Genomic DNA, 57,671 nt, shown 5'->3' on the forward strand with positions numbered 1-57,671 from the left:
GTGCAACAGGGATGTTCGCCAGCCGGATGTCCTATCGGCTTCGCGGGTGCCGCCGCGCCCGCAAACAAAAGCCGCAGCGGATGTGCTGGGAACGCCCCAGCCGAGCATGGCTCGGCTCTACCTGCGTAGCGCTATCCACACAGGCTGTGTCTTGCTGTATCCACAAGTTGTGGATAAGCCTTTGCAGCCCTTGCGCTGCATGGCTTTGCGGGCGCTGGTGATTTTTTGACCAGAGCCCGCCTGGCCCGGTCAGGCAGGCGCCAAGGTGGCGACGTTACAATGGCCCACCTTTTCAAGACTGGAGTTGTCCATGTCCCGCCAGATCATCAACACCGCCAACGCCCCGGCCGCCATCGGCCCGTACTCGCAGGCCGTGCGTGCCGGCAACACCGTGTATTTCTCCGGCCAGATCCCGCTGGACCCTGCTACCGGCGAGATCGTCGCCGGTGACGTGACCGCACAGGCTCGCCGCGCCTTCGACAACCTCAAGGCCGTGGCCGAGGAAGCCGGTGGTTCGCTCGACAAGATGGTCCGCCTGGGCCTGTACCTGACCGACCTGGGTGAGTTCGCCAAGGTCAACGCCGTGATGCAGGAATACTTCCAGGCCCCGTTCCCGGCCCGTTCCACCATCGAAGTGTCGGGCCTGCCGAAGGGCGCCGCGTTCGAAGTCGATGCGATCATGATCATCGACTGATCCTTACATCGGATCCGGTTGTTGCCGCAGATGCCCGGGAAACCGGGCATCTGCATTTCAGGACGGCGGCAGCCGGGTGCCGCTTGGGGTTTGCCCGGTCCAGCGCTTGAAGGCGCGGCGGAACTCGCGGGCATCATTGAAGCCGAGCTGGTTGCCGATTGCTGCAACCGCAAGCTCCGGGTCCTGCAGCAGTTCCAGCGCACGTTCGGTGCGCACCCGGTCATGTACCTCGGTGAAACTGGTCTCCTCGTCGGCCAACTGCCTGCGCAGGGTGCGCTCGCTCAGGTGCAGGGCCAGCGCGATTTCACTCATCTGCGGGTTGTCACGCAGTCGTGGCCGCAGCTGGCGCTCGACGGCGGCAGTGGTTTCGCCGCGGCCAGCCAAGGTGGCCAACTGCGCATGGCATAGGGACAACGCCTGTTGCGAGGTGACCGGGTTGTAGCTGGCAAATGGCAGCTGCATCCAGCGCTGGTCCAGGACGAGCGCATGGCGTGGCTGGTTGAAGCGCAGTTCGCAGCGGAACAAGGCCTGGTAGTGATCGATGCAGCTCGGTGGCGGGTAGCCCAGTTCCAGCCGCAGCGGGCTGAACTCATTGCCGGCAAGCTCGCGGCCGAGCATCACGATGCTGGAAAACATTTCCTCGCATAGGAAGGGCAGCAGGTCATTGGCCTCGTCCGGCGCCGTGGCGACGATGGCCAAGCTGGTGCTGTTGTTGTCCTCCAGGCTCAGGCTCATCAAAGGGCCAAGATTGCGCTGGTAATCCAGCCCGATCCGCACTGCATCGCCGAACGTGCGCGCGGTCTTCATCGCCAGGCCAAGCAGGCCGAAGTTGCCGCCGTTCTGGTTGCCGCCCATGGCCAGCCCGACCCCGGTGATGGGAAACGTGGGCAGGGCGCGGCGTATCACTTCTATCGCCTGCCGATAGGAAATGCGGGTGCTGGGGTCATTGAGTTGCGTGGCACTCAATTGCAGCCCGTTGAGCCAGTTGTCGCTGTTGAGGCCGAGCTGTTCGGCCAGCAGCAACAGCCCACAGAGCATGTTGGTTGGAACGTTGGCGATGCTCAGGCGGTCGCCGCCGCCACTCCTGCGATGCATGCAAGCCCCTCCAGCTTGTCCGCTTTGCCCCCCCAAGTATGCCGTTCTTGCCCTTCGCGTGAACACTTCCTGAAGGCCAGACTGCGCCCAACATCTGCCGGCGTATGGGAGAAAAAGATAATGCAGCGCAGCATCAGCTGGGTAATCGCCACCGGAGTGGCACTTTTGGCCGGCTGTCAGCAGCAGGCATCCGCGCCGGCCGTGGCCGCCGCCGATGCGGCATTTGCGGCCACCCTGCAGGAGCGCCTGCTCGATGCCAAGCCGGGCGACGTGATCGATATCCCGGCCGGCCGGCATCAGTTCGAGCGCAGCCTGAGCCTGCGCGCTGACGGGGTGACCATCCGTGGCGCCGGCATGGACCAGACCGTGCTCAGCTTCAAAGGGCAGAAGGCCGGTGCCGAGGGGCTGCTGGTGAATGGCGACAACTTCACCATCGAGAACCTCACCATCGAGGACTCCAAGGGCGACGGGCTGAAGATCAGCGAGTCGGAGAACATCACCATCCGTGGCGTCAAGGTGCAGTGGACCGGCGGCCCCAGCACCAAGAATGGCGCCTATGGCATCTACCCGGTGCTGACCAAGAACGTGCTGATCGAGAACACCATTTCCATCGGCGCCTCCGATGCCGGCATCTACGTCGGCCAGTCCGATGGCGTGATCGTGCGCAATAGTCGCGCCGAGCAGAACGTGGCCGGCATCGAGGTCGAGAACACCCGCAACGCAGACGTCTACGACAATGTGGCTACCGGCAATACCGGCGGCATCCTGGTGTTCAACATGCCGGGCCTGTCGCAGCAGGGTGGCAACATCCGCGTGTTCAACAACAAGGTCATCGCCAACAACCACGAAAACTTCGGCGCCAAGGGCACGCCGGTGGCCAGCGTGCCGGCCGGTTCGGGCATCGTCATCAACTCCAACGATGACATCGAGGTGTTCGACAATGAAGTGCGCGACAACGCCACCACCAACATCATCGTTTCCAGCGTCTATTCCACCGGCTACAAGGACAGCAGCGCCTCGGCCAATTTCGATCCCTACCCGGAGCGCATCTACATCCACAACAACACCTTGTCCGGCGGCGGTGACTCGCCCGATGGGCTGGATCTGAAGGCGCTGAAAGTGGCGTTGTATGGCTTGACCGGGAACTTCCCCGATGTGCTGTGGGATGGCTATTACAACAAGGAGCGGATGGTGGACGGGGTCAAGGTTGGCCCGCAGATCTGCCTGCGCAATGTCAGTGGCGTGGTCAACGCCGATGGCCCGGGCGGTTACAAGAACCCGAGCAAGGACGGCAAGCCATTCGAATGCGATCTGCCGCGCTTGCCGGCCATCGACCTGAAGCGTGGTTGAGGCCTGGGCATGCGCAAGCTGATTGTGCGGGGAATGGTGTTGGTCGGTGCCTTGCTGGTGCTGGCCGGGTGCGGCAAGCCGGAAGCGGTGCACTTCTTCGAGCAGGGCCAGCCCGCTACGCTGGATGAGTGGCATGTGCTGCGTGTTCGCGATGGCAGGCTGTCACTCAATGATGGCGTGGTGCCGTATGACCTGAACACGCCGTTGTTCAGTGATTACGCGCACAAGCTGCGCACGGTGTGGATGCCAAAGGGCCAGGCGGCGGGTTACCAGCCCGAGCACGCGCTTGATTTCCCGGTCGGCACCATTCTCAGCAAAACCTTCTACTACCCATTGCCCGCTACTGGCGCGGCCGACGGCAAATCGGTGGCGCGCACGCCACCGGCGCAGTCGTCGCTGCAGGGCGAAACCCTGGACCTGTCGAAGGTACGCCTGATCGAGACGCGGCTGCTGGTCCACCGCAAGGAAGGCTGGGTGGCCTTGCCCTATGTCTGGAACAAGGCGCAGACAGAAGCCCGCTTGCAACGCACCGGCGCCAGCGTCGATCTGGAGCTGGTCGCCGCCGATGGTGCGCGCGAGGCGTTTTCCTATCAGGTGCCTGACCAGAACCAATGCGGCGGCTGCCATATCACCGACAACCGCTCGCGCAAACTGCAGCCGATCGGCCCCAAGGCGCGCCATCTCAATCGCGATTTCGACTATGCCGGCGGCCGCGACAACCAGCTCGCGCATTTGTCGAAACTTGGCTATCTGAAAGACCTGCCGGCGGCGGACCAGTTGCCGCGCATGGCCGATGCCAGCGACCCGGCGGCGCCGCTGGAGGCACGCGCACGCGCCTATCTGGACGTGAACTGTGGGCACTGCCACAGCCGTACCGGGCCGGCCATCACCTCCGGGCTGTGGTTGGACGCGCCCACCCAGGATCACTTGAAACTGGGCATGTGCAAGCAGCCGATCGCTGCCGGCAAGGGCACCGGCAACCGCCGTTACGACATCCAGCCCGGCGATGCCGACGCGTCGATCATCGCCTACCGCATGGACAGCGATGACCCGGCGGTGATGATGCCGGAGGTGGGGCGCGCGGTGGTGCACAAGGAGGGCGTGGCGCTTATCCGGCAATGGATCAATGCGCTGAAGACAAACTGCGATTCGGCGGGCGAAGGCCAGCCGGGCAATACGGGCCCGCCGGCGGTCTGACGCCGGCATACCTCACTGCGTGGGAGAGAACGCGATGCGAGTGAAGCAACGGAATCTGGTAGTTGGTTTGCAGCGGGCCATGGCCGGGCTGATGGTGTTGGGGGCGGCTGCCCCGGCAATGGCACAGTCGGCGACGGAGGATGCTGCCACCACGCTTGATCGCATCACCGTCACCGCGCAGAGCCGGCAACAGGAAATACAGGATGTGCCGATCGCCCTGCAGGTGGTCGACCAGAGCCTGCTCAATGACGTGGCGGCGGAGAACCTGGGCGACATCGACAGCCTGGTGCCCGGCCTGGTGATCAGCGCAGTACAGCCGACCCAGCCCTCGTTCAAGCTGCGCGGTGTTGAAACCGATGACTTCGGCATTGGTACCGATCCGGCGGTGGGCATCTTCGTCGATGGCGTTTACGGCGGGCGCGGTGGTGGCGTGCTGCTGCCGTTCGTCGATGTGGAGCGCATCGAAGTATTGAAGGGCCCGCAGGGCACCTTGTTCGGCCGCAATACCGCCGCCGGTGCGATCTCGCTGATCACCCGCCGGCCGCAAGCCGAAACCGAGGCGCGTGCCACGGTGCGCGTGGGCAACTACGGCAAGAAGTACGCCGACGCGATGTGGAACATCCCGACCGGCGACAACTCCGCGCTGCGCTTCAATGCCTTGATCAACACCAGCGATGGTTGGTTCCAGGACGGTGCCACCGGCAAGGACCTGGGCGGCGAGAACGTCTGGGCCACGCGCGCGGCCTGGCAGACGCGAATCGGCGACAACACCACCGCCTACGTCACCTGGGACCATGAAAGCCTGGACCAGAACGGCCGCGTCACCACCGGCATCGTGCCGTTGCCGGCGTACCCGCAGCGGCCGCCGGTACCGGTGGACCCGGACGACTATCTCGACCCGCGCAAGATCAAGACCTACAGCGATGCCGACAACGCCGAATGGCGCACCTTCGACGGCGTCAGCCTGATCGTCGATCACGCCTTGTCGTGGGGCAACTTCACCTCCACCAGCTCCTGGCGCCAGTACGACTCCACCAACCACACCGAGGAAGACGGTACCAACCGCTTCGACCTGTACGTGGACTCGAAGAACACCGAGAGCAACGAAACCTTCTACCAGGAGTTCAAGTTCTCCGGCAGCAACGAGCGCTTCGACTGGGTGGCCGGCGCCAGCTACTTCAACGAGGACGCGCGCCAGACCAGCGAGGTCAATACCAACACCGAGGCGGTGGACAACATCATCCGCAACATGGGTGTGGCGTATCAGTTGGGCATCCCCGATGGCAGCCTGTTCAACTTCACCTCGATGCTGGCGCAGATGAACGGCATTCCGATCTCGCTGGTCGGCGAAAAGTGGAACGAGCGCTTCAACAACACGCTGGAGACCACTTCATACGCTGCCTTCGGCGATGTCATCTGGAAAGCCACCGACCGCCTGAACCTGACCTTCGGCCTGCGCTACACCCGCGACGAGAAGGACTTCAGCTGGCTCAATACGCCGCGCAATGCGCCGGGGCTGGAGGCCAAGCTGGGCACGCTGGAGGCGGTGGGCTTCTTCCAGGCGCTGGCGCAGATGGGTATCCCGATCACCCGCGAACTGCTGACCTTCGACATGGCCTTCATTGATCCACCGGCCATGGCCAACAAGGGCAAGCTGGTGCGTGACAAGAAGAGCTGGAGTGACTGGAGCCCACGCTTCGTCGTCGACTACCACCTCAACGACGACACCATGGTGTTCGGCTCGCTGGCCAAGGGCTACAAGGCCGGTGGCTTCAACGCGCTGCAGATCGGCCCAGCGTTCGAGAACGAGGACGTGTGGAATCTGGAAATCGGCCTGAAGCAGAGCTTCGATCGCCTCTCCTACAACGTGTCCGTCTTCCATTACCAGTACGACAACCGCCAGGCGATCCGCTTGATCGACCCGGATCCGAACAATCCGGTCGATATCCCCGTCTATGTGTTCGACACCAGCGATCTGGAGGCCACTGGCGTGGACTTCGACATGCGCTGGAAGGTCACCGACGCCCTCACCCTGGATGCGGCGGCGGAATGGATAGATTCCAAGTACAAGAACTACGTGACGCCGGAAGGTGTTGATCTGGACGGGGCACCGACCGGAGAACCGCGTTTCAGCGCATCGGCCGGCGCGGTATATCTGGCTGACCTGGGGGGCAACGGCCAGCTGCGCTTCTCACTGCGTCACGCCTACCGCGGCGCTCAGCGCTGCAACGAAGGCTCCGACCTGCAGGGTGATTGCGGCATCAGCAAGCTGCTCAACATCGGTGAATCCCAGCAGCGTACCGACGTACGCGTGGGCTGGACCTCACCGCTGAAGCATTGGAACTGGGCGGTGTACGCCAACAACGTATTCGACAAGCAATACGTGCGCGGCCTGAACACCTATGGCCACGACCCGCTGGGCGTAGTCGGCGCAACCATCACCGACCCGCGCACCTACGGCCTGGAGATGACAGTGAAGTTCTAACGGCTAAAGCCCCTCTCCCTGTGGGAGAGGGGTTGGGGTGAGGGCCGGCAACACCGCACCAAGGCGCCAATCGACAAAGCAGTAAATCAGCACTTGGGGAGTAGGGAACCCCGGCGTCCAACCACGCCGGGGTTTCTGTTTGCGGCGCATGACGGCATCCTTATGCAATGTCTGCACGCCGTGACCTCGCCACCCTCGATCTATCCACCGAACCACTGAGCCATCTGGCCGGGGTTGGGCCACGGGTGGCAGCCAAGCTGGAAGCCCGTGGCCTGAGCACCTTGCAGGACCTGTGGCTGCATCTGCCGCTGCGTTACGAAGACCGCACCACGCTGCTGCCGATCCGCGCGCTGAAGGCGGGCATGGCTGCGCAGGTGGAGGGTAGGGTGGAAGCGGTGGAGCGTGGCTTCCGCTACCGGCCGGTGCTGCGGGTGGCAATCAGCGACGATTCCGGCGCCAGCCTGGTGCTGCGCTTCTTCCATTTCCGCGCCGCGCAGGTGGCGCAGTTCGCCGTCGGCCGGCGTCTGCGCGCCTATGGCACGCCGCGCGCGGGCCAGCATGGGCTGGAGATCGTGCATCCCAGCTACCACATGCTCGGTGATGGCGAAGATGCGCTGCTGGGCGAACTGCTGGACCCGGTGTACCCGGCGGTGGAGGGAATTGGCCCGGCCAGCCTGCGCAAGCTGATCGGGCAGGCATTGGACCGCTTGCCCGCTGCCGCCGCGCTGGAGTTGTTGCCGCCGGCTTTTCTCGCCGGCATGGGCCTGCCATCGCTGCGTGATGCCTTGCTGACCATGCACCGGCCACCGGCCGATGCGGATATCGCTGCCTTGGGTGCGGGCACACACCCGGCGCAACGGCGGCTGGCGATGGAAGAGCTGCTGGCCCATCACCTGAGCCTGCGCCGGCAACGCATCGCGTTGCAGCAGCACCGCGCGCCTGCGCTGCGCGGCCGCGATGGGCTGGTCAAGGCCTTGCGTGAGTCGCTGCCGTTCAAGCTGACCGGTGCGCAGCAGCGCGTATTCGATGAGATCCGCAAGGACCTGGCGCGCGCGCATCCCATGCTGCGCCTGGTGCAGGGCGACGTGGGCTCGGGCAAGACCGTGGTGGCTGCGTTGGCAGCGATGCTGGCGGTGGAGCGCGGCAAGCAGGTGGCCCTGGCTGCGCCAACCGAACTGCTGGCCGAGCAGCATCTGAACAATCTGCGCAGCTGGCTGGAGCCATTGGACGTACGCGTGGCATGGCTGGCCGGCAAAGTCACCGGCAAGGCCCGCGCCAAGGTGCTTGAAGACGTAGCCAGCGGCCATGCGCAGGTGGTGGTCGGCACGCATGCGCTGATGCAGGACAGCGTGGTGTTCAGCGATCTGGCCCTGGCCATCGTCGATGAACAGCACCGCTTCGGCGTGCACCAGCGCTTGGCATTGCGTGACAAGGGCGCAACGGCCGGGGTGGTGCCGCATCAGCTGGTGATGACCGCCACGCCTATCCCACGCACCTTGGCGATGGCGGCGTATTCGGATCTGGATGTGTCGGCCATCGACGAACTGCCGCCCGGGCGCACGCCGGTACAGACCATCGCCATCAGTGCCGAACGGCGCCCGGAACTGGTTGAACGCATCCGCGTGGCCTGTCAGCAGGGCCGGCAGGTGTACTGGGTATGCACCTTGATCGAGGAGAGTGAGGAAGATGCCGGGCCGGGCAATGCGCGCATGGACGCGCAGGCCGCGCAGACCACGTTTGAAACATTGTCGGCGCAGTTGCCGGAGCTGCGCATCGGGTTGGTGCATGGGCGCATGAAAGCTGCGGAAAAGCAGGCGGCAATGCGCGCATTCAAGCAGGCCGAAACCGATCTGCTGGTCGCTACCACGGTGATTGAAGTCGGCGTCGACGTGCCCAACGCTTCGTTGATGATCATCGAGAACGCCGAGCGCCTGGGGCTGGCCCAGCTGCATCAGCTGCGTGGCCGTGTTGGCCGTGGTGCCACTGCCTCCAGCTGCGTGTTGATGTACCAGGCGCCGCTGTCGGCGATGGCGCGTGAACGCCTGGAGACCATGCGGCTCACCAACGACGGCTTCCTGATCGCGGAAAAAGACCTGGAACTGCGCGGTCCCGGTGAGTTGCTGGGCACCCGCCAGACCGGTCTGGCGGCATTCCGCGTGGCCGATCTGGCACGTGATGCGGGCTTGCTGCCAACCGTGCACGATCTGGCCGAACGTCTGCTCAGCGATGCGCCGGATCTGGCTGACCGGATCGTGCGCCGCTGGATCGGCGGCGCGGTGCGCTACGCATCGGCCTGATTGCATGCTTCCACTGTCATGGAGGAGGTGACAGACTCCATGACCAACCAGAAGTGAAGCAGAAGATGAGCAAGAAGATACCGTTGCTGATTGATACTGACCCGGGCGTGGACGACGCACTCGCACTGCTGATGGCCTTTGCCGATGAGCAACACGAAGTGGTCGCGTTGACCGTGGCAGCGGGTAACGTCGGCCTGGAATACACCGTGCGCAATGCGCTGAAGCTGTGCGAAGTGGCTGGCCGCGAAGACGTGCCTGTGTTCGCCGGTACTGCCGATCCGCTGGTGTACCCGGCTGAAGATGCTGCGCACGTGCATGGCCGCGACGGCTTCGGCGACGTGGACCTGCCGCTGACCGCACGCAAGGTGGAAGCCGAGCACGCAGCGTTGGCGATCCTGCGGCTGTCACATCAATACGCAGGCGAGTTGTTGCTGGTTGCACTTGGCCCGCTGACCAATATCGCGCTGGCGCTGAAGCTCGATCCCAGCCTGCCGCAACGCGTGAAGCGCTTTGTGGTGATGGGCGGCGCGATCACCGGCCACGGCAACATCACGCCTGCTGCCGAATTCAATATCGCCTTCGATCCGGAAGCGGCGCATATCGTGTTCAGCACCTTCCCGTTTATCGAAGTGGCGGATTGGGAGGCGACCATCGCCCATGGTTTGATGCACCGCGATGTCGAGCAGTGGTTGGCTGCCGATACCGCCAAGGCGCGCTTCTATGAGTTGATCTCGCGCAAGACCCGGCTGTGGTCGGAGGACAGTCGTGGTGAGCGTTGGTACGCCGCCGATGCATTGGCGATGGCCTGGGCGTTGCAGCCGGAAGGTGGCAAGGTGGTCGAGCAGCGGCCGCTGTCGATCGAACTGACCGGTAGCCGCAGCCGTGGTGCCACCATCGTCGACTGGAACCGCCAGACCGGCGCGCCGGACAATACCGCGCTGCTGATCGGCTACGATCAGGCCCGCTTCGAAGCCCAGGTGCACCGGGCGCTGGGCGAGTAACGGCCCGCTGAAGAAGGGGATTGGAGGCTGGCTTGCCAATTGCGGCAAGCCGGGCCTATAATGGCGGTCTTGACCACCAGCCTATACGGTGTGAGCCCCATGAAGGCCGATATCCATCCCGATTACCACAACGTCGTTTTCCACGACGTGACCTCCGATTTCAAGTTCTTGACCCGTTCGACCATGTCCTCCAAGGATACGGTCAAGTGGGAAGACGGCGAAGAGTATCCGCTCGTCAAGGTTGAAATTTCCTCGGCTTCGCACCCGTTCTACACGGGCAAGCACAAGGTTATCGATACCAGCGGCCGCATCGACAAGTTCCAGAAGCGCTACGCGCGCTAATAGAACTGTTGTTGCTGCACAGACAACGGCCGCGCCCTGCGCGGCCGTTGTTTTGTCTTGCCTGTCGCACGGCTGAACCATTGCAGAATCTGGCGGTAGTGCCAGTGTGACGCTGTGTCGCGCTGAATCCCCGGCTATAAGACTTTTGTCTTCGCAATCTGCAAATGCTGCTGTGCGATAATCGTCGGAACCGCAGTGCAAAACTGCGGAATTCCTTCACGCGCCTGCCCGCACCCCATTCGTCAGGACAGGCGCCTTCCACTTGAGGAGCGCACACTGTGTCCGATCTTGATCAGGTCACGCTCAACGCCGGCGAAAAGTCGGTCGTTCTGCCTGTCGTCAAACCCGTCCTGGGCAATAACTGTGTCGATATCTCGAAGCTGACCAAGGAAACCGGTCTCTTCACCTACGACTCTGGCTACACCGCTACCGCCAGCTGCAAGTCCGCCATCACCTATATCGATGGTGACCAGGGCGTGCTGCTGTATCGCGGCTATCCGATCGAGCAGCTGGCTGCCAAGTCCAGCTTCGTCGAAGTGGCTTACCTGCTGATCAATGGCGATCGCCCGAGCGCCGACCAGCTGAAGGCTTTCGAAGCCGAACTGACCGCCGAAGCCGGCGTCGATGATTCCATCAACACGCTGATCGGCAGCTTTGCCAAGGACGCGCATCCGATGGCGATCCTGGCTGCCTCGATCGCGCAGCTGTCGGCCAAGTACCACGCTGCACTGGATCTGGACGACGCCGAACAGCGCCGCCAGGCTGCCGTGCGCCTGATTGCCAAGGTGCCGACCCTGTCGGCCCTGATCTACCGTCACGGTGCAGGCCTGCCGGCCAACAAGCCGGACACCTCGCTGGACTACGTCAGCCGCTTCCTGAAGCAGACCTTCGAGTCGGCTGATGGCAAGTACGATCTGAACAAGGACGTGGTCAAGGCACTGGATCTGCTGTTCATCCTGCATGCCGACCACGAGCAGAACGCCTCGACCTCGACCGTGCGTCTGGTCGGTTCCACCGGCGCCAACCCGTACGCTTCGGTCGCCGCTGGCGTGACCGCGCTGTGGGGCCCGGCACACGGCGGCGCCAACGAAGCCGTGCTGAAGATGCTGGAAGAGATCGGTTCGGCCGACAACGTCGAGTCCGCCGTGGTCAAGGCCAAGGACAAGACCTCGGGCTTCCGCCTGATGGGCTTCGGCCACCGCGTCTACAAGAACTTCGACCCGCGCGCCAAGGTGATCGGTGAGATGACAAAGCAGGTGCTCGGCCAGCTCGGCGTGCAGGATCCGCTGCTCGACGTGGCGATCAAGCTGGAACAGGCTGCGTTGCAGGACGAGTATTTCGTCGCCCGCAAGCTGTACCCGAACGTCGATTTCTACAGCGGCATCATCTACAAGGCACTGAACATCCCGACCGAGATGTTCACCGTCATGTTCGCGCTGGGCCGCACCGCGGGTTGGGTGTCGCATTGGCTGGAGCAGCAGGTTGATCCGGAGATGAAGATCGGCCGTCCGCGCCAGGTCTACACCGGCCACGACGTGCGCGACTACAAGTAATGGCCGTGGCGCAGTGATGCGCCGCTACCATTACCGCAAAAGGCCCCGCTTCGGCGGGGCTTTTTGTTTGTGTTTCTCTCCCGCAAGCGCAGATTGGTAGCTCTGTGGTGCCGAGCCATGCTCGGCAGGAGCTTTGCCGGTAAGGCCTCTGCCGAGCATGGCTCGGCACTACCGTGCTCTTACGCTTCCTGCGCCAGCAGCTGCTTGAGCTGCGCCACTGTCGCGCGTGGCAGGGGCTTGCCGTCATCCGGCGATACCGGAGGCTGCCGCAGGCCATCTTCGGGCAACACCACCAGTTCGAAGGCGATGCCATCGGCGGCGAACTCACAGCCCGGGTAAAGCTGTCTTGAGGAATGCCCGGCCAGGCGCAAAGACCAGGTGCGTGGTTCGGCAGGAATGCGCTGATCGTGCAGGAAACGCTGTACCGCGTCGGGGTCATCGCAGTGCAGATGCAGGATGACCGGGCTGCTGCCGGCAGCAAGCCCACTCAATACTGCGCCTGCCAGACGTGGCTGGAAGGCCTGCAGGAACTGCATGGCCTGCAGTGCAGACTCGCGATGCAGGCGCAGCGCGCCGGGTTGGCTGGCAGAAGCAAACAGCAGCTGGTGTTCGCGCAGCGCCTGCTCGATCTCACTCAGCCGTGGCCACAGGGCTTCGCTGTTGATGCCCAGCTTGCTGGCGGCCTTGCGGCGTGCGTGTTCAAGATCATGGATGCCACTTTCGGCGATCAGGCGAGCGGCTTCCTGCGCAATCAGCTGCCGTTCGCGGGCGTTGCGTGGGAGGGAGTGCGGTGACGATGACGGCATCGGGCTCTACCTGGTGGCTGCTGGCCCGATTGTAGGCAGGTGGCGGGGCTTGCGCCCGCCACCTGCCGGCTCGATCAGAAAATGTCGAAGGCTGCGTCGTCGGTGGCGTGGTCCTGCTGGCCGAAGTCGAAGTCCTGTACGCGGTCCAGGTCTTCGGTCTTGACCCATTCGGTAGCGCCGTTGAGCGTCGCCTGGACCATGCCCGAGGGCGGATCGTTCTTGGCGATGGGGGCGTCCTTCAATGCCACGCGCATGTAGTCGATCCAGATCGGCAGTGCTGCCTTGCCGCCATATTCGCGGTAGCCCAGCGAGCGGAAATCGTCGCGGCCAACCCAGACCGTGGTTGCCAGCGGGCCGCCGAAGCCGGAGAACCAGGCATCGCGGTGGTCGTTGGTGGAGCCGGTCTTGCCGCCCACGTCTTCGCGGCCCAGAACCTTGGCGGCGGTGCCGGTGCCGCGCTGGACCACATCACGCATCATCGACACCAGCTGGTAGGCGGTGCGTTCATCGATGGCGCGCGGCGCGGTACGGGCGTTCGGGTTCACCGGCTTGGTTGCTTCGATCGCCTCGGGCTTGGCTTCGGCCGGCTTGGCGGCAACCGGCGCCGGTGCTGCCTCGGCGCCGAAATTGAAGCCGTCCACGACCTGGCTGACCGGTGCCGCACCGGCGGTCGAGGTGCCGCCGCAGCCGCGGCAGGCCATGGCCGGGTTTTCCTTGAAGATCACGTTGCCGTCGCGGTCCTTGATCTCGTCGATGATCCAGGTGTCCACGCGCGAGCCGCCATTGGCGAACACGGCGTAGCCGCGCGCCACCGACAACGGGGTCAGCGAAGCGGTGCCCAGCGACATCGACAGGTTCGGCGGCAGTTCGGCTTCCTGGAAGCCGAATTCGCTGATGTATTTGCGCGCATAGTCCACGCCCATGCTGTCGAGCAGGCGCACCGAGACCAGGTTGCGTGACTGCACCAGGGCCTCACGCAGGCGCATCGGGCCGCGGAAGCCGCCGCCATCGTTCTGCGGCTGCCAGGTCTTGCCGCGGCGGTCGCGGAACACCACCGGTGCATCCAGCACGATCGAGGCCGGGTTGAAGCCCTTGTCGAATGCGGCAGCGTAGATGAAGGGCTTGAAGCTGGAGCCGGGCTGGCGCCGGGCCTGGGTAGCGCGGTTGAACTTGTTGCCGGCAAAGCTGAAGCCGCCGACCAGGGCACGCAGTGCGCCGCTTTCAGCGTCTACCGATACCAGTGCGCTCTGGCCGCGCGGAATCTGGTCGATCAGCCATTCGCCTTCCTTGCTGCCGGCGCGCACGCGGATCATGTCACCGCGGGTGACCAGCTTGGCGGGGCTGCGGTTGGTCCAGCGGCTTGCGGCCACCGGCAGTACCAGCTCGCTGCGGTCGGCCAGTACCACGGTGATGCCGCCATCGGCATGAGTGGCCGAAACCACCGCCGGCTGCAGGCCCGACTGCGCCGGGATGCCGGCGATATGCCGGGCCAGCGCGGTGTTGTCGGCATCGGCAGCCACGTCGAAATGCTGCTCCACGCCGTGCCAGCCGTGGCGGTGGTCGTAGGTGATGAGGCCGTCGCGCACTGCGGTGTTGGCGGCATCCTGCAACTGGCCATTGATGGTGGTGGTGACGTGATAGCCCTTGTTGAGCACGTCGCCGCCGTACTTGGCGATCATTTCCTGGCGCACCAGTTCGGCCACATACGGCGCGTAGACCTGCACCGGTGGCTCGTGCGGGCTGGCATGCATGGCCACGGCCTTGGCGGCGTCCGCCTCGGCCTGGCTCACGTAGCCCAGATCGGCCATGCGCTGCAGCACGTAGTTGTCACGGCGCTGGCGGGCACGCTCCGGGTTGCTCAGCGGGTTGCCGCTGGACGGGAACTTGGGGATGCCGGCCAGCGAGGCCATTTCATCCAGGTCCAGCTCGGCCAGCTTCTTGCCGTAGTAGTACTCGGCGGCGGCGCCAATGCCGTAGGCACGGTTGCCGAAAAAGCTTTTATTGAGATACAGCTCAAAGATCTCGTCTTTGCTCAGCTCGCTCTCGATTTTGCGCGCAAGCAGGATTTCGGCGAACTTGCGGGTGTAGCTGACCTCGCTGCTGAGGAAGAATTGCCGCGCAACCTGCTGGGTGATGGTCGATCCGCCGGGTACGCCGTCCTTGGAGCCGGTGCGGGCGATCAGCCACACAGCGCGTGCAATACCTTTGTAATCGATGCCGTCGTGCTGGTAGAAACGGGCGTCTTCAGTGGCCAGGAAAGCCTGCTTCAGGCGCTCCGGGACGTCCTTCATCTGCACCGGGTAACGGCGGGTCTCGCCGAATACCGCCATCAATTTCCCTTCGTTATCATAGACATACATTGGCTCCTGCAATTCAACATTGCGCAGCGCCTGCACGTCCGGCAGCTTGGAAGAGACAACGTAATAGAGCGAGCCAAGGGCGATGGCGCCGACCAGGGAGAAGGCGACAAAGAGGGCCAGCAGCCAGCGCAGCCAGCGACGAAAACGTGGCATCCAGAAGTCCCGATTGCGGTTTTTGTAGCCGCAGAGTATAGATTACGCAGGGGAGCGGCTGGGGCCGCGTCCTGGGGAGAGCAAATGAGATACAGCTGGGCGGCGTGATGCAGATCGCGTCTCGCATTCCGGGTGGTTGCCATTTGCTGAAAAAACGTTATTAATGCGCCGGCGCAACACTTGCGTCCAAGTGCCCGTCGGCAGGGGAGAATCCGTGGGGCTTATCCCAAAGAGTCAGACGCCCATCATTGGCGTCGACATCAGTTCGACTGCGGTAAAGCTGTTGCAGCTTTCCCGCAGCGGTAACCGTTTCCGCGTGGAACATTACGCCGTGGAACCTCTTCCGCCGAATGCGGTGGTGGAGAAAAACATTGTCGAAGTTGAAGCAGTCGGCGAAGCGATTCGTCGGGCTGTTGCGCGTTCAGGCAGCAAGGCCAAGGGGGCGGCCGCCGCTGTTGCTGGTTCTGCGGTGATCACCAAGGTGATCCCGATGCCGGCGGATCTGGACGAAAACGACCTGGAAGCACAGGTCGAGCTGGAGGCGGTGAATTACATCCCGTACCCCATCGACGAAGTAAACCTCGATTTCGAAGTGCTGGGTCCAGTGCCGAACAATCCAGAAATGGTGCAGGTACTGCTGGCCGCTTCGCGCTCGGAGAACGTGGAGCTGCGCCAGTCCGCGCTGGAGCTGGGTGGGCTGACCGCCAAGGTGATGGATGTGGAGGCGTTCGCGATTGAGAACGCATTTGCATTGGTTGCCAGCGAACTGGCTGTACCCAGTGATGGCGTGGTGGCGCTGGTCGATATCGGCGCAACCATGACCACGCTCAACGTCCTGCGCGGCGGTCGCAGCCTGTACAGCCGCGAACAGGTGTTCGGCGGCAAGCAGCTCACCGACGAAGTAATGCGCCGTTACGGGCTGAGCTACGAGGAAGCCGGACTGGCCAAGCGCCAGGGGGGCTTGCCGGAGAGCTATGAGGTTGAAGTGCTGGAGCCGTTCAAGGAGGCGACAGTGCAGCAGATCAGCCGCCTGTTGCAGTTCTTCTATGCCGGCAGCGAGTTCAACCGTGTCGACCACATCGTGCTGGCGGGCGGTTGCGCTGCCTTGTCCGGTTTGCCGACCATGGTTGAAGAGCAGCTGGGCGTGGCCACATCGGTAGCCAATCCCTTGGCACAGATGACGCTGGGACCGAAGGTCCAGGCGCATGCACTGAACCAGGATGCACCGGCGCTGATGATCGCGACGGGTCTGGCCATGAGGGGGTTTGACTGATGGCACGGATAAACCTATTGCCGTGGCGCGAGGAGCGCCGCAAACAGCGTCAACGTGAGTTCTACGGGATGCTGGGCTTTGCCGCGCTCAGTGGCGTGGTGCTGTCGGGCTTGCTGTGGGTTTTCTTCAGCCAGCAGATCAGCGGGCAGAACGAGCGCAATGCCTACCTTGATGCGGAAATCGCCAAGGTGAAGGAGCAGAACAAGGAAATCGACCGCCTGGACGTGCAGAAAAAGCGTCTGCTCGACCGCAAGAAGGTGATCGAGGAACTGCAGGGCAAGCGTTCGCAGATGGTGCACCTGTTCGATTCGCTGGTGCGCACCATTCCCGATGGCGTGGTGCTGACCGCGTTGCAGCAGGAAGGCGATACGCTGACCCTGGAAGGCCGCACGCAGTCCAACGCCCGCGTCAGCGCCTATATGCGCAACCTCGAGACCTCCGGCTGGATGACCAGCCCGGAGCTGACCATCATCGAGGCGCGCGCCCAGGAAAAGACCGGCAGCGTTGTCGATATCAAGTCCTTGCCGTATGTGTTCACCCTCAAGGTGAAGTTGCCTACGCCGGGTGAAGGTCAGTCCGAGGACGGCGGTGTTGTCGTTGTCGACGCAGCTTCTACTCCGGCCCCGGCTGCCGCAGCGGTTGCTCCGGGTACAACGGCACCTGTCGTTCCTGCAGGCACGGCACCGGCCGCTCCTGTGGCCCCTGCTGCAGGGGCTGAGCAGCCCAAGGGCGAGACAGCACCGGCAGCGCCGGCGCAGAAGGAGGCGCGTTCGTGAGCAAGAAATTCAACGCCAAAGAGCTGGATTTCAACAATATCGGCGCCTGGCCACGCAACGCGAAGATCGTGTTCTGCGTGCTGCTGTCGCTGCTGATCATCGGCTTGTCGTACCTGCTGGTCGTCAGTGGCCAGCGCGAAGAGTTGGAGGGCCTGGTAAGCAAAGAGGCCACACTGCGCGATGAGTTCGAAAAAGAGCAGAAACGCGCAGCCAACCTGGAGCCGCTGAAGCTGCAGCTGGCGCAGATGGAGCAGGTGCTGCAGCAGATGCTGCGGCAGCTGCCCAGCAAGACCGAGATGCCGGACCTGATCATCGACGTTTCTCAGACCGCGTTGTCCAGCGGCTTGAACAACGAACTGTTCAAGCCCGGCGATGAGACCCTGAAGGAGTTCTACGCCGAGAAGCCGATCGCCCTGCGTCTGGTAGGCAGCTACCACCAGTTCGGTGCCTTCGTCAGCGGTGTGGCCTCGTTGCCGCGTGTGGTCATCCTGACCATGCACGACATCAACCTCAAGCCCAAGGGCGGGCAGGGCGTGATCACCCCCGGTGGTGCGCTGGAGTTGTCCGGCACGGTCAAGACCTATCGTTATCTGGATGACACCGAATTGGCTGAGCAGGAAAAGACGGCTGCCGCCGACGCCAAGAAAAAGGGAGGTAAGTGATCATGCGTAGAACTTCCTCCTTGGCGCTGGGCATGGTGTGTGTGTTGCTGATGGGCGGTTGCGCCCGTGGCATCACCAGCACACCGGGCGACGCGCCGAATCTTGAGAAATGGACTGCCGATGTACGCGCTCGTCCGGCCGAACCACTGCCGCCCTTGCCGGTGATGCAGCAGTTCGAAACATTTGAGTATTCGGCCCAAGGCTTGCGCGACCCATTCAGCGATGCCTGGGTATCCGATGACGGCAACAGCCAGTTGCGGCCAGATCCGAACCGTCGCAAGGAACCGCTCGAAGCGTTCCCGCTGGACAGCTTGGACATGGTTGGCACGATCGGTAACGGCGCTGCTGCCGTTGCACTGGTGATGGGGCCGGACAAGGTCACTTACCGTGTACGTCCAGGGGTGTACATGGGCCAGAGCGATGGTCGTGTCACCGGCGTACGCGAAGATGGGATCGAGTTGATTGAACTAGTGCCGGACGGTGCAGGTGGCTGGCTGGAACGCCCAGCCTCGCTTGCACTGGACGATCGTTGATTGATTAGGGGATAGCACGATGACTTTTACCAAAGCCCTGAGCCTGCGTCCCATCCGGCGCCATGCACTGGTCCGCGTCTGCGCCCTGGGAGTGGCGTTGGCAGCGGTGTGCGGCTCTTCCTTCGCAGCACAACCTGTTGCGGGTGTCGGCGGCGCTGCCGCAGCCACCCAGCAGGCAGTGAAGGCGGTTTCCGTTACCAAGATCGACTTCAAACGCGGCGATGACGGTACGGGACGGCTGATCATGCAGTTCGATGGCCAGGGTGCAAGCCCGGACCTGCGCAACCAGGGCAACAACGTCGTGATCGACGTTGGCAATGCCGTGTTGCCGGCTGAACTGCAGCGGCCGCTCAATGTGGTTGATTTTGCTACGCCGGTACAGCGCATTGACGCCAAGCCGTCCGGGCAGGGTTCGCAGCTGGTGCTCAGCACCAACGGCGCATTCGACTCGCTGGCCTACCAGACCGGCAATGAGTATGTGGTCGAGATCACTCCGCGCAAGGCCGACGTGGCTACCGGTGCGGTGACCTCCAAGACTGTCGCCCAGGCTGCTGCTACCGTGGCGGCGCGTGGTTACAGCGGGCGTCCGGTGACCTTCAACTTCCAGGACGTGCCGGTGCGCACCGTGCTGCAGTTGATTGCCGAGGAGTCCAATCTCAACGTGGTCGCCTCTGACACGGTGCAGGGCAATGTGACCCTGCGTCTGGTCAATGTGCCGTGGGACCAGGCACTGGACATCGTGCTGCGTGCCAAAGGCCTGGACAAGCGTCGTGATGGTGGCGTGGTCTGGGTTGCACCGCAGCCGGAGCTGGCCAAGTTCGAGCAGGACAAGGAAGATGCGCGCATCGCGATCGAGAACCGCTCGGATCTGATCACCGATTACGTGCAGATCAACTACCACAGCGCTACCACTATTTTCAAAGCACTGACCGAAGCCAAGGGCATCGGCGGCGGCGGTGGTGAGGGTGGTGGTGGCCAGAATGAGAATGGCTTCCTGTCGCCGCGTGGTCGCCTGGTTGCCGATGAGCGCACCAATACCTTGATGATCAGTGATATCCCGAAGAAGGTCGCGCAGATGCGTGAACTGATCGGTGTGATTGATCGTCCGGTGGATCAGGTGTTGATCGAAGGCCGCATCGTGATTGCCAACGACACCTTCGCCCGCGATCTGGGTGCGAAGTTCGGTATCGGCGGCAAGCGCACCTACAACGAAGGTGACAACGAGGCGACGATAGGCAGCACCACCAATGGGGTGGGTAACGCCAATCGTGGGCTCAACGTCAATCTGCCTGCGGGTAGCTTTACCACGGCCAATGGTTTGGGGCCGAGCCTTGCCTACACCTTGCTGGGTGCGAACTTCAATCTGGATCTGGAGTTGTCGGCATTGCAGGAGGAGGGGCGTGGTGAAGTCATTTCCAACCCGCGTATCGTCACCGCCAACCAGCGCGAGGGCGTGATCAAGCAGGGTAAGGAAATCGGTTATGTCACCATCACTGGCGGTTCCGGTGGTGTTGCAGCTACGCCGAACGTCCAGTTCAAGGAAGTGCTGCTGGAACTGAAGGTCACTCCGACCATCACCCAGGACAACCGTGTCTTCCTTAACATGAACGTGAAGAAGGACGAGGTCGATCGCTACCTGCCTGTCGCCAACTTCGGCGTGGTTCCGATCATCAATCGCCGTGAAATCAATACCGCGGTTCTGGTGGATGACGGTCAGACTGTGGTGATCGGTGGTGTATATGAGTTCACCGATCAGGAAAGCGTCAGCAAGGTCCCGTTCCTCGGCGATATCCCGTTCCTTGGCAATCTGTTCAAGAAGCGTGGTCGCAGCAAGGACAAGGCCGAACTGCTGGTCTTCGTGACCCCGAAGATCCTGCGCGTGGCCAAGGCCGCCCAGTAAGCACCTGTTACAGTTAAGGAAAAGGGCCGCGTATCGCGGCCCTTTTTTTTTTACTGGCCGGCGTTTGGAACCATTTCATCGTAGATCAGTCAAACTGCGCCTATGAACCTGCCTCCCCAACTGCCCAACCACGCTGATGCCCCGGTCCGCGACAGCGGCCTGCACCAGGAATTCACTGCATTGCGCGGCGCCTTGGCCGGCGAAATCGTTGGCCAGTCGTTGCTGGTCGACCGGTTGCTGACCGCCTTGCTGGCCGATGGCCACCTGTTGGTGGAAGGCGCGCCCGGGCTGGCCAAGACCACCGCCATCCGGGCGTTGGCCTCGCGGATCGATGCCAGCTTCGCGCGCATCCAGTTCACTCCGGACCTGCTGCCCGCCGACCTCACAGGTACCGATATCTGGCGCTCGCAGGAGGGCCGTTTCGAGTTCCAGGCCGGGCCCATCTTCCATCCGATCCTGCTGGCCGACGAAATCAATCGCGCCCCGGCCAAGGTACAGTCGGCCCTTCTCGAAGCGATGGGCGAGCGCCAGGTGACGGTTGGGCGCAACACCTATCCGTTGCCGGATGTGTTCCTGGTGATGGCAACGCAGAACCCGATCGAACAGGAGGGCACGTTCCCTCTGCCCGAGGCGCAGTTGGATCGCTTCCTGATGCATGTGCGCATCGGTTACCCGGACGCCAGCGCCGAAACCGAAATTCTGCGGCTGGCGCGTGAGCGCGCCCTGCGCGCAATGCGCCCGCAGCCCTCGACGACCGAGAAGATATCGCTGCAGAAGATCGAACAGGCGCGCCGTGAAGTGCTGGAGCTGCATATGGCGCCGCAGCTGGAGCGCTATCTGGTTGCGCTGGTTCTGGCATCGCGTGACGCCAGCGCCTATGACGCCAAGCTCGCCAAGCGCATCGCCTGGGGTGCAAGCCCGCGTGGCTCGATTGCGCTGGAGCGCTGTGCCCGTGCCCGTGCCTGGTTGGCCAACCGCGATTATGTAACCCCGGACGATATCCGCGGCGTCGCCGCGGATGTGCTGCGCCATCGCGTGCTGCCCAGTTACGAAGCCGCGGCCGAAGGTTGGGATGGTGAGCGCCTGGTGGCAGCCCTGCTTGAATGCGTGCCCCTGCCTTGAGGCCGGGTGTGCCAATGTTCGCCACAATTGAAATGACACGTGGTTTGCGCCCGCAGGCGGGCCTGCGATGACAGCGCCCGTGGCTAAACCTGCAGCGACGGCGACTGCAGCAGCCGAAGATGGCATCCGCCCGCAACTGGCCGAGCTGATCGCATTGCGCGGCGCGGCCAATGGCGGCAGAAAAGCTCGTCGCGGGCATTACGCGGTAAGCGGCCGCGCGGCATCCATGCTGCGTGGTCGCGGGATGGAATATGCCGAGTCGCGCGAATACGTGGCCGGCGATGATGCGCGGCATATCGACTGGAAACTCACCGCGCGTACCGATGCCACACACACCAAGACCTTCCAGACCGAGCGCGAGCGGGTCACCTTGTTGATCGCTGATACCGCGCCGGCTCTGTACTTCGGCACACGGGTCCGCTTCAAGTCGGTGCAGGCAGCGCGTGCAGGGGCGGTGGCTGCGTGGTCGGCATTGCGCGATGGTGATCGTATCGCGGCCCTGCGCGGTTCTCCGCAGCAGGCCTTGGTGCCGCCAGCAGGTGGCACCCGTGGGGTATTGCGGGCCCTGGATGCGCTGGTGCGTTGGTATGGCGAACGCCCAGCCGATGATGGCGGCTTGCAGCTGGCATTGGAGCAGGCTGCGCGAGTGCTGCATCCGGGCGCGCGTGCGGTGGTATTGGCCGATCCGATCAGCGCGCAGGCGGTGCCGGCCGTAACATGGTCGGCGCTGGCAATGCATGTGGAAGTGGAGTTGGTGTTGTTGCTCGATCCGCTGGAAGTTTCGCCACCGCACTGCGTGCTGCCACTGGCAACGCCGTCTGGCCGTGTGCAGCTGGACCTGACCGCGTCCAGTGTGCGCCAGGCCTGGCACGAAGCCTTGATTGGGCCGGTGGAGGACTTGTGCCGGCAGTTGCCCGGTCGTCGCATCCGCGTCAGCACGCTGCTTACCGATGATGCCAGTGATGCCTGGTTGGGCATGGCGCCGAACAGGAGCGTGGGCTGATGGCCGCACAATTGCCGTTGCGTGACGTGCACCTGCCGGCTGCGCCGGGGTGGTGGCCGCTGGCGCCAGGCTGGTGGCTGGTGATTGGCGCCGTGCTGCTGGTGGTACTGGTCGTGCTGGCGATCTATTTTTTCCGCCGGCGCAGAATGCAGCGTTGGATGGCCTTGTTTGATCGGCAGCTGCAGGCTGCAGCACAAGGCCCGGCGCAGCTGGCGGCGGCCTCGGAGTTGCTGCGGCGCGCGGCGCGACAGCTTGATCCGCAGGCGGTACAGCTGCAGGGCGAGGCATGGCTGCGTTTTCTCGACGGAGGCAATCGCAAGGATTTCAGCAGCGGCGCAGGCCGGCTGTTGCTGGACGGCGGTTTCCGCCCGCAGCTTGAAGGCGAGCAGATTGAACACGCCTGTCAGTTGGCGCGTGCCCGCTTTCTGGAATTGATGGCTGGGCGGCGCTGATGCAGGACATTCTCGCAAGCGGATTGAGCCTGTTGCCGAACTTCGCCTGGCCGTGGGCGTGGCTGGCTCTGCCATTGCCGTTGTTGATGCTGTTGTGGCCGCTGCGCGAAGAGAACGGCGCCGCCCTGCGCGTGCCCTACGAGCCGGCGCGTCTGCAACTGCAGGCCTCCTCGCGCACTGCGGCGATGCTGCAGATGCTGCTGCTGTGGTTGGCTTGGCTTTGCCTGTGCGCAGCGCTGGCGCGGCCGCAGCATCTGGGCGAACCGATCGAACCGCCCCGGCAGGCGCGGCAGATGATGCTGGCGGTGGACTTGTCCGGCAGCATGAGCGAGCCGGACATGCAGCTCGGCGGCCAGGTCGTGGACCGGCTTACCGCCGCCAAGGCGGTGCTGGCGGATTTCCTCGAACGCCGCGAAGGCGATCGTATTGGGCTGCTGGTGTTCGGCCAGCGCGCCTATGCCTTGACGCCCCTCACGGCCGACCGCGCCACCGTGCGTGATCAGCTGCGCGACAGTGTGGTGGGGTTGGCTGGGCGCGAGACCGCATTGGGCGATGCGATTGCGTTGTCGGTAAAGCGCCTGCGCGAGCAGCCGCAGGGCCAGCGCGTGGTGATCGTGCTCACCGATGGCGTCAATACCGCAGGTGTACTGGAGCCGTTGAAGGCTGCCGAACTGGCCAAGGCCGAAGGCGTGCGGGTCTACACCATCGCCTTTGGTGGCAGCGGCGGTATGTCCCTGTTCGGCGTGCAGCTGCCCGGTGCCGACGACCAGGTCGACGAAGCCACCTTGACCAAGGTTGCCAGCGAAACCGGCGGGCGTTTCTTCCGTGCCCGCGATACCGAAGAGCTGGTCAAGATCTATGCCGAGCTGGATCGGCTGGAACCGGTGAAGGATGCCGGGCCAGCGGTTCGTCCGCGCATTGAACGCTATCCCTGGCCCTTGGCATTGGCCTTGATACTGGGTGTGCTGGGACTGGCGTGGCGGGGGTTGCGGTCATGATCAACTGGCAGGATCTGCATTTTCTGCGGCCGGAATGGTTGTGGGCCTTGTTGCTGGTGCCGGCCGCCGTGCTGGGCGGTTGGTGGCGGCGTCATCGCAGCGCACGTTGGCATGAGGCGGTGGATCCGCATTTGCTCGCGCACTTGGTCAGCGATGGCCGCAAGCGCGGACGCTGGGGCAGCGTTGCGATTGCGCTTGGCTTGACCCTGGCGGCACTGGCGCTGGCGGGGCCGAGTTGGTGGCAACTGGAACAACCGCTGTGGGAGTCGAAGACACCGCTGGTGATCGTGCTGGATCTGTCCAGCAGCATCCGCGCCACCGATCTGCCGCCATCACGGCTGCTGCAGGCACGGGCCAAGCTGGCCAGCCTGCTGCGCGAGCGGAAAGGCGGCGAAGTGGCGCTGGTCGCATTTGCCTGGGAGCCGTTTACCGTGGCGCCGTTGACCGACGATGCGGCCAATGTCGCCTTGTTCCTCGATGCACTGGCGCCTGAAGTGATGCCGGTCGATGGACAGCGCCCGGACAAGGCACTGCAGTGGGCCGGTGATCTGCTGAAACAATCCGGCGCGCGCAATGGCGAGATCCTGCTGTTGACTGATCATGCCGACGCAGCGGCCCTGGCCGAGGCTGCCAGGCTGCGGGTGGCGGGCTACAGGGTTTCGGCGATTGGTCTGGGCAGCCTGCAAGGTGCGTCTTACCGCGATCCGCGCGGTGCGATCGAGCAGGCGCATCTGGATGAAACTTCGCTGCGGGCGCTGGCTACGGCCGGTGGCGGCGGCTATCAGCGTATTTCCAATACCTCGGCGGATCTGCAGGCCTTGGGTGTGCTGGAACCGCAGGCCGGCGCGCAGGATCGCGAGCTGCAGGCCAGCAGTGGCAAGCAATGGCAGGACGAAGGCTATTGGCTGTTGCCACCGTTGCTGTTGTTGGCACTGTTCGCATTCCGCCGCCCGCGCCGGGTAATGCCGGTGCTGGCCTTGTGCCTGTTGTTGCCGATACTGCAGCCGGCACACGCGGCCGAGCCTGGCGGTTGGTGGCAACGCGCCGATCAGCGCCAGCACCAGCGCCTGGGCGAAGGCGTTGATGCCTATCGAGTCGGCGATTTCGCCACCGCGCAGAAGAAGTTCGAAGGTATCGACAGCGACCAGGGCTGGTACAACCTGGGCAATGCGCTTGCTCGCCAAGGCAAGTACGACGAAGCCATTCAGGCCTACGACCGCGCCTTGAAGGCGCATCCTGGCATGCAGGATGCGCTGGCCAACCGTGCGGCGGTGGATGCCGCGCGCAAGCGCAAGTCGCAGCAGGGCCACCAGGGCCAGCAGGGCAACCAGTCCAATCCTTCCAAGCCGCAGCAGGGCAAGGATCAGCCCGGGCAACAGGGCCAGCAGCAGAACCCCTCGCAGCAGAACCAGCAGGGTCAGCAGGGTCAGCAACCCGGGCAGCAGGGTCAGCCGCAGAATGGGCAAACGGGCCAGCCGTCGACCCCGGCGCAACAAGGCCAGCGGCCCGCCGAGCAGAATCCGTCGCGGGACGGCAGCCGGTCGCCGGACAAGAGCGATCAGGCGCCGCAGAGCGAAGATGCCGGCAGGCAGCAGCAGGCCGACCAGGCCCAGCGCCAGCGCATGGCCGAGGCGATGCGCCAGCAGCAGGCGGGCGAGGGTGAGCAGCAGGACGGCGCCGTGGCTGCGGCGATGACGCCGGCCCAGCGCGAGCAGCAACAGGCCGTCGAGGCCTGGATGCAGCGGGTGCCGGACGAACCCGGTGATTTGTTGAAAGCAAAGTTCCAGCTCGAGTACGAGCGACGGATGCGGGAAAAACGATGACAAGCAAGCACCCATCCCTCTCTCTGCAGCGATGGCTGTTGCTGAGCCTGCTGGTCTTCAGCGGCCTGCTGCAGGCACAGACCCGTGCCTGGCTGGATCGCGACAGCATCACCCAGGCCGAGAGCATCACCCTCACCATCGAGACCGACCAGTCCGGCACGCCGGATTACACGCCATTGCAGGCGGATTTCACCCTGAGCGCGCAGAGCAGCAGCCGCCAACTGCAGATGGGCGGCGGTGCTACCCGCAACAGCGCGCAGTACGCGGTGACGCTGACGCCACGGCGCACCGGCATGCTGGATATACCCGCCCTGCGGGTTGGCAACGCCAGCACGACACCCTTGCTGGTGAAGGTGGAAGCGGCGCTGATGGCCAGCCGCGACAGCAATGCTCTGGCCTTCATCGAAACCGAGGTCGATGACAAACAGCCTTACGTGCAGCAGAGCGTGGGGGTGGTGGTGCGGCTGTACTTCGCCACCCAGCTGGCGTCCGGCGAATTGGTACTGGATACACCGGCAGCGGCCTCGCTGCAGCGCGTTGGTGATGACCGCACCTCCGTACGCGAAGTCAACGGACGCCGCTACAACGTGGTGGAGCGACGCTTTTTGTTGATTCCCGAACGCAGCGGGCCATTGCAGCTGGCGGGCGCACGCTTCAGCGGGCAAGGCGCGGGTGGGTTCTTCGATGACTTCTTTGGCCGCGACAACGGCCAGCTCAGCGCCCGCGGCGCGGACCAGACCCTGCAGATACGGGCCACGCCTGCCGATGCGCCGCAACCCTGGCTGCCATTGAAGAACCTGCAGCTGCGCTATACCGCTGCGCCCAACAGTGGGCGAACAGGCGAGGCCATCGCCATCGAAGTGGAGGCCATCGCCAGCGGGGCGACCAAGGCGCAGTTCCCGGAACTGCCGGTCCCTTCGCTGGGTGACAGCGCACAGGTGTTCGCCGAACCGCCGCAATACGATGAAACCTTCGAAGGCGCCAGCCCGCAGTTGAAGCTGACCCGGCGCTATTCGATCGTGCCGCAACAGACCGGCGCATTGAGCGTGCCGGGTATCCAGATGGCGTGGTGGGATGTGGCTGCCGGGCAGGCGCGCACCACGTCGCTACCGGCGCTGAATCTGCAGATTGCCCAAGGCAGCAACAGCGGCATGGTGCCACCGCCATTGGCACAGCCGGCGGCGGCCGGTTCGCCGGCCCTGTCGGGCACGGCGCTGCCTGCCGCAGGCGACCCTGGCAACACCTGGCTGTGGCCGGCACTGGCAGCCGGTTTTGCCCTGTTGTGGCTGGCAACCCTGATCTGGGGACTGTCGCGCCGGCGCACGCCGGTGGTCGCCCATGGCACGCGCGCCGCCAATGCCACTGCGCCGGTTTCGGCTTACGGCATCGCCGATCTGCGGCGTGCGCTGGATGCGGGCAGCCTCGACGAGGTGGCGCATATCCTTGCAGCGATGGCCGGAGTGGATGGCCTGGATGCGGTGTTGGACAGATTGGATGACCCGGCCCAGCGCGAGGCCCTGCACCGCATGCAGCGCGCACGTTGGGGCGGCGAGGGTGATGTGACTGCCGCCCGCGCCCGTCTGCGCGAGGTGTTCAAGGCGGGCCCACGTTGGCGGCAAACCGCCGTGGTTGAGAAACCGCTGTTGGACCCTCTTTATCCGGGACAAAGCTGAAAAGGGTGGCTGTACACCGTCTGTTAAGCTGATTCATTCTCCGAGGAAGCCCACCTATGGCCAATGCAGCAAAGACCACAGCCAAGATGCCGTTCCACTGGAAGATAGGGATCGGCTTCGGCGTCGGCCTGCTGCTGGGTCTGGTGGTGCACCTGGTCAGTCCGGATGCGGCCTGGGTACATACGGTAACCACCTATCTGACCACGCCGGTTTCCGGGCTGTTCCTGAGCCTGATTTTCATGCTCATCGTGCCCCTGATCTTCTCGGCGCTGGTGATGGGCGTGTCGGAGATGGGCGACATCCGCGCGCTGGGGCGCATCGGCTGGAAATCGCTGGCTTACACCATCGTGCTGTCGGGTGTGGCGGTATTGATTGGCCTGGTGCTGGTCAATCTGTTTCAGCCAGGGGCGGGCGTTGATCCGGCGGTGGCGGCCAAGCTGCTGGCCGAGAACGCCGAACGCAGCAAGGCGATTGTGGCCGGTGCCGGCACCGCGCCCAAGGGCCTGGACATGCTGCTGTCGATCGTGCCGAACAACGTCATCGATGCGGCTTCGGACAACGGCAAGATCCTTTCGCTGATGTTCTTTGCATTGATGCTCGGTATCGGCATGGTGCTGTCGCCGGCCGAGAAAGTGGCCACGCTGCGCAAAACGATCGAAGGCCTGTTCGAGATCTCGATGACCCTGATCAATCTGGTCATCCGCCTGGCGCCGTATGCGGTGGCCTGCTTCATGTTCAATCTGGCCGCTATCTTCGGCTTTGACCTGCTGATCAAGCTCGGCGCCTATGTAGGCGTGGTGGTGCTGGCGCTGGCCACCCATATGTTTGTCAGCTACGGCATCGCGGTGAAGCTGGCCGGGCGCTCGCCGATCCAGTTCTTCCGGCAGACGCAGGAAGCCACGGTGATGGCGTTCTCCACCGCCTCGTCCAATGCCACCTTGCCGACCGCGTTGCGGGTGGCAGACCAGATGGGTTTCCCGCACAAGGTTTCGCGCTTCGTGCTGACGGTGGGTGCCACCGCCAACCAGAACGGCACGGCCTTGTTTGAAGGTGTGACGGTGATCTTCCTGGCACAGTTCTTCGGCGTGGACCTGAGCATCGGCCAGCAGTTCATGGTGATGGTGGTCTGCATCCTCGGCGGCATCGGTACCGCTGGTGTGCCCTCCGGCTCGCTGCCGGTGGTGGCGCTGATCTGCGCCATGGTCGGGGTCAACCCGGCCGGTATCGGCCTGATCCTGGGCGTGAACCACTTCCTGGACATGTGCCGTACCGCGCTGAACGTGACCGGCGACCTGGCCCTGACCACCCTGGTGGCGCGCGGCGAGAGCGACGAAAGCGTCGGCCGGCATCATCCGCAGGATTGAGCTTGTTTGCCGCGTTCCAGTGAGAGACGGCCACCCTGAACAGGGTGGCCGTTTTGCTTGGGGCGTATTTCTCTCAGGCGAAACGAATACAAACTACCGTCAGCTTTTACGGACTGATCCCGGCGGTAGCTTGTGGGACAATAGGCCGCCCGCAGTTCCGCGGGAGCCTCCTGATTCTGACGACCCATGACGCAGCCCACCCGCCGCCAGTTGGCGAACGCCATCCGTTTCCTTGCCGCTGATGCGGTAGAAGCCGCCAAGTCCGGTCATCCCGGCATGCCGATGGGCATGGCCGATATCGCCGAAGTGCTCTGGAACGACTATCTCCGTCACAACCCGAACAACCCGAAGTGGTTCAACCGCGACCGTTTCGTGCTGTCCAACGGTCACGGCTCGATGCTGCACTACGCGCTGCTGCACCTGAGTGGCTACGACCTGCCGATCGAAGAACTGAAGGCCTTCCGCCAGCTGGGCAGCAAGACTGCCGGCCACCCGGAGCGTCATGAAACCCCGGGTATTGAAACCACCACCGGCCCGTTGGGTCAGGGCCTGGCCAATGCTGTCGGTTTCGCGCTGGCGGAAAAGCTGCTGTCGCAGCGCTACAACCGCCCCGAGTTCGAAGTCGTCGATCACCGCACCTGGGTGTTCATGGGCGATGGTTGCCTGATGGAAGGCATCTCCCACGAAGCCGCCTCGCTGGCCGGCACCTGGGGCCTGAGCAAGCTGGTCTGCTTCTGGGACGACAACAACATCTCCATCGACGGTGAAGTGGAAGGCTGGTTCACCGACAACACCCCGGCACGTTTTGAAGCCTATGGCTGGAACGTGGTGCGCGACGTTGACGGCCACGACCCGGAAAGCATCAAGGCCGGCATCGAGCAGGCGCTGTCGCAGTTCGACAAGCCGACCCTGATCTGCTGCAAGACCACCATTGGTTTTGGCTCGCCGAACAAGGCCGGCCAGGAATCCAGCCACGGCGCACCGCTGGGCAAGGACGAACTGGAAGCCACCCGCAAGGCGCTGAACTGGCAGTACGGCCCGTTCGAGATCCCGGAAGAGATCTATGGCGGCTGGCGCGCTGGCGGTACCGGCACCCTGCGTCAGGCCGAATGGGAGCAGCTGTTCGACAAATACGCTGCACAGTTCCCGGCCGATGCCGACGAACTGACCCGTCGTTCGCACGGCGAACTGCCGGCCGACTTCATTGCCCAGGCCGATGCCTACATCGCCCAGGTGCAGGCCGAAGCGCCGAACATCGCCTCGCGCAAGGCCTCGCAGAACGCCATCCAGGCCTTCGCACCGCTGCTGCCGGAAATCATCGGCGGCTCGGCTGACCTGGCCGGTTCCAACCTGACCCTGTGGAAGGGTGCGCAGACCGTGGTCGGTGAAGACCCGCATGCCAACTACGTGCACTACGGCGTGCGTGAGTTCGGCATGAGCGCCATTGCCAATGGCCTGGCCCTGCACGGCGGCTTCCTGCCGTTCGACGCCACCTTCCTGGTGTTCAGCGACTACGCCCGCAACGCGCTGCGCATGAGCGCGCTGATCCCGGCGCACGTCATCCACGTGTTCACCCACGACTCGATCGGTCTGGGCGAAGACGGCCCGACCCACCAGCCGGTGGAGCACGTGTCCTCGCTGCGTTATATCCCCAACAACGATGTGTGGCGTCCCTGCGATGCGGCCGAATCGGCGGTCAGCTGGAAGGCTGCCATCGTCCGCAAGGATGGCCCGAGCTGCCTGATCTTCAGCCGCCAGAACCTGGCCCCGCAGCCGCGTACGGCCGAGCAGGTGCAGCAGATCGAACGCGGTGGTTACGTGCTGGCTGATGCCGCCGGTACCCCGGACGTGATCCTGATCGGCACCGGTTCGGAAATTGGTCTGGCCGTGGCCGCCAAGGCCGAGCTGGACGCTGCCGGCATCAAGACCCGCGTGGTGTCGATGCCGTGCACCGACGTGTTCGATCGCCAGGACGCGGCTTACCGCGAATCCGTGCTGCCGAACGCCGTGCGCAAGCGCGTTGCGGTCGAAGCCGGCGTCACCGGTTTCTGGCGCCAGTATGTGGGCCTGGACGGTGCGGTTATCGGTCTGGACACCTTCGGCGCATCGGCCCCGGCCGACAAGCTGTACAAGCACTTCGGCATCACCACCGAAGCGGTTGTGGCAGCGGCCAAGGCGCTGACCGCGAACTGATCGCATTGCATCGCAAGTATTGAAAAAAGGCCGGGGAAACCCGGCCTTTTTTTTCACCCCTGTAGTGCCGAGCCATGCTCGGCAGAGGTTTTACCAGCCAAAGCTGCCCTCACCCCAACCCCTCTCCCGCAAGCGGGAGAGGGGCCAAAGCGGTAGTGCCGAGCCATGCTCGGCAGGGCCTTCCCGGTATTCCAACCCATTGCAGGAGCGGCGTAAGCCGCGAAGCTCAGAGCCCCTGGCTATCGATGGCCTTGCCGATTGTCAGCTTCGCGGCTTACGCCGCTCCCACAAAATCAGCCTTCTCAGCACCCGATCAGGTGGCGATGCACACCATCAAGCTTTCGCCGCACTCCGTGCCAGACCAACCCGCAGCAGCCCAGCATTGAGTCTTTCGCCAAAACTGCGCGGACGCTCCAGTCCCATCCGTTGCATATACATCGCATCGTTCTCGGCAGGTGGCTGGCGCATTGCTGCGACTACGGTACGTAGCTTGCCCATGGGTGTGGCAGTCGCCGATTTCAGCCAGCCCAGTGCCCGCACCAGGTCCTGTTCGACAGCATCGAAGTCACTACCGAGGGGATAGTCGGGCAGGCTGCCATCCGTACGGAACGGAGCCAATGCCGCGCGCAGCACCTCGGCACGATTCTGTTGCCAGTGTGCTGGCGCACTGAAATTGGCTGCGAGCTTCTTCGAGGCCTTGGCTTGTTCCAACAGCGCCGGCTGGAAGGCCGCATCGGTGATGCTGCTCATCGCGACGACGCAGTCTTCGTCGGTCATGTTGCGCAGGTCGGCAATGCCGTACTCGTTGACGAAGACGTCGCGCAGATGGCGGGGGATGGTGGTGTGGCCGTAGTTCCAGCGCACGTTGGATTGCGCCTTTCCGCCGTCTTCGCGCACCGCGCGGAACATCAAAATGCTGCGTGCGTCGGGCAGGGCATGTGCCATCGCCACGAAGTTGTACTGGCCGCCGACGCCGGACACCACGCGGCCGTCTTCCAGTGCATCGGACGCGGCTGCACCGAGCGCGCTGGCAATCATGCAGGAGTTGAAGAAGCGCGCATCGCGGCGCTGCAGCCGCTCCAGCGCTTCGTTGCCGCCGTACAACTGGTTGATCTCACTGATGCGGCGCATGCCGATGGCGTTGCGTTCGGCCTCGGGCAGCTTGCGTAGCCAGTCGTAGAATTCGGACGAACCCAGGTAGAAGGCGCCGTGCAGGTATTCGCCTTCGCGTGCTAGGCGGCCGCGGTCGCCGTTGCTGGCGGTGCCGTCGGCCAGCCGTTGCATCAGCTCGATGTCGTCGTGCACCTTGCGCCAGATCACGCCGGTCTGCACCAGCTTGCGGAAGCCTTCGTTGAGCATTTCGCTGCAGCCGTACAGGCCGATTTCAAACGGCCCCAGCCCGCCGGCTTCGCGCACCAGCGGATGTTCGGCGAGCTGTGGATCCAGCGCATGCAGAATCTGCCGATAGCGCGCGTTGTCGGTATGGCGCAATACAAGCGCGTGGCTGAGTGCATCGGCCAGGGTGCCGATGCCGATCTGCAAGGTGCCGCCATCGCGGACCAAGGTGCTGGCATACAGGCCGATGGCGTAGTCGGCATCGCTGACTGGTTGCCGAGGCAGACCGAACAGCTGCGGATAGGGGCCGGGCGGGGTGATGACCAGATCGAAGAAATCCGGATCGACCGCAGCGGTTCCACCCAGCCATGGTAATTGCGGATCAATCTCGGCGATCAACAGCGGCTTGGGCAGCCCGCGTGCGGCGATGGCATCCAGCGTGTCCTGGGTGATGTCGTTGTTGCACGACAGCGATAGCTGATTGCTGCCTTCGCGCCAGGCGACTTTCTGCACGATGGCATTGGGCGCGCGTTGCGCCACGGCATCGGCGGCATGCGTGTAGTTCAGGCTGGTGTAGTAGCGCTGCGCCTGCGTCGAGCGCAACAGCGCGCCCGATTGCATATAGAACTCTTCCACCTGTACATGCGCGGGCAGGGCGTCGCGCATGATTGCGTCCGAGTAGGCCAGGCGCGGGAAGTCCTTGCCGAAGTGACGCTCCACGAACGGGCGCATGAAGCGCGCTTCCAGGCCATCGCCCTTTGCTTGTGGCGGATTCAGCGACAGTGCGGTGTACAGCTGCAGCGGCCGCGCCGGGTCGTGTTCTATGCGCGCGTACAGGGCATTGAGCAAACGATGGGGCTTGCCGAGCGCCAGCGGTGCGCCGATGCGCAGGGGGCCTTGGATGTTGCTCAGCAGCCAGTCCACGGCGGCATCGAGGTCGGTCACGTGATGGGGCATGGTGTCCGGTATGTGCGGGGGTGCGGGCATTACAGCATGACCGTGCTGAATCACTTGGTGAGGGCTTGACAGGCTTTTCGTTTACTCGTGTAATCGACAAAAATTACAGGCGTAAACGATGATCCGGATCAGTGAGGCCGAAGCCGTGGTGATGGAGGTGCTGTGGGGTCAACACCCACTCTCTGCCGACGAGGTTATCGCGCGCCTGCCGGCAGGGAATGAATGGGCTGAAGCAACCGTCAAGACCCTGCTCAACCGCCTGCTCAAGAAGGCCGCCATCAGTGCCAGCAAGGAGGGCCGGCGCTTTCTATACGCGCCGCTGGTGCAGCGCGATGCCTGGGTACTGGAAGAAAGCAGCAGCCTGCTTGAGCGGCTGTTCGATGGCCGGGTGGCGCCCTTGGTAGCGCATTTCAGCCAGAACCAGAGGCTCAGCCGCGACGACGTGGCCGAGCTGCGCAAATTGCTGGAGGAGCTCGATGATGAGCAGCGCTGAGATGCTGGCGGTTCTCACCGAAACCACCTTGGCCAGCAGCGCGGCGATCGTGTTGGTGCTGTTATTGAGGCGCCCGGTGCGGCGTTGCTTGGGCGCCAGCGCGGCCTACCTGCTGTGGCTGGTGTTGCCTGCCGCGTTGCTTGCGGTGCTGCTGCCAGGGCCGCAGCTCACGGCAGTGCCGATGCGCGTGGTGGGTGCGACGGCGCAGGTGGGCGAGGTGGTCGCGGCGACCGTTGGCTTCAGCTCGGCGTGGCCACAGTGGTTGTTGAGCGCGTGGTTGGCAGGTGCCGTACTGATGGCCGCGCGGTTGGTGCGACAGCAATACGATTTCCGGCGTGAGTTGGGCGTGCTTGTGCAGCGTGCGGACGGGTTGTGGCAGGCACAGAGCACGGCAGGTTTGCCGGCGGCGATGGGTTTACTGCAGCCCAGGATCGTGTTGCCAGCGGGTTTCGAACAGCGTTACTCCAGCCTGGAACAGCAGCTGGTGCTGTTGCATGAGCGCGTGCATCTGCGCCGTGGCGATATCGGGGTGAACGCACTGCTTGCCTTGTTGCAGTGTGTGTATTGGTTCAACCCGCTGCTGCTGTTGGCCCAGCGCCGCTGCCGCGAGGATCAGGAGTTGTCCTGTGACGAACGGGTCATCGCACAGATGGCCGGCGCGCGTCGCAGTTACGGCGACGCCATGCTCAAGACCGGGCTGGCGCAGTCTTCGTTGCCGGTGGGGTGCCACTGGCAGAGCCATCATCCATTGAAGGAGCGTATTGCGATGTTGAAGCGACCGGTACCGGGGAAGAAGCAGTGGGCGGCAATGCTGTTGTTGTCGGTTGGGCTGTCGTCGGGGTTTGCTTACGCGGCGTGGGCGGCAAAGCCGGCGCGCGCTGTCGCCTCGGCAGTACAAGGCACGGTCTATGCCACCTTTGTCGAGGCCGAGCTTGATGGCACGACACAGCGTTTTGAACTGCGCCAGCCTGCAGGCATGCCGTTCTCCTTCAGCGCCAGCTCGGGCAGGGGCGTGCAGTGGGCAGCGGAATTCACCCTGACGCCCGCTGCGGATGGCCTGCTGAAGCTGCAGGGCACGATGAAAGCCGATGGTGTAGTGGTGTCTTCGCCCACGCTGTTGACCAAGGCCAACGAAGTCGCGGGCATCGAGGTCTCGACCGCGGACGGACGCTCGCTATGGAAGCTGCAGTTGCGCTCGCTGCCGCAGGTCGCCGTGCCGGTCGCGGCAGACAGGATCTCGTTGGAGCCTGAAGCTATCGCCGGGGCGGCAGTGGTCGATCGGATGCCGCCTCCGCGTTATCCGAAGGACGCGGTGGACAACCGCATCGAAGGCAAGGTCATGTTGCGTATCGAGGTTGGTGCGGATGGACGGCCTACTGATGTGAAGGTCACCGAGTCGCAGCCGCAGGGCGTGTTTGATGCAGCGGCAGTGGAGTCTGCATGGAAATGGACCTTCGTCCCGGCGCAGAAGGATGGCAAGGCGGTAGCCAGTGCATTGAAGGTGCCGGTGCAGTTCGCGATGGATGAAGAAGAGCTCACCTATACCGAACAAGGCAGCTGAGCATGCGCATGCGTGCAACCGTAGTGGTATTGCTGGCCTTGGCCGGTTGCGCAACGCGGCCGGCAACGGACGCGTCGTTGGCGCACTTCGACGTCAATCAGCAGCGGCAGCTGCTGCAGCCCGAAGCCAGCGCGGGAGCGCCCGGTGAGGTGCAGCCCTATCAACTGGCGGCGAGCGAACGTTTCCGCATGCCGGTCGCACTGCATGCGCCGGACCCGGCGTTGCCGGAAGATCACGCCCGGCAGTCATTGGCGCCAACCACGGTGTGCCTGCGCGTCATCATCGACGCGCAGGGCCAGGTGCAGCGTTCGGAGCCTTTGCTCGCGCATTCGCGCTGTGCCGGCGGTGCCGAGGCGGGGAACGCATCGTTGTTGCAGTCAGCCTTGTCGGCTACTGCGGATTGGGTGTTCCAGCCGGCAGCGCTCTGCCACTTTGTTGCCGGCAGCGCACCTGCTGGAGATGGCTGCGAAGGTGCTGCGCGGCTGGAAAATGTACCGGTGACGCTGTCCTATGCCTTCACCTTCGAAGTGGTGGAGGGCAGGGCGTCGGTGCGGCAAGGAGGCCTGCGCTGATCTGCTGCCCTGCGCGCGGCACCTTGCGTGCAGCGCGCAGGCAGAAACTCAGGGCGTATCCAGCAGCTGGTTCAACAAGGCCGCCAGCTGTTCGCCGCCCAGGCGAAGCTGGGCCTCGGCAACCGGTTCCCACACTGCGGTGTAACGCTCATCGATCTTGTGACCGCTCGGGTACAGGCCTTTGCGGGTGGCGATGCGGCAGGTCTGCTCGGCCCACAATGCCGGGTCGCGCTGCAGGTCCGGCGCACGGGTGCTGGCGGGTGCTGGCAGTGCCTGCAGCCGTTGCAGGAACTGGTCGTCGTTCAACTGCAACGTGTAGAACATGCCGCTGTCCCAGACCGAATGCAGGTTGGTGCCGCGGCCATTGAACTGCAGCTGGTAGCTGTTGCCGCCGCGGTCGTGGCCATAGCCGGCATGCAGCGGCTGGTGCAGGTCACCGACCAGATGCACGACGAACTTGAGCGCCTGCAGACGTTCGACGTCGCTGAGCTGGCGGTTGGCCAGCAGTGCGCTTTGCGCCTGCAGCGCGCCAACCACGCAGTTGCCGTTGGGGCAGTGCTTGGGCGGGGAGAAGGCGCAGTCGTCCTCGGCCATGTTGACGTAGTGCCAGCTGGCCGAACGCTTGCCCAGATCGGGATCGTTGCCGCGCAGCTGGTCGGCCCAGGGCGCGATGCTGCTGAGGCTGGCGCCGGGTTCGGCGGCCAACAGGCGCTCAACTTCCGCCCTGGTGGCGGGGTGAAGGTTGGGTTCGGCAATGCGCGCGACCAGCCGGTGGCCTTGTGCGCCCCATGCCAGGGCCTGGCCGGGGATCAATGCGGAAACTGCGAGGGTGATGCCGACAGCCGGCAACAGGAGACGGTGGAGCTTGTTCATGCCGCCATTCTAACGGCTGCGCTGGGCTCAGCTGCGTGCGCCAGCTGGCGAAACACGCCCCCGGCGGTGGCCGGGGACGTGCTGGTTGCTGCCTGCTTGCCTTGCAACCGCGGCAAGGCTCAGAACTTGAAGACGTACGCCACGCCGTACACCAGCGGATCGATCTTGGCGGTGCCCAGCGAATTGCCGTTGACCTTCACCTTGGTGTCGATATCGGCCCAGCGCATGTCAACACGCAGTGCACCCTTGTCGCTGACGGCGAAATCCAGGCCGGCGTGCGCTGCCAGGCCCCAGGAGTCTTCCAGCTTCAGCTTGGTGCCGGCCAGCGCGCCCTTGCTGTCGGTGCTGAAGAACTTGGTGTAGTTCACGCCCAGACCGACGAACGGGGTGACCTTGCTGCTGTTGGTGAAGTGGTACTGCAGCGAGACCACCGGCGGCAGCTGCTTGGTTTCGCCGACCTTGCCGACGCCGTTGATGCTGACGTCGTGCTTGAACGGCAACGCTGCCAGTACTTCGATACCGATGTTGTCGGCGACGAAGTATTCAAAGGTGACGGTCGGCTTGACGTCGCTGTCGACCTTGGTGGACAGCTTGCCCAGGCCCAGCGCGGCGCCATTCAGATCGCCGGCATCGGACTTCGGGTCAACGGCGTGGACGCCGACGCCCAGGGTCCAGTCGCCCTTGGACTGGGCCATGGCGGGGGCGGTGGCAGCCAGGGCCACGGCGGCAGCCAGGCCGGAGAGCAGCAGGGCGGAGGTCTTGCGCATGTGTAAATCCATTGCTTGGTGGAGGTGGCACCAGTGTCGGGACAGGGCTGGGAGAGCGCTTTGATCCTGATCAAACAGGGGTTTGTACTCAGCTGGCGCTCAGCTGCGGCCACGCCCGGGCTGGCCACGGGGCGGGCAGCTGTCCTGTTAGAATGGCGGCCCCTTTCCACCCCCGCCGCAATGGCTTTGCGGCTGCAGGAGCTTGTGAACATGGCAATCAAGGTCGGCATCAACGGTTTCGGTCGCATCGGGCGCAATGTGTTGCGTTCGGCAGTGTTGAACTTCGGCAATGACATCGAGATCGTGGCCATCAACGATCTGCTGGAGCCGGACTATCTGGCGTACATGCTCAAGTACGACTCGGTGCACGGCCGTTTCAAGGCTGATGTGGAAGTGTCGGGCAGCGACCTGCTGGTCAACGGCAAGAAGATCCGCCTGACCCAGGAACGCGACCCGGCCAACCTGAAGTGGGACGAAGTGGGCGTGGACGTAGTCATCGAATCCACCGGCCTGTTCCTCACCAAGGAAACCGCGCAGAAGCATCTTGATGCCGGCGCCAAGAAGGTGATCCTGTCGGCCCCGTCCAAGGACGACACGCCGATGTTCGTGTTCGGCGTGAACCACAAGACCTACGCCGGCCAGAGCATCGTCTCCAACGCTTCGTGCACCACCAACTGCCTGGCCCCGCTGGCCAAGGTCATCAACGACAAGTGGGGCATCAAGCGCGGCCTGATGACCACCGTGCACGCTGCCACCGCCACCCAGAAGACCGTTGACGGCCCGTCCAACAAGGATTGGCGCGGCGGTCGTGGCATCCTGGAAAACATCATTCCGTCCTCCACCGGTGCTGCCAAGGCCGTGGGCGTGGTGATCCCGGAATTGAACAAGAAGCTGACCGGCATGAGCTTCCGCGTGCCGACCTCGGACGTGTCGGTGGTCGACCTGACCGTCGAGCTGGAGAAGGAAGCCACCTACGCTGAAATTTGCGCCGAAGTGAAGGCACAGAGCGAAGGCGCGCTGAAGGGCATCCTCGGTTACACCGAAGACAAGGTGGTTGCCACCGACTTCCGTGGCGAGACCCACACCTCCGTGTTCGACGCCGAAGCCGGCATCGCCCTGGACAGCACCTTCGTCAAGCTGGTCAGCTGGTACGACAACGAGTGGGGCTATTCCAACAAGTGCCTGGAAATGGTGCGCGTCGTCGCCGCCTGATCCACGCGTTGAGTAGTAAACAGAAAGGGCGCCTTGCGGCGCCCTTTCTGCGTTTCAAAGCCCCTCCTCTCGCCGCAGGCGAAGGGGGTGAAGAAGGCCGCTTGCACGCCACTGGCGTGCGGTCTGCTGAACGACCGAAGGCTGCGCCTGAGGGCCGGACGGGTTGGGAGGGATGCTTTCAGCAGTTGCCCCCGACCCCTTTATTGCCTTGGCGGCTCCTCGATCACCTCACTGCCCGGGTGCCTGGCAAACCGTCCCTGTCCGGCTGGATGCACCGGCCCATGGCCGGACCAGGGCCAGCCACCAAACTGGGTACGGCCGTAATCGCGCCGGGTCTGTTCGATCTCCTCGGCGCTGTTCATCACGAACGGTCCATAGGCCACAACCGGTTCGGCAATCGGTACGCCCTGCAGCAGCAGGATCTGCACCACCTCACTGCCGCCGTTGTGCAGGGGCAGGGCACTGCCGGCGGCTACTTCCAACAGGCGCGGTTCGGCGACGGAGCTGCCGTCCACCTGCAAATGCCTGCCATCGTGGAAATACAGCGTGCGCCGCGTACCCGGCCGGCTGGCCGGCGGCAGGGTCAAGGAAGCGCCCGGCTGCAGGGTGATCTGCCATACCGCCAGATCGGCGTCCGGGTTGGCTGCCCATGAGTTGCGGCCCGGCGCCAGCGCAACTACCTCGGCCTGCGCGGCTTCCTGCGGCTGGTAGCGGCCGGCAATCACGTTCACCTCGGCGCCGCCGCTGCGGTACTTGGGAATATTCTCGCCCCACAGCATCACGAACTCCGGATCGGCCATCTTGCTGCGGGCTGGCAGGTTCAACCAGATCTGGTACAGCTCCAGCGGATTGCCCTGCTCGCGCGAACGCAGCGGGAACATCTCCGAATGCTGAATGCCGCTGCCGGCGGTCAGCCACTGTACGTCACCATCCCCGTAGCGGGCGGTGGCACCCAGCGAATCGGCGTGATCGACCACGCCCTTGGGCACGATGGTGATGGTTTCAAAGCCGCGGTGCGGATGCGCCGGGAAGCCGGGCACGTTCACCCCGTGGTACATGCTGAAGCCGTCCTTGCCGCTGAAATCATGGCCCAGCTCGCGGCCGCCGAGCAGGCGCATGTCCACGGCCTGGTCGGCGGTGGCCGGCGGGAACTGGTCCAGGTGGTAGGCACAGAACAGGAACGGATCGGTGCCCGGCCACGGGTGGCCCAGCGGTTCGTTGCGGAGGATCAGGTTGGACATCGGTGACTCCTTGGCCTGGGTGGTGTGGCGCGCCAGCGGGCTGGCGCCCAGCTGCGTGGACATGCTCTATTGATGGGTGCGCGGTTCTACGCCACAAGGAGGCACGCCGATGGCAGCAACTCACACCGGTGATACTGGGCTTGGCGAAGGTGAAGATGCCGCGTATTGCAGGCAGGTGCGCTTGTTGCTGGACCGTGTAGGCGAAAAATGGAGCCTGCTGGCGGTGCTTGCGCTGCGTGGCCAACCCCGCCGTTTCAACCAGCTGCGGCGCGAGCTGAGCGGGGTCTCGCCGCGCATGCTGGCGCGTTCGCTGCGTGGCCTGGAACGTGATGGGCTGGTCAGCCGGCAGGTCTACCCGACCGTGCCGCCGCAGGTCGACTATGCCTTGACGAGCTTGGGGCAATCGCTGCTGCAACCGGTGGACGCCCTGCTGCAATGGGCCTGGGCGCACCAGCCGCAGATGGACCAGGCGCGTTCCGACTTCGATGCACACCAGCAGCAGGACGCGGACGGAACACCGCTGTAGGGCGTGCAGCGGAGCTGACTGTGCCTGACCTTGCGTTTTCAGGTGACCCCGATAAGGTGATGCAGCACGTTCAGGTGCACAAGGATGATCAATGGACGAGGGTTGGGTGTTGTTGATAGTGCTGCTGGTACTGGCCGCGCTGGCAGTACCGGTGTTGTTGGTTACCGCCCTGGTATCGGTGTCCTCGCTCAAGCGCCGCGTGGCTGTGCTGGAAGCGCGTCTGGACGCTGGCGACACTGAGGCCGCACCGCGACAGCCGCGCAGCGAGGCCGCCCAGCCTTACGCTTGGCGGGAGCCGGAAGCCAATCCAGACGATTCCGTTGCGGTGCCGGAGACGGCTGTGCCGGTCGCCGCGCCCGCACCGGTTGTTTCGTCCGAGCCTGCGCCGGTCACCGCTACGCCACTGCCGCCACCATTGCCGCCCAGGCCCGATCCGCTCGATCCACTGGCAAGCGCGCCGCGCCGCCCGCTTCCGGCACGGCAACCGGCCCCGGAGCAGACCTGGACGCCGGCCGCACCGGCACCACCGGCCGAACCCAACGTCATCGAGCGCGCGCTTGCCTATGCCAAGCAATGGCTGACCAGTGGCAATGTGCCGGTCAAGGTCGGCATGCTGGTGTTGCTGGCCGGCGTTGCCGCCCTGCTCAAGTACGCCAGCGACCAGGGCTGGTTCGTGGTGCCGCCGAGCCTGCGCCTGGCAGGCATCAGCGCCGCCGCACTGGCCGGCCTGGTATTTGCCTGGCGCAAACGCGAGAGCCACCGGAGTTTTGCCCTGGCGATGCAGGGCGGCATGATCGGCATCCTTTTGCTGGTGGTGTTTTCGGCCTGCAAGAACTACGGAATGATCGGCGTCGCGCCGGCGTTCGCGTTGAGTGTGGTGTTGATTGCCGGCCTGTCGGTGATGGCCGTGCTGCAGGAAAGCCGGACTCTGGCCATCCTCGGTGTGCTGGCCGGTTTCATGGCGCCGATCTGGTTGTCGGACGGCAGCGGCAACCATGTTGCCCTGTTCTCGTATTACGCCTTGCTCAACCTTGGCATCTTCGCCATTGCCTGGGTGCGGCCGTGGCGCATCCTCAACCTGCTGGGCTTCGTCTTTACCTGGGGCATCGGTACGGCTTGGGGTGTGCTGGACTACGAACCGGCCAAGTTCAACAGCGTCGAGCCCTTCCTGGTGCTGTTCTTCGGGTTCTATCTGTTGCTGCCCTTGTTGTACGCGCGCAAGGCCAGCACCGCCGGCAATGCGCGCATCGATGGCTGCCTGTTGTTTGGTACGCCGCTTATCGCCTTCTCATTGCAGGCCGCGTTGCTGCAGGGCGATCGCATGCCGTTGGCATTCTGTGCATTGGGTGTGGCTGCGCTGTATGCGGTGCTGGCACGCGCGCTGATCAACAACGAGCGCATGAATGTGCTGGCACGCGGCTACGCCATTCTCGCAGTCGGATTCGCCACCTTGGCGGTGCCTTTGGCCCTGTCTGCCAAGGCCACGGCATCGGTGTTCGCGCTGGAAGGGGCGGGTCTTGTATGGCTGGGCCTGACCCAGGATCGTCGCCTCGCCCGCTGGACCGGTATTGGCCTGCAACTGGCGGCTGCTGCCGCCTTGGTCATTGGTGTGTCGGCTAGCCATCCAGGCGCAACAACCGCCATTGCCAACGCCGCCTTCATGGGCGCTTTGCTGATCGCCGTTGCCGGCTTCGCCACGGCGTGGTGGTACCGCGCTGCGGGCAATCAGCAGGTCGCGACCGTGGCTTACCTGTGGGCGCTGGTCTGGTGGCTGGGCAATGTGATCATGGAAATCGGTGATTTCGTCGAGGTCGGCAGCCGCCTGCATGCAGTGTTGCTGCTGCTGGGCGTAACCGCGTGGGTGGCAGCCGAAGTGCAGCGACGTGCACCGGCCCTGGCGCTGTCGCTGACCACGCTGGGTGGCTTTGTCATGGCCTTCCCGGTCGCGTTCCTGCAGCTGTCCGAGTATGGCCAACCGTTCGCCGGCTATGGGGCGATTGCGTGGCCGGTATTTGCTGCCTTGGGCGTACGCAGCCTGATGTGCCTGCGTGCCGGCAGTGGTGCGGTGGCTGGGCTGGCGCAGTTGGCCTGGTGGCTGTTGTGGCCGACCGTATTGTCGTTGCTGGCCTGGCATATAGGCGCGCGTTTCGCACTGGCCGAAGGCTGGGTGGGCATGTTGCTGGCGCTGCCGTGGCTGTTGTTGGCGATGTTGTCGATGTACCGCTGGGCGTGGCTGTCGCAGCCGCTGGGTGCCGCGTTCGAGCGCTATCGCGCGGCCTTGCAGTTGGCGGTGTTCGCGGTATTGGGCTTGTGGTGGCTGACTTCGTTGGCCAGTGCGGGTTCGGCGGCGCCGCTGCCGTGGATTGTGGTGTTCAACCCGCTGGAACTGGCGGAGATCGCGGTGCTTGCGCTGTTGGCGATGCGCCTGCGCCAGAACGGCAGCGCAGCGGTGCTGCCGATGCAGTTGGTGGGTACGGCCTTGGCCGCCTTGGTGCTGGTGACGGTGATGACCTTGCGCGCCGTCCATCACTGGGGCGATGTGTCGTGGAACGACAGTCTGCTCGGCAGCAAGTTGGCGCAGACCAGCCTGACCGTGGTGTGGAGCCTGCTTGGTGTGATCGGCTGGATCTCCGGCTCGCGTCGCGGCCAGTGGGGGCTGTGGCTGGCCGGTGCCATTCTGATGAGCGTGGTGTTGGCAAAGCTGCTGCTGATCGATCGTGGCAATCTGGGCGACCTGCTTGGTATCGGCGCTTTCATCGCCTATGGCCTGCTGTGCACGCTGGTGGGTTGGTTGGCGCCGGCACCGCCGCGCCGTGCAAATGCTGCAACAGACAATGAGGACGTTTCCGCATGATCAAGCGCCTGCTGGTAGCGGCCTTGCTGCCTTTCAGTGCACTCGCCGCCGATGACTTCGCCCGGCAATGGCCGCTGCAGTTGTCACAGCCTGATGCCGGCGCTTACCGGGTGCCGCTGGATGCAGACGTCTATGCCGCTGCGCATTGGCGTGACCTGCGTGATGTACGGGTGATCGATGCCGATGGCAAGCCGGTGGCGAGCGCGGTGTATGCCGCAGCTACGCCGCTGGGCGGCGCGGTGCGTACCGCGCCGCTGCGTTGGTTTGCGTTGCCGGCGGCCAGCGTGGGCGGCGATGACGACCTGAGCGTGGTGGTCGAGCGCGATACTGCGGGCAAGGTGGTGTCGATCCGCAACCTGGTGGGCACGGCGCCCGCGGCAGCCGCTGCCGATCCGGTATGGCTGATCGATCTGGGTGATGAGGCCGGCAAGCTGCACAAGCTGCTGGTTGACTGGAGCGACACCGCGGCGACGCTGGATCTGGGTTATCGACTGGAAGGCAGCGATGACCTGCGCGGCTGGCAGGTATTGGACCCACAGGTGCGGCTGGTGCAGTTGCGCAACCAGGGCAACGCGCTGCGCAACAACAGCATCCGGGTTGAATCAGGCCTGCGCTACCTGCGCCTGGTGCCTTTGCAGCGCAGCGGCGCACCTCCGCTGCAGGGATTGCGTGGCGAGTTCGCCGACGCGGTCGAAGCAGGCGATTGGCAGTGGCAGGAACTGCAGGCGGCTGCAGGCGGCAATGGCAAGGACGGTTACCTGTACCGATTGCAGGGGCGGTTCCCCGTGCAGCGGCTGGATGTGCTGATGCCGGCCAACAGCGCGGTGAGCTGGACGGTATCCAGCCGCGATGAGGATCGCGCCAAGGGCGCCGACGGCGAACCTGTCTGGCAGACCCTGACGACCGGCTGGAACGCATGGAACCTCACGCAGGGCGGCCGGCAACAGCGTTCTGCACCACTGGAAACCTCGGGCATCATCGATGACCGGCAATGGCGCCTGCAGGCCGAGCCGGGTGCGGAACCTGCCGCTGCGCCAGCGTTGCGGCTGGGCTATCGACCGGGCAGCGTGGTGTTTCTTGCGCAGGGGCGGGCGCCGTACCTGCTGGTTGCCGGCAGCGCGGACGAAGGCAAGGCGCAGGCCGCGCTGGATCCGATGCTGGCAGCATTGCGTGCACACAACGGTGCGCAGTGGCAGCCGGCCGCAGCGACGCTGGGCGCGGGTACGCAGCGTGCCGGCGATGCGGCCTATCAGCAGGTTGAAGCACCGCGCGATTGGAAGAACATCGTGTTGTGGCTGGTGCTGGTGTTGGGCGCAGCAGCGGTGGCGGGCTTTGCTTTCAGCCTGATTCGCAGCAGCCGCGCAGAAAAAAGCGAACGATGAGGTGGTGCCGAGCCATGCTCGGCAGGGGCATTCCCGGTAGTGCGTCCGGTCTTCTGCTAGTGCCCCCAGCCGAGCATGACTCGGCTCTACAGTTGCTTGGCCGCGTGTTCTGTCTGCAATCCAAGGTGTCGATTGGCATATGCGTTTTAAATCATTTGCGGTTGCACTTCTGCTTGGCTTTTCAACTGTCGCCGCTGCCAGGCAAGCTTCGGCCGATGTCCATGCTCAACAGGTCTTCGAACTATGGCTTGCTGCATACAACAGCGGTGAGCGCGATGCGCTGCAGACCTTCCTGGCCGACTACAAGGTTGGGCAGGACGCGCAACGCTTTCTGGATATCCGTCAATCGCTGGGTACGTTCAAATTGGTGGGCGTCAAATCCAGTACAGAGGACAGCGCGCAGCTGATGCTGCTGTCGGAGATGACCGATCGTGGGGTGTTGGCGACGTTGGATCTGGATCCTGCGGATCGGTTTGATGTCACCAAGCTGCAGCTGGAAGGAATGGACCTGCCGGATGAGTTCAAGCCTCAGCGGATGCGCCTGGCGCAAGTGCTGGCTGCAGGAGAAGCCCGGCTCGATGCCGCGCGCGCTGCCGATACGCTGTCCGGTGCATTGGCCGTCGCCAAGGATGGCAAGTTGCTGATGAGCTGGCACGGCGGCGCTGCTGATCGCGAGCACGCCATTGGTGTGGATGAAACAACGCGCTTCCGCTTGGCCTCGTTGAACAAGATGTTCACTGCGGTGGCGATCCTGCAGTTGCAGGAGGCCGGCAAGCTGTCGCTGGATGACAAGATTGCGCTGCATCTGAAGAATTATCCGAACCAACAGATAGCCGAGGCGGTCAGCATCCGTCAGCTGCTCAACCACACCAGCGGCCTGGGGGATGTGTTCGGAGAAGAATTCGAAAAGCGTTCGCAGTCGTTGCGCACGCTCAACGACTACTGGAGCCTGGCCAGCGCCACGCCGCTGGGCTCGACGCCTGGCAGCGAGGATGGCTATTCCAACTATGGCTACATCCTGCTCGGCTCGATCATCGAAGCGGTGAGCGGGCAGTCGTATTACGACTACGTGGATCAGCATATCTATCGCGTCGCGGGAATGAGCGCGACCGGTTCGGAGCCGGAATCGACAGCTGTACCCGGGCGCGCGGTTGCCTATACCAAGGTTGACGGCAAGTGGGCGCAGGAAACCAAGACGCTGCCGTGGCGTGGCACATCGGCCGGTGGTGGCTACAGTACGGTTGGCGATATGCTGAAATTTGCCGAAGCGCTGCGTGCGGGTCGGCTGATATCGCCCACCTCGCTGGGGCTGGCCACAGCACCGCAGAACAACAAAGGCTGGTATGGCTATGGCTTCATGGTCAGCGGGCAGGGCGCGCAGCGGCAATATGGCCACGAAGGTGGCGCGCCCGGTGCAAATGCATCATTGGTCGTGCTTCCCGCGCAGGGTTACGTGGTTGTCGGCTTGAGCAATGTGGACCCGGGCGCGATGGAGAATGTGGTCAACTTCATCGTGAATCGTCTGCCGCTGTGATCGGTAGTGCCGAGCCATGCTCGGCAGGGGCTTGCCCGGCAATTCGCATGTAGGAGCGGCGTAAGCCGCGAAGCTGATGCAAAGCAAACTGGCAAGATAGCTGCAACTGCGATTGGCTCAGGCAGCTGTTGCACTGTCGGCTTCGCGGCTTACGCCGCTCCTACAAGTGGTATTGCGGGTGCTGGTAAGGCCTCAGCCGAGCATGGCTCGGCACTACGGTTTGAAGTCCTTGCTCAGCAGGCCATACATGGCGCTGTCGCAGATTTCGTCGTTTACGTTCCAGCGTTCGCGGAACAGGCCTTCCTGGATGAAACCCTGTCTTTCCACCAGACGACAGGAGGGGTGGTTGCGTGGGTCGATGTCGGCTTCGATGCGGCGCAGCCCCAGCTGGTTGAACGCGTAAGCCAGGATCAGCCGCAGGGCTTCGCTGGCCAGGCCGCGACCCTGCCAATCGGGATGCAGGCTGTAACCAATTTCCGCGCGGCCTTGGCTGAGGTCGATGGCGAACAACGCAGAAGTGCCGATCAGCAGATCGGTCCGGGCATCGGCGAGGGCCCAGATCAGGATGTCCAGCTCGCGGCGTTGGCGCTGGATATCGGCAATCTTCTGCTCAGCCTGCTGCACTTCGGTCCAGGCCGGGTAGCTCCAGTAGCGCATTACCTGCGGGTGGCTGTGGATGGCAAACAGCGCGGGGGCGTCGGTTGTGCGGACTTCGCGCAGGTGCAGGCGCAGGCTGGACAGCTCGGGTTGTGGCAGGCGTGGCGACATCCATTTCACCTTGGGTTTGCCCCGCTAGGCAGGGCGGGCGAGAATTGCGGTTTCCCCATACTCGCGGAGCTGATCCTGCCATGTCCATCGTTCGCATGACCGACCTCGACCTTTCCGGCAAGCGCGTACTGATCCGCCAGGATCTGAACGTGCCGATCGATGAGAGCGGCAAGATCACCTCCGAGCAGCGCATCACCGCGTCGCTGCCGACCCTGAAGCTGGCGCTGGAGGCAGGTGCTGCCGTGCTGGTGACCTCGCACCTGGGCCGCCCCAAGGAAGGTGTGTGGACCGAGGCTGATTCGCTGGCGCCGGTGGCCAAGCGCCTGTCCGAGCTGCTGGGCGTGGACGTGCCGCTGGTCAAGGACTGGGTGGACGGCGTGAACGTCGCCCCGGGCCAGATCGTGCTGCTGGAAAACTGCCGCATGAACGTGGGCGAGGGCAAGGACGACGAGGCGCTGTCGCAGAAGTACGCCGCGCTATGCGACGTGTTCGTGATGGATGCCTTCGGCACCGCGCACCGCGCCCAGGCCTCCACCCATGGCGTGATCCGCTTTGCCCCGGTCGCGGCCGGTGGCCCGTTGCTGATGGCTGAGCTGGACGCGCTGGACAAGGCGCTGGCCAACCCGGCCCGGCCGTTGCTGGCCATTGTGGCCGGCTCCAAGGTCTCCACCAAACTGGAGCTGCTGTCCAGCCTGGTCAGCAAGGTGGACCAGTTGATCGTTGGTGGCGGCATCGCCAATACCTTCATCGCTGCCGAAGGCCATGGCGTGGGCAAGTCGCTGGTCGAGAACGACCTGCTCGATACCGCCCGCAAGATTGATGCCGATGCCAAGGCACGTGGCGCTGAAATTCCGCTGCCGACCGATGTCGTCGTGGCGTCGGCCTTTGCTGCCGATGCGCCGGCCACGGTCAAGGCGGTGGACGCGGTTACTGCGGACGACATGATCCTCGACATCGGCCCGCAGACCGCTGCGCAGTACGCCGAACTGATTGCCAAGGCCGGCACCGTGGTCTGGAACGGCCCGGTTGGCGTGTTCGAGTTCGATGCCTTCGGCAAGGGCACCGAAGCAATGGCCAAGGCCATCGCCAGCTCCAATGCGTTCTCGATTGCGGGCGGTGGCGACACCCTGGCCGCGGTCGACAAGTACGGCATCGCCAAGCAGGTGAGCTATATCTCCACCGGCGGCGGCGCGTTCCTGGAGTTCCTGGAAGGCAAGACCTTGCCGGCGGTGGCAGCCCTGGAGGCGCGCGGCAAGTGAGAACGCCCTCACGAACCTGTTGCGCTCGATCTGTGCCCCGCGTGCGGTGCTCGCAATGCTCACGTATTCAACATACGTTGCGCTTGCTCCGCTCCACCACGGGGCACAGCTCATCGCTCACGACGGATCGTGAGGACGTTCCATGAGCCGCGATGTCTTCTTCTTCGATCTCGACGGCACGCTGATTGATTCGGCCGTCGGCATCACTCGCTGCGTGGCTTATGCACTGGAACAGATGGATCATCCGGTGCCGGGCGATGCCGAGCTGCGCAAGTGGATCGGCCCGGCGCTGCGTACCAGCTTCCAGCCTTTGTTTGGTGACGCCCTGCGCGTGGAGCGTGCGGTGGAGTTGTACCGCGAGCGCTTCGATGTGCACGGTTGGAAGGAGCACGCCATCTACGCCGGTATCGGCGATGTCGTGCAGGGTCTGCGTGCGGCTGGTCATCGGCTGGCCGTGGTCACTGCCAAGAACGAGCCGCATGCGCGGCGCATCGTCGAGCACCTGCCGTTTGGTGGCTGCTTCGAAGACATCATCGGCGCAACCGAAGATGGTTCGCGTAGCCACAAGCCGGAGCTGATCGCCGAGGCCTTGCAGCGTTTGTCGCTGCAGCCCTCGCAGTGCTGGATGATCGGCGACCGCCGCATGGACATCGAAGGTGCGCGCCACCACTGCATGCGCAATGTTGGCGTGCTGTGGGGTTTTGGTGGCCGCGAAGAGTTGCAGGCCGCCGGGGCCGGTGCATTGGCGGCTACGCCGGAAGAGTTGGCGGCGGTGTTGCGGGGTTGATTGATGGCTTTGGGTTTGTGTTGCCCCGACGTCCGGAACCTTGATCCAACCAAGCCGAAAAAGTGACGCGACATTCCCGCGCACGCGGGAATGACGGTCTTAGAGCATCGGCGAAATCCACCGGCATGCGCTGCCCGCTGGCACCACTTGTCACCCGATGTCCTCGGCATGTCTCCATTGCCAGCTTTCTTGCTGCGAAGCAGCAAAAGTTTTCCCTGGGCCAACACGCAACAGCAACTTTCGCGTGCTGAACTGTCTGCCTTGCTGATGGACCCGCGCAAAGCAACCGCAGGTCCCGCGTTGTCATACCGTACGGTATGTCCAGACGGCCTGTCTGGCCTGTCTTTGGGACAGTGCAGAAAGTGTCGTATGAAATCGTATGCGACATCGTTGTCATGCAATGGATGTGCTACTTTCGGCGGTCTATCAGGGAGACCACGCACAATGATTGAACGTCAGCGCCGCACCAAGATCCTCGCCACCCTCGGGCCGGCAACTGACGCGCCGGGCGTGCTGGACGATCTGTTCCGCGCAGGCGTCAACGTTGTGCGTTTGAACTTCTCCCACGGCGATCCGTCCGGTCAGGCCAAGCGTGCTGCCGACGTGCGCGCCGCTGCGCAGCGCGTTGGCGTGGAAGTCGGCATCCTCGCCGATCTGCCCGGCCCGAAGATCCGCATCGAGCGTTTTGCCGAAGGCAAGATCAAGCTCAAGGCCGGCGACCGTTTCGACCTGATCGCCAGCACCTCCGCTCCGGCCGGTGACACCAACCAGGTGGGCGTGAGCTACCTCGGCCTGCCGCAGGACGTGGCGCCGGGCGATGTGCTGCTGCTCGACGACGGCCTGATGCAGCTGCAGGTGGTGGAAGTGCAGGGCGAGCGCATCATCAACACCGTGCTCAACGACGGCGTGTTGTCCGACCGCAAGGGCTTGAACAAGCAGGGCGGCGGTCTGTCGCTGGGCGCGTTGACCGAGCGCGACAAAGAACTGATCGGCATCGTTGCCAAGATCGGCGTCGACTTCATCGCCGTCTCGTTCTGCCGCAATGCGCAGGACATGAACGACGCGCGTGAAATCGCCGAATCGCACGGTTGCTACGCCGCGCTGGTGTCCAAGATCGAGCGCACCGAGGCCATCGAAAATCTGGAAGAGATCGTCGACGCCAGCGATGTGGTGATGGTGGCGCGTGGTGACCTGGGCGTGGAAATCGGCGACGCCGAACTGCCGGGTCTGCAGAAGAAAATCATCAAGGCCTCGCTGGCGCAGAACAAAGTGGTGATCACCGCCACGCAGATGCTGCAGTCCATGGTCGAAAGCCCGATCCCGACCCGCGCCGAAGTGCTGGACGTGGCCAACTCGGTCATCGACGGTACCGATGCGGTGATGCTGTCGGCGGAAACCGCTGCCGGCATGTATCCGGTCAAGGCGGTGGAGGCGATGGCCCGCATCTGCCTGGGTGCCGAGCGTCAGTTCCAGACCGAGACCGATTTCAACGCCTCGCCGCGTAATCTGGAGCGTGCTGACCAGGCTATCGCCATGGCCACCATGTTCCTGGCCCAGCACGTGGGCGTGCGCGCGATCGTGGCGATGACCGAATCCGGTGGTACCGCGCGTTACCTGTCGCGCTTCCGTGCCAAGTCGCCGATCTACGCGGTCACCCGCCATGACGGCGCGCGCCGGCAGATGGCGCTGATGCGCGATGTGTTCCCGATCAACTTCGACAGCCGTGGCTTCACTCCGCGTGAAGCGGCGCGCGGCAGCATCCGCCTGCTGGTCGAGTCCAATCTGCTGGAAGCCGGTGATCGCGTGGTGTTCACCAGCGGTGAGCACATGGAAACCCATGGCGCCACCAATACCCTGCGTCTGCTGGAAGTAGGTAACGACGGCCGCGCCAGCGGTCTGGGCGACCTGTAAGCAACGCCAGCGGCAAGCCACCGCTCCGGTCATGAACTGAACGGAGCGGACAGGCTTTGTCCTGACATGACAGCCTGAAACCGGTTCCAGACCTTGCGGGCAGCCAGCCGGTGAGCGTGCCGGGCTATAATCCGGGTTTTCCCGCACGCTGTCACAGGAACCTCATGAGCATCGAACTGCTGGCTGAAACCGCCCAGGCCATGGTCGCCCCGGGTAAGGGCATCATCGCCATTGACGAATCCACCGGTACGATCGCCAAGCGCTTCGCAAGCGTCGGCATCGAGAACACGGAAGAAAACCGTCGTGCCTACCGCGAACTGCTGCTGACCACGCCCAAGCTCAACGAGCACATCTCCGGCGCGATCCTGTACGACGAAACCATCCGCCAGTCGACCAAGGACGGCGTGCCGTTCGCCAAGTACATGGCCGACAACGGCATGATCCCGGGCATCAAGGTCGACAAGGGTGCGCACCCGCTGGCCGGCTGCCCCGGTGAGCTGGTGACCGAAGGCCTGGACGGCCTGCGCGAGCGCCTGCAGGAGTACTACAAGCTGGGCGCGCGTTTCGCCAAGTGGCGTGCGGTGATCAACATCGGCGAGAACATGCCGTCGGGTACCTGCATCGAGTCCAACGCCCATGCGCTGGCCCGCTATGCCGCGCTGTGCCAGGAATGCGGCCTGGTGCCGATGGTCGAGCCGGAAGTGATCATGGACGGCGACCACGACATCGAGACCTGCTACGAAGTCACCGAAGCCACCCTGCGTTCGCTGTTCGATGCGCTGTACCAGCAGAACGTGGTGCTGGAAGGCACCATTCTGAAGGCCTCGATGGTCATCCCGGGCAAGACCTGCGACGAGCAGGTGGATGTCGAAGAAGTGGCCGAGTCCACCGTGATGTGCCTGAAGTCGACCGTTCCGGCCATCATGCCGGGCGTGGTGTTCCTGTCCGGTGGCCAGAGCGATGAGCAGTCCACCGCGCACCTCAACGCCATGAACCAGATGGGCAACCTGCCGTGGCCGCTGAGCTTCTCCTACGGCCGCGCCATGCAGCAGGCCGCACTGAAGCTGTGGGCCAAGGACATGAAGGGCAACTACGCCGCCGCACAGAAGACCGTGTTCGAGCGTGCCAAGGAAAACGGCCAGGCTGCACAGGGCAAGTGGGAAGGCTGATAAGCCACCCCGCGTGAGTTGAACAGAACGCCGGCCAACAGCCGGCGTTTTGTTTTTTGATTTTGTTTTTTTTTGGGAGCGGCGTAAGCCGCGAAGCTGGTGGTAAACAAACCGCCAGCATGGCTGCAACTGCACAGCTGCTGGCGGCTGCTGCATTGCCAGCTTCGCGGCTGATGCCGCTCCCACAACAACCAACCCCGGCACTCGCCCCTACAATCGGCCTTTGTGTCTGGAGGTGAACGCATGCATCGCAGGATCACGCTGGGGCTGTTTGCATCGACGATGGCGGTGTCCGCTCTCGCTGCCGAACCACGCGGCTTTGATGTGCAGCACTACGCAACCACGCTTGATCTGGATATCGCAGCCACTCAGCTGCGCGGCGAAACCCTGGTGCGCTTCAATGCAACCGCGCCGCTGAGCCAGCTGGTTCTGGACAGCGGTGAGCTGGTCATTGACTCGGCCACGCACGCGGGTGAGGCGCTGCGCTTTCAACAGGCCGATGGAAAACTGACCGTCAACCTCGCGCAGCCTTTGGCCGCAGGTGAGCAGGCCAGCGTGCAGCTGCGCTACCACGGCAAGCCGCGTTTTGGCCTGGAGTTCGCCCCGGCGCGCAACGAGGCGTACACCGTCTTTTCCACCGAGCAGTGGATGCCATCGATCAATGCGCCGGACGAGCGCGCCACCTTGCTGCTGGCGCTGCGCCTGCCCAAGGGGCTGCGGACAGCGGCCGTCGGTGATGCATTGCCGTCACGACAGTTGCCCGACGGTCGTATCGAACACCGCTGGCAGCTGCGCGCCCCGATGCCCGGCTATGTCTATGGCTTCGCAGCGGCACCTTACCGTCATGTGCAGCAGGCGCATGGTGCCGGCAGGCTGCATTACTACGCACTTGATCGCTCCGAGGCGGAGCTGAGCCAGCTGTTTGCTGCCACCGGCGAGATGCTCGACTTCTTCGCCGAGCGGGCGGGGCTGGCCTATCAAGGTGACTATCGCCAGGCGTTGGTGGAACGCACCATCGGCCAGGAGATGGCGGGGCTGTCCTTGATGTCGGAGGCTTACGGAAAACAGGTGCTTGCCGATGCCAGCCAGACCGGGTTGATCGCGCACGAGGCTGCACACCAATGGTGGGGTAACCGCGTTACCTGCGCCGGTTGGGAACACTTCTGGCTGAATGAAGGCTTCGCCAATTTCATGACCGCTGCATGGCTGCAGCACAGCCAGGGCGAGGTGGCGTATCAGGCGATGGTGCAGGGCTGGGAACAGCGGGTGCTGGCACTGCGCGCAAAGGGTGCTGATAGAGCGTTGGTGTATCCAAACTGGGACAAGCCTACGTCCGATGATCGCGCGGTGGTCTACCGGAAGGGCGCCTATGTGCTGCACCGCTTGCGCTTGGAGCTTGGCGAGGAGGTGTTCTGGCGCGGGTTGCGTGCGTACACGCAGGCAAATGACGGGAAGTCGGTGGTGACGGCGGACTTCCAGACGGCGATGGAAGCGGCGGCTGGGCGCTCGCTGCAGGGGTTCTTTGATGCCTGGGTTTATGGCGTGGGTGGTGAGGTGGGGTGATTGATTTGCTGCGAAATGCTACCCCTCCCCAACCCTCCCCTTCGCTGCGCGAAAGGGAGGGGGCTGTTGGTGCGGGTCGGCGGGAGGCAAGCGCTTCCACCCCCTCCCTTTGCCGTAGGCAAGGGGAGGGTTGGGGAGGGGGAGGTTTTGATTCTGCTTTTGCTTGGCCTTAGACCCGCCAAGCCCCTCACTCTCAATGCGCAGCCGCAAACCCGCCCGCAAACGACGCCAGCACAGACCCCGCCTGCTCCTGCGCCGGTCCAGCGCTGGCCAAGGCCTGCTGATAGATCTTGAACGCCGCAGCGTTGTAAGCCACCAGCACAATCCGCGAAGGCCGCGCATGGCTCTTCTGCCAGGTCATGGTCTCGGTGGCGGCAATCACCGCCGCCTGATGCAGCGGGTAGCCGTACACGCCGCAACTGATCGCCGGGAAGGCAATTGATTCCAGGCCCATCTGCTCGGCCAGGCGCAGCGACTGCCAATAGCAGTTGGCCAGGAGCGCGGCTTCATCGTGGCGGCCATCGCGCCAGACCGGGCCAACGGTGTGGAAGACATGCCGGGCCGGCAGATCATGCCCGCCGGTGGCACGCACTTCGCCAGTGGGGCAGCGTACGCCGGGACGCAGCTCCGGTAGCTGCTCGCATTCGCGCAATAGGCCGGGGCCCGCTGCGCGGTGGATGGCGCCGTCCACACCGCCGCCGCCGAGCAGGGTTTCATTGGCTGCGTTGACGATGACGTCAACAGCCAGTTCGGTGATGTCGCCCTGCCAAACTTCAATGTTCATGGACGTGATCTTCCGTTGCGATAGATGAGAAAAATGTGACGGCTACCGCCGCGCCGGGCACAACTGCAGTCTGCGCTCATGCCGTCTCACCTGGCGCGATTCACTGCCGCAGAAAAGCACAAAGGCCGCATGGGCGGCCTTCGCGTAGCTGACGGGTTAAGTAACGAAGGTTACGGAAGACCGGCCAACCAGTCGTCGTCGGAGCCATCGTTGACGTCGGCGAACAGCGGCGTGGAGAAGTAGCGCTCGCCGGTGTCGGGCAGCATCGCCAGGATCACCGAACCCGCCTCGGCGTTGGCGGCCACATCCAGCGCGCTGGCGACGGTGGCGCCAGAGGAGATGCCGACGAAGATGCCTTCCTCGGCAGCCAGGCGGCGCGAGGTTTCAATCGCTCGTTCGTCCTGGATCGACAGCAGCTGGTCGTAGACGTTGCGGTTGAGCACTTCCGGAATGAAGTCCGGGGTCCAGCCCTGGATCTTGTGCGGGGCGAAATCCTTGCCGGCCAGCAGCGCGGCGCCGGCTGGCTCGGTGGCGATGATGCGGGTTTCCGGGCGGGCCAGCTTCAGCACTTCGCCGACGCCGGTCAGCGTGCCCCCCGTACCCCAACCGCTGACAAAGTAGTCAAGGCGCTTGCCGGCGAAGTCGCGCAGGATCTCGGCGGCGGTGGTCTGGCGGTGATAGGCCGGGTTGGCCGGGTTGGCGAACTGGCTGGCAAGGAACCAGCCGTGCTGCTGGGCCAGTTCCTTGGCCTTGCGCACCATGCCGGTGCCGCGCTCGGCGGCCGGGGTCAGGATCACTTTGGCGCCGTAGGCACGCATCAGCTTGCGGCGCTCGATGGAGAAGGTTTCCACCATGGTCGCGACGAACTTGTAGCCACGCGCGGCGGCCACCATCGCCAGGGCCACGCCGGTGTTGCCGGAGGTGGCTTCCACGATGGTATCGCCGGGCTTGAGCAGGCCCTTTTTCTCGGCGTCCAGGATGATGGCCAGGGCCAGCCGATCCTTGACCGAGCCGGCCGGGTTGAAGGACTCGACCTTGACGTAAATGTCCACGCCGGCCGGTGCCAGACGGTTGAGCTTGACCACCGGGGTATTGCCGATGGTGTCCAGGATGCTGTTGTACAGGGCCATTGAAATCTCCGGGAAGGTGGTCAGGCGGCGTCGGCCAGTGTGGGCGGTGCCGTCTTTGCGGAAAGTGAGGAAACAGTAGGCGTTGCGTGCAGCGGCGCGGCGCCGAACCAGTGCAGTTCGTCGGCCAGTGCCGCCACGTCGCCGAGGATCAGCAGCGCCGGCGACTGCACCTGGTGCTGTGTGGCGGCATCGGGCAGTTGCCGCAGTTGCCCGCTGACAACGCGCTGGTTGGCGCGCGAACCGTTTTCGATCAGTGCGAAGGGCGTGCTGGCGGCCAGCCCGGCGCCAAGCAGGTGGCCGCGTATCTGCGCCAGCGCGGCCACCCCCATGTAAAACACCAGGGTTTGCCGCGGCTGTGCCAGCGCCGGCCAATCCAGCGTGTCCAATGAATCCCTGCAGTGCGCAGTGACCAGGCGCAGCTGCTGGGCGTGATCGCGGTGGGTCAGCGGAATGCCGGCGTAGGCAGCGCAGGCCAGCGCTGCGGTGATGCCGGGCACCACTTCAAAAGCGATGCTGTGGGCGCGCAGGAACTGCAGTTCCTCGCCGCCGCGGCCGAATACGAAGGCATCGCCGCCCTTGAGCCGCACCACGCGCTTGCCCGCGCGTGCGTGTTCAAGCATCAGCGCATGGATATGTTCCTGCGCGGTGCTGTGGCCCTGCGCGGACTTGCCGACTTCGATGAAGTCCGCATCGCGGCGCGCAAGCTGCAATACCTCGGCGCTGACCAGGCGGTCATGCAGGATCACGTCGGCCTGGTTGAGTGCGCGCAAGGCGTTGAGCGTGAGCAGGCCCGGGTCGCCGGAGCCGGCACCCACCAACACCACTGAACCGGCGTGCGTCGGTGCTTCGGCTGCCATGTCCAGCAGCAGCTGGGTTTCGGCTGCGATCGATTGGCGCGCGCGCAGCAGGCCGAGCAGCGGGCCTTCGATCAGGCGGTCGAAGAAACGGCGGCGTGCCGCCAGGTCGGGGAAACGCTCGCGTATCAGCCCGCGCTTGCGGCTGACCAGCTGCGCCAGTTGGCCCCAGGCCTGGTCGAACAGTTCTTCAATCTGTCGGCGCACATGGCGGGCCACCATCGGCGCACCGCCGCCACTGGAAATGGCGATCTGCAGCGGGCCACGTTCAACCACCGCCGGCACATGGAAGCCGGACAGCGCCGCATCATCCACAACGTTGACGAACAGGCGCCTTGCCTCGGCGGCCTCGGCAACACTGCGGTTGATGGCGTTGTCGTCGGTGGCGGCGATCACCAGCCAGACTGCCTGGTCCAGCCACGCCGGATCGAACTGGCCGTTGAGCCATTGGATATGGCCGGCCTCGGCCAGCTGCTGCAGGCCAGGGCTCAAGGCGGGCGCGCCAACCCGGGGCACGGCACCGGCACGCAGCAGCGCCTCGGTTTTGCGTTCGGCCACCGCGCCCCCACCGACGACCAGCACGGCCCGACCTTTGAGGTCGGCAAACAGGGGGAACAAGGGGCTGTCCAAGGCGATGGCGGAGGCTGTCGGAGTAAGGACGATGACCGTAGCGCCGGGCCTGCGGGCCCGGAAATGAAAAGCGGCCCATGTCAGATAACTTTAGGTTATAAGTAACGGGAGCGTTTTGGCCTACATTCTTCACAGTTCCTTACTGAAGATCTCTGCTTACCACTGCGATGACACTTACCCAACTGCGTTACCTCGTTGCTATTGCCGATGCCGAGCTGAACATCACGCTCGCCGCGACACGGGTGCATGCCACCCAGCCGGGGTTGTCGAAACAGCTCAAACAGCTTGAAGACGAGTTGGGTTTTCTGTTGTTCGTGCGAAAAGGGCGCAGCCTGGAATCGGTGACGCCGGCAGGTGAGGAAGTCATCAGCCGCGCGCGTTCGGTATTGGCCGAGGCCAACAAC

General features: G+C 64.1%; 47 protein-coding genes (1 of these 47 running past the window's edge). 36 read left to right on the forward strand and 11 right to left on the reverse strand.

Going from position 1 to position 57,671, the window contains the following annotated elements; all coding sequences use genetic code 11:
• On the forward strand, positions 1 to 229 hold a 229-nt coding region (locus ABE493_RS09725), incomplete at its 5' end, for a hypothetical protein (RefSeq protein ID WP_346498731.1).
• An 81-nt stretch (positions 230 to 310) separates the two neighbouring features.
• Entirely contained in the window at positions 311 to 694 is a 384-nt protein-coding gene (locus ABE493_RS09730) for a RidA family protein (RefSeq protein ID WP_057629049.1), read from the forward strand.
• A 57-nt stretch (positions 695 to 751) separates the two neighbouring features.
• Here the strand turns inward: ABE493_RS09730 and ABE493_RS09735 are convergent, their stop codons facing one another.
• The gene (locus tag ABE493_RS09735) at positions 752 to 1,789 is read right to left on the reverse strand and encodes an AraC family transcriptional regulator (RefSeq protein WP_346498732.1); all 1,038 of its coding nucleotides are present in this window, start codon (positions 1,787 to 1,789) and stop codon (positions 752 to 754) included.
• A 120-nt stretch (positions 1,790 to 1,909) separates the two neighbouring features.
• On the opposite strand from ABE493_RS09735, the gene ABE493_RS09740 reads away from it, so the two are divergent.
• The 7 genes from ABE493_RS09740 to ABE493_RS09770 all read left to right on the forward strand — a co-directional run bounded on the left by ABE493_RS09740 (position 1,910) and on the right by ABE493_RS09770 (position 12,014).
• Positions 1,910 to 3,139, forward strand: coding sequence for a parallel beta-helix domain-containing protein (locus ABE493_RS09740; protein WP_346498733.1), 1,230 nt, complete (start codon positions 1,910 to 1,912; stop codon positions 3,137 to 3,139).
• Positions 3,140 to 3,148: 9 nt separating this feature from the next.
• Positions 3,149 to 4,336 (forward strand): SO2930 family diheme c-type cytochrome, encoded by a 1,188-nt coding sequence (locus tag ABE493_RS09745; protein WP_346498734.1) that lies wholly within the window; start codon positions 3,149 to 3,151, stop codon positions 4,334 to 4,336.
• Positions 4,337 to 4,415: 79 nt separating this feature from the next.
• Positions 4,416 to 6,821: a TonB-dependent receptor gene (locus ABE493_RS09750; RefSeq protein ID WP_346498735.1), complete on the forward strand. Its 2,406-nt coding sequence runs from the start codon at positions 4,416 to 4,418 to the stop codon at positions 6,819 to 6,821.
• Positions 6,822 to 6,988: 167 nt separating this feature from the next.
• Positions 6,989 to 9,118, forward strand: coding sequence for an ATP-dependent DNA helicase RecG (gene recG / locus ABE493_RS09755; RefSeq protein ID WP_346498736.1), 2,130 nt, complete (start codon positions 6,989 to 6,991; stop codon positions 9,116 to 9,118).
• A gap of 65 nt (positions 9,119 to 9,183) precedes the next feature.
• Positions 9,184 to 10,119: a nucleoside hydrolase gene (locus ABE493_RS09760; RefSeq protein WP_346498737.1), complete on the forward strand. Its 936-nt coding sequence runs from the start codon at positions 9,184 to 9,186 to the stop codon at positions 10,117 to 10,119.
• Positions 10,120 to 10,218: 99 nt separating this feature from the next.
• Positions 10,219 to 10,461: a type B 50S ribosomal protein L31 gene (locus ABE493_RS09765; RefSeq protein ID WP_057629116.1), complete on the forward strand. Its 243-nt coding sequence runs from the start codon at positions 10,219 to 10,221 to the stop codon at positions 10,459 to 10,461.
• A gap of 278 nt (positions 10,462 to 10,739) precedes the next feature.
• The gene (locus ABE493_RS09770; RefSeq protein WP_346498738.1) at positions 10,740 to 12,014 is read left to right on the forward strand and encodes a citrate synthase; all 1,275 of its coding nucleotides are present in this window, start codon (positions 10,740 to 10,742) and stop codon (positions 12,012 to 12,014) included.
• 179 nt (positions 12,015 to 12,193) lie between these two features.
• On the opposite strand, the gene ABE493_RS09775 is transcribed toward ABE493_RS09770, so the two are convergent.
• The gene (locus tag ABE493_RS09775; RefSeq protein WP_346498739.1) at positions 12,194 to 12,820 is read right to left on the reverse strand and encodes a hypothetical protein; all 627 of its coding nucleotides are present in this window, start codon (positions 12,818 to 12,820) and stop codon (positions 12,194 to 12,196) included.
• 74 nt (positions 12,821 to 12,894) lie between these two features.
• Positions 12,895 to 15,333 (reverse strand): penicillin-binding protein 1A, encoded by a 2,439-nt coding sequence (locus ABE493_RS09780; RefSeq protein WP_346498740.1) that lies wholly within the window; start codon positions 15,331 to 15,333, stop codon positions 12,895 to 12,897.
• 214 nt (positions 15,334 to 15,547) lie between these two features.
• Between ABE493_RS09780 and ABE493_RS09785 the strand changes: the two genes are divergently transcribed.
• The 13 genes from ABE493_RS09785 (at position 15,548) to tkt (ending at position 31,105) form a co-directional block, all read left to right on the forward strand.
• Positions 15,548 to 16,606 carry a pilus assembly protein PilM gene (locus tag ABE493_RS09785; protein ID WP_346498741.1) on the forward strand — a complete coding sequence of 353 codons (1,059 nt, stop codon included), beginning with the start codon at positions 15,548 to 15,550 and terminating at the stop codon, positions 16,604 to 16,606.
• On the forward strand, positions 16,606 to 17,382 hold the full coding sequence (locus ABE493_RS09790; protein ID WP_346498742.1) for a PilN domain-containing protein: 777 nt from the start codon (positions 16,606 to 16,608) through the stop codon (positions 17,380 to 17,382). Before ABE493_RS09785 ends, ABE493_RS09790 begins: the two co-directional genes overlap by 1 nt.
• Positions 17,379 to 18,044 carry a type 4a pilus biogenesis protein PilO gene (locus ABE493_RS09795; protein WP_346498743.1) on the forward strand — a complete coding sequence of 222 codons (666 nt, stop codon included), beginning with the start codon at positions 17,379 to 17,381 and terminating at the stop codon, positions 18,042 to 18,044. The genes ABE493_RS09790 and ABE493_RS09795 overlap by 4 nt, the downstream gene beginning before the upstream one ends.
• A 2-nt stretch (positions 18,045 to 18,046) precedes the next feature.
• Complete coding sequence (locus ABE493_RS09800) at positions 18,047 to 18,577, forward strand: pilus assembly protein PilP (protein ID WP_430980750.1); 531 nt, start codon at positions 18,047 to 18,049, stop codon at positions 18,575 to 18,577.
• A gap of 19 nt (positions 18,578 to 18,596) precedes the next feature.
• Positions 18,597 to 20,477, forward strand: a complete 1,881-nt coding sequence (locus tag ABE493_RS09805; RefSeq protein WP_346498744.1) for a type IV pilus secretin PilQ — start codon at positions 18,597 to 18,599, stop codon at positions 20,475 to 20,477.
• Positions 20,478 to 20,579: 102 nt separating this feature from the next.
• Positions 20,580 to 21,599 (forward strand): AAA family ATPase, encoded by a 1,020-nt coding sequence (locus tag ABE493_RS09810; RefSeq protein WP_346498745.1) that lies wholly within the window; start codon positions 20,580 to 20,582, stop codon positions 21,597 to 21,599.
• Between the two features lie 67 nt (positions 21,600 to 21,666).
• Positions 21,667 to 22,602: a DUF58 domain-containing protein gene (locus tag ABE493_RS09815; protein WP_346498746.1), complete on the forward strand. Its 936-nt coding sequence runs from the start codon at positions 21,667 to 21,669 to the stop codon at positions 22,600 to 22,602.
• A complete protein-coding gene (locus tag ABE493_RS09820; protein ID WP_430980754.1) occupies positions 22,599 to 23,054 on the forward strand; it encodes a DUF4381 domain-containing protein in 456 nt (151 codons plus the stop codon). The genes ABE493_RS09815 and ABE493_RS09820 overlap by 4 nt, the downstream gene beginning before the upstream one ends.
• Complete coding sequence (locus tag ABE493_RS09825; protein ID WP_346498748.1) at positions 23,054 to 24,052, forward strand: vWA domain-containing protein; 999 nt, start codon at positions 23,054 to 23,056, stop codon at positions 24,050 to 24,052. Before ABE493_RS09820 ends, ABE493_RS09825 begins: the two co-directional genes overlap by 1 nt.
• Positions 24,031 to 25,875 carry a vWA domain-containing protein gene (locus ABE493_RS09830; protein WP_430980751.1) on the forward strand — a complete coding sequence of 615 codons (1,845 nt, stop codon included), beginning with the start codon at positions 24,031 to 24,033 and terminating at the stop codon, positions 25,873 to 25,875. Before ABE493_RS09825 ends, ABE493_RS09830 begins: the two co-directional genes overlap by 22 nt.
• Positions 25,872 to 27,548 (forward strand): BatD family protein, encoded by a 1,677-nt coding sequence (locus ABE493_RS09835; protein ID WP_346498750.1) that lies wholly within the window; start codon positions 25,872 to 25,874, stop codon positions 27,546 to 27,548. Before ABE493_RS09830 ends, ABE493_RS09835 begins: the two co-directional genes overlap by 4 nt.
• Positions 27,549 to 27,604: 56 nt before the next feature.
• Positions 27,605 to 28,912 (forward strand): dicarboxylate/amino acid:cation symporter, encoded by a 1,308-nt coding sequence (locus ABE493_RS09840; protein ID WP_346498751.1) that lies wholly within the window; start codon positions 27,605 to 27,607, stop codon positions 28,910 to 28,912.
• A 186-nt stretch (positions 28,913 to 29,098) separates the two neighbouring features.
• Positions 29,099 to 31,105, forward strand: a complete 2,007-nt coding sequence (gene tkt / locus ABE493_RS09845) for a transketolase (protein WP_346498752.1) — start codon at positions 29,099 to 29,101, stop codon at positions 31,103 to 31,105.
• 333 nt (positions 31,106 to 31,438) lie between these two features.
• Here the strand turns inward: tkt and ABE493_RS09850 are convergent, their stop codons facing one another.
• Positions 31,439 to 33,397, reverse strand: a complete 1,959-nt coding sequence (locus ABE493_RS09850; protein ID WP_346498753.1) for an acetyl-CoA hydrolase/transferase C-terminal domain-containing protein — start codon at positions 33,395 to 33,397, stop codon at positions 31,439 to 31,441.
• A gap of 121 nt (positions 33,398 to 33,518) precedes the next feature.
• Between ABE493_RS09850 and ABE493_RS09855 the strand changes: the two genes are divergently transcribed.
• From ABE493_RS09855 to ABE493_RS09865, 3 genes are read left to right on the forward strand one after another with little or no spacing between them, the layout of a single operon-like run.
• A complete protein-coding gene (locus ABE493_RS09855; RefSeq protein WP_346498784.1) occupies positions 33,519 to 33,890 on the forward strand; it encodes a BlaI/MecI/CopY family transcriptional regulator in 372 nt (123 codons plus the stop codon).
• Positions 33,877 to 35,451, forward strand: coding sequence for a TonB family protein (locus tag ABE493_RS09860; protein ID WP_346498754.1), 1,575 nt, complete (start codon positions 33,877 to 33,879; stop codon positions 35,449 to 35,451). The genes ABE493_RS09855 and ABE493_RS09860 overlap by 14 nt, the downstream gene beginning before the upstream one ends.
• Positions 35,452 to 35,459: 8 nt before the next feature.
• Positions 35,460 to 36,023, forward strand: coding sequence for a hypothetical protein (locus tag ABE493_RS09865; protein ID WP_346498755.1), 564 nt, complete (start codon positions 35,460 to 35,462; stop codon positions 36,021 to 36,023).
• 48 nt (positions 36,024 to 36,071) lie between these two features.
• Here ABE493_RS09865 and ABE493_RS09870 read toward each other — a convergent pair whose 3' ends face one another.
• Together ABE493_RS09870 and ABE493_RS09875 are read right to left on the reverse strand one after the other, a co-directional pair.
• On the reverse strand, positions 36,072 to 36,896 hold the full coding sequence (locus tag ABE493_RS09870; protein WP_346498756.1) for a S1/P1 nuclease: 825 nt from the start codon (positions 36,894 to 36,896) through the stop codon (positions 36,072 to 36,074).
• A 119-nt stretch (positions 36,897 to 37,015) separates the two neighbouring features.
• Complete coding sequence (locus ABE493_RS09875) at positions 37,016 to 37,663, reverse strand: OmpW/AlkL family protein (protein WP_346498757.1); 648 nt, start codon at positions 37,661 to 37,663, stop codon at positions 37,016 to 37,018.
• Between the two features lie 210 nt (positions 37,664 to 37,873).
• Here ABE493_RS09875 and gap point away from each other — a divergent pair, with 210 nt between their 5' ends.
• Complete coding sequence (gene gap, locus ABE493_RS09880) at positions 37,874 to 38,875, forward strand: type I glyceraldehyde-3-phosphate dehydrogenase (protein WP_057629111.1); 1,002 nt, start codon at positions 37,874 to 37,876, stop codon at positions 38,873 to 38,875.
• Positions 38,876 to 39,075: 200 nt separating this feature from the next.
• Here gap and ABE493_RS09885 read toward each other — a convergent pair whose 3' ends face one another.
• The gene (locus tag ABE493_RS09885) at positions 39,076 to 40,179 is read right to left on the reverse strand and encodes a pirin family protein (protein ID WP_346498758.1); all 1,104 of its coding nucleotides are present in this window, start codon (positions 40,177 to 40,179) and stop codon (positions 39,076 to 39,078) included.
• Between the two features lie 46 nt (positions 40,180 to 40,225).
• Between ABE493_RS09885 and ABE493_RS09890 the strand changes: the two genes are divergently transcribed.
• The 4 genes from ABE493_RS09890 (at position 40,226) to ABE493_RS09905 (ending at position 46,412) form a co-directional block, all read left to right on the forward strand.
• Positions 40,226 to 40,642, forward strand: a complete 417-nt coding sequence (locus ABE493_RS09890; RefSeq protein WP_346498759.1) for a winged helix-turn-helix transcriptional regulator — start codon at positions 40,226 to 40,228, stop codon at positions 40,640 to 40,642.
• Between the two features lie 91 nt (positions 40,643 to 40,733).
• Entirely contained in the window at positions 40,734 to 43,496 is a 2,763-nt protein-coding gene (locus tag ABE493_RS09895; RefSeq protein ID WP_346498760.1) for a DUF2339 domain-containing protein, read from the forward strand.
• Complete coding sequence (locus ABE493_RS09900; RefSeq protein ID WP_346498761.1) at positions 43,493 to 44,878, forward strand: DUF3999 family protein; 1,386 nt, start codon at positions 43,493 to 43,495, stop codon at positions 44,876 to 44,878. The genes ABE493_RS09895 and ABE493_RS09900 overlap by 4 nt, the downstream gene beginning before the upstream one ends.
• Before the next feature lie 139 nt (positions 44,879 to 45,017).
• Positions 45,018 to 46,412, forward strand: coding sequence for a serine hydrolase domain-containing protein (locus ABE493_RS09905; protein ID WP_346498762.1), 1,395 nt, complete (start codon positions 45,018 to 45,020; stop codon positions 46,410 to 46,412).
• Positions 46,413 to 46,625: 213 nt separating this feature from the next.
• Here ABE493_RS09905 and ABE493_RS09910 read toward each other — a convergent pair whose 3' ends face one another.
• Positions 46,626 to 47,180 (reverse strand): GNAT family N-acetyltransferase, encoded by a 555-nt coding sequence (locus tag ABE493_RS09910; RefSeq protein WP_346498763.1) that lies wholly within the window; start codon positions 47,178 to 47,180, stop codon positions 46,626 to 46,628.
• An 80-nt stretch (positions 47,181 to 47,260) separates the two neighbouring features.
• Here ABE493_RS09910 and ABE493_RS09915 point away from each other — a divergent pair, with 80 nt between their 5' ends.
• The 5 genes from ABE493_RS09915 (at position 47,261) to ABE493_RS09935 (ending at position 53,869) form a co-directional block, all read left to right on the forward strand.
• Positions 47,261 to 48,439 carry a phosphoglycerate kinase gene (locus ABE493_RS09915; RefSeq protein ID WP_346498764.1) on the forward strand — a complete coding sequence of 393 codons (1,179 nt, stop codon included), beginning with the start codon at positions 47,261 to 47,263 and terminating at the stop codon, positions 48,437 to 48,439.
• A 142-nt stretch (positions 48,440 to 48,581) separates the two neighbouring features.
• Positions 48,582 to 49,226 (forward strand): HAD-IA family hydrolase, encoded by a 645-nt coding sequence (locus ABE493_RS09920; RefSeq protein ID WP_346498765.1) that lies wholly within the window; start codon positions 48,582 to 48,584, stop codon positions 49,224 to 49,226.
• 444 nt (positions 49,227 to 49,670) lie between these two features.
• On the forward strand, positions 49,671 to 51,137 hold the full coding sequence (gene pyk, locus ABE493_RS09925) for a pyruvate kinase (protein ID WP_057629715.1): 1,467 nt from the start codon (positions 49,671 to 49,673) through the stop codon (positions 51,135 to 51,137).
• 164 nt (positions 51,138 to 51,301) lie between these two features.
• Entirely contained in the window at positions 51,302 to 52,306 is a 1,005-nt protein-coding gene (locus tag ABE493_RS09930) for a class I fructose-bisphosphate aldolase (protein ID WP_346498766.1), read from the forward strand.
• A gap of 243 nt (positions 52,307 to 52,549) precedes the next feature.
• Complete coding sequence (locus ABE493_RS09935) at positions 52,550 to 53,869, forward strand: M1 family metallopeptidase (RefSeq protein WP_346498767.1); 1,320 nt, start codon at positions 52,550 to 52,552, stop codon at positions 53,867 to 53,869.
• A gap of 193 nt (positions 53,870 to 54,062) precedes the next feature.
• Here ABE493_RS09935 and ABE493_RS09940 read toward each other — a convergent pair whose 3' ends face one another.
• The 3 genes from ABE493_RS09940 to cysG form a co-directional block, all read right to left on the reverse strand.
• A complete protein-coding gene (locus tag ABE493_RS09940) occupies positions 54,063 to 54,653 on the reverse strand; it encodes an O-acetyl-ADP-ribose deacetylase (RefSeq protein WP_346498768.1) in 591 nt (196 codons plus the stop codon).
• A 170-nt stretch (positions 54,654 to 54,823) separates the two neighbouring features.
• A complete protein-coding gene (gene cysK / locus ABE493_RS09945) occupies positions 54,824 to 55,783 on the reverse strand; it encodes a cysteine synthase A (RefSeq protein WP_346498769.1) in 960 nt (319 codons plus the stop codon).
• Positions 55,784 to 55,803: 20 nt separating this feature from the next.
• Positions 55,804 to 57,255 carry a siroheme synthase CysG gene (gene cysG / locus ABE493_RS09950; protein ID WP_430980752.1) on the reverse strand — a complete coding sequence of 484 codons (1,452 nt, stop codon included), beginning with the start codon at positions 57,253 to 57,255 and terminating at the stop codon, positions 55,804 to 55,806.
• A gap of 179 nt (positions 57,256 to 57,434) precedes the next feature.
• On the opposite strand from cysG, the gene ABE493_RS09955 reads away from it, so the two are divergent.
• On the forward strand, positions 57,435 to 57,671 hold the 5' end (the start) of the coding sequence (locus tag ABE493_RS09955) for a LysR family transcriptional regulator (protein ID WP_346498771.1). Its footprint extends 747 nt past the window's final position; 237 of the gene's 984 nt are visible here — the first part of the coding sequence; the start codon lies at positions 57,435 to 57,437; the stop codon falls past the right edge of the window.

The sequence above is a fragment of the Stenotrophomonas terrae genome (assembly GCF_039674165.1).
Lineage (GTDB): Bacteria > Pseudomonadota > Gammaproteobacteria > Xanthomonadales > Xanthomonadaceae > Stenotrophomonas > Stenotrophomonas terrae_A.

What these genes read in the sequence shown, in the direction of transcription:
- recG (WP_346498736.1), top strand. Translation starts at nt 6,989, where the DNA reads ATGTCTGCACGCCGTGACCTCGCCACCCTCGATCTATCCACCGAACCA.
- pyk (WP_057629715.1), top strand. Translation starts at nt 49,671, where the DNA reads ATGATTGAACGTCAGCGCCGCACCAAGATCCTCGCCACCCTCGGGCCG.
- cysK (WP_346498769.1), bottom strand. Translation starts at nt 55,783, where the DNA reads ATGGCCCTGTACAACAGCATCCTGGACACCATCGGCAATACCCCGGTG.
- ABE493_RS09920 (WP_346498765.1), top strand. Translation starts at nt 48,582, where the DNA reads ATGAGCCGCGATGTCTTCTTCTTCGATCTCGACGGCACGCTGATTGAT.
- ABE493_RS09890 (WP_346498759.1), top strand. Translation starts at nt 40,226, where the DNA reads ATGGCAGCAACTCACACCGGTGATACTGGGCTTGGCGAAGGTGAAGAT.
- ABE493_RS09735 (WP_346498732.1), bottom strand. Translation starts at nt 1,789, where the DNA reads ATGCATCGCAGGAGTGGCGGCGGCGACCGCCTGAGCATCGCCAACGTT.
- ABE493_RS09900 (WP_346498761.1), top strand. Translation starts at nt 43,493, where the DNA reads ATGATCAAGCGCCTGCTGGTAGCGGCCTTGCTGCCTTTCAGTGCACTC.
- ABE493_RS09730 (WP_057629049.1), top strand. Translation starts at nt 311, where the DNA reads ATGTCCCGCCAGATCATCAACACCGCCAACGCCCCGGCCGCCATCGGC.
- ABE493_RS09840 (WP_346498751.1), top strand. Translation starts at nt 27,605, where the DNA reads ATGGCCAATGCAGCAAAGACCACAGCCAAGATGCCGTTCCACTGGAAG.
- ABE493_RS09815 (WP_346498746.1), top strand. Translation starts at nt 21,667, where the DNA reads ATGACAGCGCCCGTGGCTAAACCTGCAGCGACGGCGACTGCAGCAGCC.
- ABE493_RS09805 (WP_346498744.1), top strand. Translation starts at nt 18,597, where the DNA reads ATGACTTTTACCAAAGCCCTGAGCCTGCGTCCCATCCGGCGCCATGCA.
- ABE493_RS09760 (WP_346498737.1), top strand. Translation starts at nt 9,184, where the DNA reads ATGAGCAAGAAGATACCGTTGCTGATTGATACTGACCCGGGCGTGGAC.
- ABE493_RS09910 (WP_346498763.1), bottom strand. Translation starts at nt 47,180, where the DNA reads ATGTCGCCACGCCTGCCACAACCCGAGCTGTCCAGCCTGCGCCTGCAC.
- ABE493_RS09780 (WP_346498740.1), bottom strand. Translation starts at nt 15,333, where the DNA reads ATGCCACGTTTTCGTCGCTGGCTGCGCTGGCTGCTGGCCCTCTTTGTC.
- ABE493_RS09750 (WP_346498735.1), top strand. Translation starts at nt 4,416, where the DNA reads ATGGCCGGGCTGATGGTGTTGGGGGCGGCTGCCCCGGCAATGGCACAG.
- ABE493_RS09800 (WP_430980750.1), top strand. Translation starts at nt 18,047, where the DNA reads ATGCGTAGAACTTCCTCCTTGGCGCTGGGCATGGTGTGTGTGTTGCTG.
- ABE493_RS09775 (WP_346498739.1), bottom strand. Translation starts at nt 12,820, where the DNA reads ATGCCGTCATCGTCACCGCACTCCCTCCCACGCAACGCCCGCGAACGG.
- ABE493_RS09930 (WP_346498766.1), top strand. Translation starts at nt 51,302, where the DNA reads ATGAGCATCGAACTGCTGGCTGAAACCGCCCAGGCCATGGTCGCCCCG.
- ABE493_RS09860 (WP_346498754.1), top strand. Translation starts at nt 33,877, where the DNA reads ATGAGCAGCGCTGAGATGCTGGCGGTTCTCACCGAAACCACCTTGGCC.
- ABE493_RS09745 (WP_346498734.1), top strand. Translation starts at nt 3,149, where the DNA reads ATGCGCAAGCTGATTGTGCGGGGAATGGTGTTGGTCGGTGCCTTGCTG.
- ABE493_RS09865 (WP_346498755.1), top strand. Translation starts at nt 35,460, where the DNA reads ATGCGTGCAACCGTAGTGGTATTGCTGGCCTTGGCCGGTTGCGCAACG.
- ABE493_RS09915 (WP_346498764.1), top strand. Translation starts at nt 47,261, where the DNA reads ATGTCCATCGTTCGCATGACCGACCTCGACCTTTCCGGCAAGCGCGTA.
- ABE493_RS09850 (WP_346498753.1), bottom strand. Translation starts at nt 33,397, where the DNA reads ATGCCCCATCACGTGACCGACCTCGATGCCGCCGTGGACTGGCTGCTG.
- ABE493_RS09810 (WP_346498745.1), top strand. Translation starts at nt 20,580, where the DNA reads ATGAACCTGCCTCCCCAACTGCCCAACCACGCTGATGCCCCGGTCCGC.
- ABE493_RS09835 (WP_346498750.1), top strand. Translation starts at nt 25,872, where the DNA reads ATGACAAGCAAGCACCCATCCCTCTCTCTGCAGCGATGGCTGTTGCTG.
- ABE493_RS09765 (WP_057629116.1), top strand. Translation starts at nt 10,219, where the DNA reads ATGAAGGCCGATATCCATCCCGATTACCACAACGTCGTTTTCCACGAC.
- ABE493_RS09825 (WP_346498748.1), top strand. Translation starts at nt 23,054, where the DNA reads ATGCAGGACATTCTCGCAAGCGGATTGAGCCTGTTGCCGAACTTCGCC.
- tkt (WP_346498752.1), top strand. Translation starts at nt 29,099, where the DNA reads ATGACGCAGCCCACCCGCCGCCAGTTGGCGAACGCCATCCGTTTCCTT.
- gap (WP_057629111.1), top strand. Translation starts at nt 37,874, where the DNA reads ATGGCAATCAAGGTCGGCATCAACGGTTTCGGTCGCATCGGGCGCAAT.
- ABE493_RS09790 (WP_346498742.1), top strand. Translation starts at nt 16,606, where the DNA reads ATGGCACGGATAAACCTATTGCCGTGGCGCGAGGAGCGCCGCAAACAG.
- ABE493_RS09870 (WP_346498756.1), bottom strand. Translation starts at nt 36,896, where the DNA reads ATGAACAAGCTCCACCGTCTCCTGTTGCCGGCTGTCGGCATCACCCTC.
- ABE493_RS09875 (WP_346498757.1), bottom strand. Translation starts at nt 37,663, where the DNA reads ATGCGCAAGACCTCCGCCCTGCTGCTCTCCGGCCTGGCTGCCGCCGTG.
- ABE493_RS09935 (WP_346498767.1), top strand. Translation starts at nt 52,550, where the DNA reads ATGCATCGCAGGATCACGCTGGGGCTGTTTGCATCGACGATGGCGGTG.
- ABE493_RS09905 (WP_346498762.1), top strand. Translation starts at nt 45,018, where the DNA reads ATGCGTTTTAAATCATTTGCGGTTGCACTTCTGCTTGGCTTTTCAACT.
- ABE493_RS09740 (WP_346498733.1), top strand. Translation starts at nt 1,910, where the DNA reads ATGCAGCGCAGCATCAGCTGGGTAATCGCCACCGGAGTGGCACTTTTG.
- ABE493_RS09885 (WP_346498758.1), bottom strand. Translation starts at nt 40,179, where the DNA reads ATGTCCACGCAGCTGGGCGCCAGCCCGCTGGCGCGCCACACCACCCAG.
- ABE493_RS09940 (WP_346498768.1), bottom strand. Translation starts at nt 54,653, where the DNA reads ATGAACATTGAAGTTTGGCAGGGCGACATCACCGAACTGGCTGTTGAC.
- ABE493_RS09895 (WP_346498760.1), top strand. Translation starts at nt 40,734, where the DNA reads ATGGACGAGGGTTGGGTGTTGTTGATAGTGCTGCTGGTACTGGCCGCG.